The 57671-nt window shown below is 35.4% G+C and carries 47 protein-coding genes (2 of these 47 running past the window's edge); 8 read left to right on the top strand and 39 right to left on the bottom strand.

The window, feature by feature from the left end:
• The 10 genes from ligA to BKP56_RS06340 form a co-directional block, all read right to left on the bottom strand.
• Positions 1-1490, bottom strand: the 5' portion of a protein-coding gene (gene ligA, locus BKP56_RS06385) for an NAD-dependent DNA ligase LigA (protein WP_072694318.1). The gene continues 532 nt to the left of window position 1, outside the view; the window shows 1490 of its 2022 coding nt (coding positions 1-1490); it begins with the start codon at positions 1488-1490; its stop codon lies off the left edge, out of view.
• 32 nt (positions 1491-1522) lie between these two features.
• The gene (pcrA, locus tag BKP56_RS06380) at positions 1523-3757 is read right to left on the bottom strand and encodes a DNA helicase PcrA (RefSeq protein WP_156849268.1); all 2235 of its coding nucleotides are present in this window, start codon (positions 3755-3757) and stop codon (positions 1523-1525) included.
• Between the two features lie 257 nt (positions 3758-4014).
• The gene (locus BKP56_RS06375) at positions 4015-4662 is read right to left on the bottom strand and encodes a GntR family transcriptional regulator (protein WP_072694316.1); all 648 of its coding nucleotides are present in this window, start codon (positions 4660-4662) and stop codon (positions 4015-4017) included.
• 82 nt (positions 4663-4744) lie between these two features.
• Positions 4745-5863, bottom strand: a complete 1119-nt coding sequence (locus BKP56_RS06370) for a 5-(carboxyamino)imidazole ribonucleotide synthase (RefSeq protein WP_072694315.1) — start codon at positions 5861-5863, stop codon at positions 4745-4747.
• A gap of 57 nt (positions 5864-5920) precedes the next feature.
• A complete protein-coding gene (locus BKP56_RS06365) occupies positions 5921-6457 on the bottom strand; it encodes a DUF2179 domain-containing protein (protein WP_072696033.1) in 537 nt (178 codons plus the stop codon).
• A 106-nt stretch (positions 6458-6563) separates the two neighbouring features.
• Positions 6564-7913, bottom strand: a complete 1350-nt coding sequence (locus BKP56_RS06360; RefSeq protein ID WP_072694314.1) for a hemolysin family protein — start codon at positions 7911-7913, stop codon at positions 6564-6566.
• A gap of 118 nt (positions 7914-8031) precedes the next feature.
• Complete coding sequence (pbp4, locus tag BKP56_RS06355; RefSeq protein ID WP_072694313.1) at positions 8032-10095, bottom strand: penicillin-binding protein PBP4(5); 2064 nt, start codon at positions 10093-10095, stop codon at positions 8032-8034.
• A 77-nt stretch (positions 10096-10172) separates the two neighbouring features.
• A complete protein-coding gene (locus BKP56_RS06350) occupies positions 10173-10862 on the bottom strand; it encodes a hydrolase (RefSeq protein ID WP_072694312.1) in 690 nt (229 codons plus the stop codon).
• Positions 10859-11503 (bottom strand): glycoside hydrolase family 73 protein, encoded by a 645-nt coding sequence (locus tag BKP56_RS06345; RefSeq protein WP_083540497.1) that lies wholly within the window; start codon positions 11501-11503, stop codon positions 10859-10861. The genes BKP56_RS06350 and BKP56_RS06345 overlap by 4 nt, the downstream gene beginning before the upstream one ends.
• 45 nt (positions 11504-11548) lie before the next feature.
• Entirely contained in the window at positions 11549-12385 is an 837-nt protein-coding gene (locus BKP56_RS06340; RefSeq protein WP_083540496.1) for a M15 family metallopeptidase, read from the bottom strand.
• A gap of 183 nt (positions 12386-12568) precedes the next feature.
• Between BKP56_RS06340 and BKP56_RS06335 the strand changes: the two genes are divergently transcribed.
• A complete protein-coding gene (locus BKP56_RS06335; RefSeq protein ID WP_072694311.1) occupies positions 12569-13534 on the top strand; it encodes a Gfo/Idh/MocA family protein in 966 nt (321 codons plus the stop codon).
• Between the two features lie 52 nt (positions 13535-13586).
• Here BKP56_RS06335 and BKP56_RS06330 read toward each other — a convergent pair whose 3' ends face one another.
• The 18 genes from BKP56_RS06330 to BKP56_RS06245 all read right to left on the bottom strand — a co-directional run bounded on the left by BKP56_RS06330 (position 13587) and on the right by BKP56_RS06245 (position 35705).
• Positions 13587-16901, bottom strand: a complete 3315-nt coding sequence (locus BKP56_RS06330; RefSeq protein WP_072694310.1) for an FtsX-like permease family protein — start codon at positions 16899-16901, stop codon at positions 13587-13589.
• Between the two features lie 59 nt (positions 16902-16960).
• Positions 16961-17665, bottom strand: coding sequence for an ABC transporter ATP-binding protein (locus tag BKP56_RS06325; protein ID WP_072694309.1), 705 nt, complete (start codon positions 17663-17665; stop codon positions 16961-16963).
• 168 nt (positions 17666-17833) lie between these two features.
• Entirely contained in the window at positions 17834-19012 is a 1179-nt protein-coding gene (locus BKP56_RS06320; protein WP_072694308.1) for a class I SAM-dependent rRNA methyltransferase, read from the bottom strand.
• A 130-nt stretch (positions 19013-19142) separates the two neighbouring features.
• Positions 19143-21323: an LTA synthase family protein gene (locus tag BKP56_RS06315; RefSeq protein WP_072694307.1), complete on the bottom strand. Its 2181-nt coding sequence runs from the start codon at positions 21321-21323 to the stop codon at positions 19143-19145.
• Positions 21324-21564: 241 nt separating this feature from the next.
• Positions 21565-22977: a sensor histidine kinase gene (locus tag BKP56_RS06310; protein WP_072694306.1), complete on the bottom strand. Its 1413-nt coding sequence runs from the start codon at positions 22975-22977 to the stop codon at positions 21565-21567.
• A gap of 2 nt (positions 22978-22979) precedes the next feature.
• Entirely contained in the window at positions 22980-23693 is a 714-nt protein-coding gene (locus tag BKP56_RS06305) for a response regulator transcription factor (protein WP_072694305.1), read from the bottom strand.
• Between the two features lie 216 nt (positions 23694-23909).
• Entirely contained in the window at positions 23910-24227 is a 318-nt protein-coding gene (locus BKP56_RS06300) for a single-stranded DNA-binding protein (protein WP_072694304.1), read from the bottom strand.
• Between the two features lie 237 nt (positions 24228-24464).
• The gene (locus tag BKP56_RS06295) at positions 24465-26003 is read right to left on the bottom strand and encodes an IS1182 family transposase (protein WP_072693300.1); all 1539 of its coding nucleotides are present in this window, start codon (positions 26001-26003) and stop codon (positions 24465-24467) included.
• Between the two features lie 166 nt (positions 26004-26169).
• The gene (locus tag BKP56_RS06290; RefSeq protein ID WP_072693300.1) at positions 26170-27708 is read right to left on the bottom strand and encodes an IS1182 family transposase; all 1539 of its coding nucleotides are present in this window, start codon (positions 27706-27708) and stop codon (positions 26170-26172) included.
• A gap of 173 nt (positions 27709-27881) precedes the next feature.
• The gene (locus tag BKP56_RS06285; RefSeq protein ID WP_232226936.1) at positions 27882-28070 is read right to left on the bottom strand and encodes a DNA-directed RNA polymerase subunit beta; all 189 of its coding nucleotides are present in this window, start codon (positions 28068-28070) and stop codon (positions 27882-27884) included.
• Between the two features lie 78 nt (positions 28071-28148).
• A complete protein-coding gene (mreB, locus tag BKP56_RS06280) occupies positions 28149-29132 on the bottom strand; it encodes a rod shape-determining protein MreB (protein WP_083540495.1) in 984 nt (327 codons plus the stop codon).
• A 253-nt stretch (positions 29133-29385) separates the two neighbouring features.
• Entirely contained in the window at positions 29386-30687 is a 1302-nt protein-coding gene (murA, locus tag BKP56_RS06275) for a UDP-N-acetylglucosamine 1-carboxyvinyltransferase (RefSeq protein WP_072694301.1), read from the bottom strand.
• A 305-nt stretch (positions 30688-30992) separates the two neighbouring features.
• On the bottom strand, positions 30993-31226 hold the full coding sequence (locus tag BKP56_RS06270; protein WP_072694300.1) for a DUF1146 family protein: 234 nt from the start codon (positions 31224-31226) through the stop codon (positions 30993-30995).
• 138 nt (positions 31227-31364) lie between these two features.
• Complete coding sequence (gene upp / locus BKP56_RS06265) at positions 31365-31994, bottom strand: uracil phosphoribosyltransferase (protein WP_072694299.1); 630 nt, start codon at positions 31992-31994, stop codon at positions 31365-31367.
• A 126-nt stretch (positions 31995-32120) separates the two neighbouring features.
• The gene (locus BKP56_RS06260; RefSeq protein WP_072694298.1) at positions 32121-33134 is read right to left on the bottom strand and encodes an L-threonylcarbamoyladenylate synthase; all 1014 of its coding nucleotides are present in this window, start codon (positions 33132-33134) and stop codon (positions 32121-32123) included.
• Positions 33135-33167: 33 nt separating this feature from the next.
• Positions 33168-34037, bottom strand: a complete 870-nt coding sequence (gene prmC / locus BKP56_RS06255; RefSeq protein WP_232226935.1) for a peptide chain release factor N(5)-glutamine methyltransferase — start codon at positions 34035-34037, stop codon at positions 33168-33170.
• Positions 34027-35103, bottom strand: coding sequence for a peptide chain release factor 1 (gene prfA / locus BKP56_RS06250; RefSeq protein ID WP_072696027.1), 1077 nt, complete (start codon positions 35101-35103; stop codon positions 34027-34029). The genes prmC and prfA overlap by 11 nt, the downstream gene beginning before the upstream one ends.
• Before the next feature lie 2 nt (positions 35104-35105).
• On the bottom strand, positions 35106-35705 hold the full coding sequence (locus BKP56_RS06245; RefSeq protein ID WP_072694296.1) for a thymidine kinase: 600 nt from the start codon (positions 35703-35705) through the stop codon (positions 35106-35108).
• Positions 35706-35984: 279 nt separating this feature from the next.
• On the opposite strand from BKP56_RS06245, the gene manA reads away from it, so the two are divergent.
• On the top strand, positions 35985-36941 hold the full coding sequence (gene manA, locus BKP56_RS06240) for a mannose-6-phosphate isomerase, class I (RefSeq protein ID WP_072694295.1): 957 nt from the start codon (positions 35985-35987) through the stop codon (positions 36939-36941).
• A 103-nt stretch (positions 36942-37044) separates the two neighbouring features.
• Here the strand turns inward: manA and BKP56_RS06235 are convergent, their stop codons facing one another.
• The 5 genes from BKP56_RS06235 to BKP56_RS06215 all read right to left on the bottom strand — a co-directional run bounded on the left by BKP56_RS06235 (position 37045) and on the right by BKP56_RS06215 (position 44191).
• On the bottom strand, positions 37045-38289 hold the full coding sequence (locus BKP56_RS06235; protein WP_083540494.1) for an ammonium transporter: 1245 nt from the start codon (positions 38287-38289) through the stop codon (positions 37045-37047).
• A gap of 260 nt (positions 38290-38549) precedes the next feature.
• Positions 38550-40424 carry an ABC transporter ATP-binding protein gene (locus tag BKP56_RS06230; protein WP_072694294.1) on the bottom strand — a complete coding sequence of 625 codons (1875 nt, stop codon included), beginning with the start codon at positions 40422-40424 and terminating at the stop codon, positions 38550-38552.
• Positions 40424-42145, bottom strand: a complete 1722-nt coding sequence (locus BKP56_RS06225; protein WP_072694293.1) for an ABC transporter ATP-binding protein — start codon at positions 42143-42145, stop codon at positions 40424-40426. Before BKP56_RS06225 ends, BKP56_RS06230 begins: the two co-directional genes overlap by 1 nt.
• Before the next feature lie 28 nt (positions 42146-42173).
• The gene (locus tag BKP56_RS06220; RefSeq protein WP_072694292.1) at positions 42174-42803 is read right to left on the bottom strand and encodes a TetR/AcrR family transcriptional regulator; all 630 of its coding nucleotides are present in this window, start codon (positions 42801-42803) and stop codon (positions 42174-42176) included.
• 191 nt (positions 42804-42994) lie between these two features.
• Positions 42995-44191, bottom strand: coding sequence for an AI-2E family transporter (locus BKP56_RS06215; protein WP_072694291.1), 1197 nt, complete (start codon positions 44189-44191; stop codon positions 42995-42997).
• 212 nt (positions 44192-44403) lie between these two features.
• On the opposite strand from BKP56_RS06215, the gene BKP56_RS06210 reads away from it, so the two are divergent.
• The 4 genes from BKP56_RS06210 (at position 44404) to BKP56_RS06195 (ending at position 48115) form a co-directional block, all read left to right on the top strand.
• On the top strand, positions 44404-45435 hold the full coding sequence (locus tag BKP56_RS06210) for a lactonase family protein (RefSeq protein ID WP_072694290.1): 1032 nt from the start codon (positions 44404-44406) through the stop codon (positions 45433-45435).
• Positions 45436-45604: 169 nt separating this feature from the next.
• Positions 45605-46456: a VOC family protein gene (locus BKP56_RS06205; protein WP_072694289.1), complete on the top strand. Its 852-nt coding sequence runs from the start codon at positions 45605-45607 to the stop codon at positions 46454-46456.
• 25 nt (positions 46457-46481) lie between these two features.
• The gene (locus tag BKP56_RS06200; RefSeq protein WP_072694288.1) at positions 46482-47492 is read left to right on the top strand and encodes a ring-cleaving dioxygenase; all 1011 of its coding nucleotides are present in this window, start codon (positions 46482-46484) and stop codon (positions 47490-47492) included.
• Positions 47492-48115, top strand: a complete 624-nt coding sequence (locus BKP56_RS06195; RefSeq protein ID WP_072694287.1) for a flavin reductase family protein — start codon at positions 47492-47494, stop codon at positions 48113-48115. The genes BKP56_RS06200 and BKP56_RS06195 overlap by 1 nt, the downstream gene beginning before the upstream one ends.
• A gap of 74 nt (positions 48116-48189) precedes the next feature.
• Here BKP56_RS06195 and BKP56_RS06190 read toward each other — a convergent pair whose 3' ends face one another.
• On the bottom strand, positions 48190-48687 hold the full coding sequence (locus BKP56_RS06190; RefSeq protein WP_072696025.1) for a PTS sugar transporter subunit IIA: 498 nt from the start codon (positions 48685-48687) through the stop codon (positions 48190-48192).
• A gap of 377 nt (positions 48688-49064) precedes the next feature.
• On the opposite strand from BKP56_RS06190, the gene BKP56_RS06185 reads away from it, so the two are divergent.
• The gene (locus BKP56_RS06185; protein ID WP_072694286.1) at positions 49065-49889 is read left to right on the top strand and encodes an undecaprenyl-diphosphate phosphatase; all 825 of its coding nucleotides are present in this window, start codon (positions 49065-49067) and stop codon (positions 49887-49889) included.
• Between the two features lie 459 nt (positions 49890-50348).
• Positions 50349-50690: a DUF4828 domain-containing protein gene (locus BKP56_RS06180; protein WP_072694285.1), complete on the top strand. Its 342-nt coding sequence runs from the start codon at positions 50349-50351 to the stop codon at positions 50688-50690.
• Between the two features lie 55 nt (positions 50691-50745).
• On the opposite strand, the gene BKP56_RS06175 is transcribed toward BKP56_RS06180, so the two are convergent.
• The 5 genes from BKP56_RS06175 to BKP56_RS06155 all read right to left on the bottom strand — a co-directional run.
• Complete coding sequence (locus tag BKP56_RS06175; protein ID WP_072694284.1) at positions 50746-51996, bottom strand: NCS2 family permease; 1251 nt, start codon at positions 51994-51996, stop codon at positions 50746-50748.
• A gap of 138 nt (positions 51997-52134) precedes the next feature.
• On the bottom strand, positions 52135-54570 hold the full coding sequence (locus BKP56_RS06170; protein ID WP_072694283.1) for a glycogen/starch/alpha-glucan phosphorylase: 2436 nt from the start codon (positions 54568-54570) through the stop codon (positions 52135-52137).
• A gap of 103 nt (positions 54571-54673) precedes the next feature.
• Positions 54674-56113: a glycogen synthase GlgA gene (glgA, locus tag BKP56_RS06165; protein WP_072696023.1), complete on the bottom strand. Its 1440-nt coding sequence runs from the start codon at positions 56111-56113 to the stop codon at positions 54674-54676.
• A gap of 16 nt (positions 56114-56129) precedes the next feature.
• Positions 56130-57293, bottom strand: coding sequence for a glucose-1-phosphate adenylyltransferase subunit GlgD (gene glgD, locus BKP56_RS06160; protein ID WP_072694282.1), 1164 nt, complete (start codon positions 57291-57293; stop codon positions 56130-56132).
• A protein-coding gene (locus BKP56_RS06155; protein ID WP_072694281.1) for a glucose-1-phosphate adenylyltransferase crosses the window boundary here: on the bottom strand, positions 57283-57671 show its final stretch. Its footprint extends 757 nt past the window's final position; only the last 389 of its 1146 coding nucleotides appear in the window; its start codon lies beyond the right edge, outside the window; it ends in the stop codon at positions 57283-57285. The genes glgD and BKP56_RS06155 overlap by 11 nt, the downstream gene beginning before the upstream one ends.

Below are 57671 nucleotides of genomic sequence, written 5' to 3'. Positions count from 1 at the left end.
AGTAAATTCTCCGCAGACTTATCTGCAATTTTATCTAATGTCAAAAGTTCTTTTTTATTTAGTTGATATAATTCTGATACATCTTGTACTAATTGTTTTTCAAAAAGTTGAATGACAATTTTTTCGCCTAACCCATCAATATTCATTGCATTTCTGGAGACAAAGTGAATCAACCGTTCTTTTGCCTGGGCTGGGCATTTGGGATTTACACATCTTAAAGCTACTTCCTCTTCCAAATGTACTAGTTCACTCTGACAAGCAGGACAATGTGTAGGTATCGGACATGGTTCGGTCTCTTTAGATCTTGAATCAAAATCTACTCTCACAACTTCTGGAATAATATCTCCGGCTTTTCTAACAAATACAGTATCCTTTATACGGATGTCTTTTTCCTTTATCAGGTCTACATTGTGTAAACTGGCTCTCTGCACAGTAGTTCCTGCTAAATGAACTGGATCCATTATTGCAGTCGGCGTCACTACTCCTGTACGACCAACAGACCATTCAATTTCATTCACAGTCGTTTTTGCTTCTTCAGCTGGGAATTTATAAGCGATTGCCCATCTTGGGGCTTTCACAGTATAGCCAGCTTGTTCTTGCTCGTCGAATCTATTTACTTTTATAACAATACCATCAATTTCATAAGGCAAACTAGTTCGTTTTTCCTGATACTCTTCAATATATGTCCAGACATCCTCAATTGATTGAAAAACAGTTCTTTCGGGATTTGTTCTTAGACCTAATTTGTCCAGAGAGTTTAATGCTTCGCTTTGTGTTTCCACATTCAAATCTCCGTACTGTACCATCGAATATAAAAATACATTCAAGTTTCTAGAAGCTGTTACTTGTGGATTTAAATTTCGTAAAGTTCCTGCAGCTGCATTTCTGGGATTCGCAAATACAGCATCCCCTTGTTCTTCTCTTTCTTCATTCAATTGTATAAAAGAGGACTTAGGCATATATATTTCACCACGTGCTTCAATTGTGACAGCTCTTTTCAACTTAAGTGGAATTGCCTTGATTGTTCTTACATTCCCTGTTACATTTTCTCCGACTCTTCCGTCTCCTCTAGTCACTGCTTGAACTAGCTTTCCATTGTCATACTTTAACGAAACAGCTAAGCCATCTATTTTGAGCTCGCATTCGTATTCAACTTCTCCATCATCAACCAATTGCCTGACTCGCTTATCAAAAGCCCTTAGATCCTCTAAATCAAAAGCATTATCCAAGCTAAGCATTGGTAAATCATGTTCGACTTTTTCAAATCCCGGCAGAAGCGTCCCACCTACTCTTTGGGAAGGCGAGTCTTGCTGTATTAAAGCAGGATACATTTCTTCAAGTTTAAGCAACTCTTGATAGAGTTTATCATATTCACTATCTGGAATAGTCGGACGATCAAGAACATAATACTCATGGCTGTAACGGTCCAATAAAGTAATCAATTCATCTACTCTTGCTTGGGCTTGCCTAAAATCATTATCTAATACCATTAAGCTTGCTCCTCTCAGTCTTTCCAAGTTTTTTAAACTTTTTCTATTGGTGCAAATGTTGCTAGTAATGGCTTGATTCCGATACCGGGAAATGCAATATCCAGCTGCAAATCCTGACCAGTCCCACTGATCTTAACAACTGTTCCTATTCCCCACGTCTTATGGTTAGCCTTATCTCCAACCGTCCAGTCGAGGCTTTCTGCTCCACTATTACCTGTAGGGTGAGAAGTGACTGTTCTGACTTTTTTATTAGCAGGCATATAGTCATTAGATCGATTACCAAACCCGCTATTGATTCCATTCGAGAATGGTTTTAAACTATTAGATCCAATCCGCTCCAGTAATTCGTCTTCAATTTCATCTAAGAATCTGGATGGTCTGTTTAATTGAGTTTTTCCGTATAACGTTCTGTTCATTGCGTTAGAAAGATAAAGCTTCTGTTCAGCCCGAGTAATTCCTACGTATGCGAGACGTCTTTCTTCTTCCATTTCATTCTCATCTAATTCAGCTCTAGATAATGGGAATAGCCCTTCTTCCATACCGATTAGGAAGACTACTGGAAATTCTAGTCCCTTCGCTGCATGGAGGGTCATTAATGTAATCTCACTTGTAGGTTCTTCTACTTCCGTATCTAAGTCAGATAATAAGGCTAAGTCTGTAAGGAAAGAAATCAGACTCTTATCTTCTTGAGGATCTTCATCGAATTGCTGTGTCACGGAAAGAAACTCATTAATATTTTCAATACGTGCTTCTGATTCTAGTGTACGCTCTTTTTTTAATGTAGGAAGATAATCAGATTTTTCAAGAATTTGTTCTGTCAACTCTGTTACGGTAAGAAATTCTGACATTTTTCTAAAATCATTGATCATGGTAGCAAAAACTTCCAGGTTATTAGCAGCTCGGCCAGATAAGTTGGTTACTTGAGCATTCAAAGCTGCCTCATATAGTGACCATCCCATCTCTTCTGCTGCTAACATTAGCTTTTCAACAGAACTAGCCCCAATACCCCTTTTAGGCACATTTACAACTCTATTAAAACTTAAATTATCTGACGGATTAGCAATAAGTGTTAAATAAGCTAAAATATCTTTAATTTCTTTTCTGTCATAGAATTTATGCCCTCCCACCATACGGTAAGGAATATTCGTTTTGATCAGAGTCTCCTCCATGATTCTTGACTGTGCATTAGTTCTATATAGTACGGCGAAATCGTTGTATTCTTTTTTAGAATCTTGGGCCATTTCTTCTTTAATCTGTTGTACGATGTAGCGAGATTCTTCATGTTCATTGCCAGCTCGATAATAGACGATTTTATTTCCATCATGATTATCCGTCCAGAGATTTTTTTCTCTTCTATTAATATTATGGGATATAACATGGTTCGCTGCTTGTAAAATATTTTTAGTTGAGCGATAATTCTGCTCTAAATAAATCACTTTAGCTTCTGGATAATCTTTCTCAAAATTCATAATATTTTCCATGTCTGCTCCACGCCATCCATAAATACTTTGATCTGCATCTCCAACGACACAAATATTCCGCAGGCGACTAGCCAATAACTGAACTAATTTATACTGAGCATGGTTTGTATCTTGATACTCGTCAACGTGGATATACTGAAATTTAGTTTGATAGACTTTCAACACATCTGGATGTTCTTCAAAAAGCCGTACCGTCAGCATAATTAAATCGTCAAAATCTACAGCTTGTGCATTTCGCAGTTCTCGCTGATACGCATCATAACAGTCAGCAACAATTTTGCTGAAGTAATCATTTGCTTCTGCACGAAACGCAGCTTCATTCTGTAATTTATTCTTTGCGTTACTAATTTCAGAAAGTATTGCACGTGGATTATATTTTTTAGGATCGATGTTTTGTCTCTTTAAAATTCGTTTCATCAATGTCTGCTGTTCACCAGGATCACTAATTGTGAAAGAACGGCTATATCCAATCTGGTCAGCTTCTCTGCGTAAAATTCTTACACACATTGAGTGGAAAGTAGAGACCCATACATCAGTCCCGCCTTTTTTGACTAAATTTGATACTCGAGCTTTCATCTCTGAAGCTGCTTTATTTGTAAATGTTATCGCTAATATATTCCAAGGATTAACACCTTGTTCTTCTATCAAGTAAGAAATACGATGAGTCAGTACTCTCGTTTTACCTGAACCTGCTCCTGCCATGATTAAAAGCGGGCCTTCAGTGTACGCCGCTGCTTCTTTTTGTTTTGGATTCATTCCACTTAAAATATCTTTACGCAGTACCAATATCGTCATCCTTTCAGGTAATCATACATTATTTTATTATACAGAAAACATCTCTTTCTTTCCATAGAACAAGGCATTCCATCATATAAATCTTAGAATATTTACTTTTTTCAAATTGTCATGGGACACTTTGAAACTCATATTAAGGTAATCATTTGTTCTGATCTGAATACTTTTAAACATTAACAACAATTCATAAATACAAAAAAAGCATATTGAGTTAATATCTTCAATATGCTCACTGGATATTATCTTCTTTAATCAGCAGCTTGAACGATGTTTAAAAGAAGCTGGTTCAATAAAATCCTGATTTCTCTTCTAGCATAAGGATAATTATGCTCTTGTAAATATTGAATCAGCTGCTCATAATGGTTAATTTTAGTCTGACGGCTTTTGTAAAGAATGCTTAAAATTTTCCCACTGTCAGGTAGTAAATCTTTCATTGAATTAAGAATCAAAGATCTACTGTAACGATTATTCTCCAACACAAGCAGTTCTTCCCATAAATTCCATTCTTTTTCTTCAAAGTCATCTTCATTATTTAAATTGGCTTTTTGCATACTTTGCAATATATTTTTTGCTTCTTTAAGTTCCATTTGTTTTTCTGACTTTTCTAGTTTCATCAAATAATGGATAACCATTAATTCAATAAATTCAATGCGTTCACGAAAAGCTTTTGGGTCGATAACTAATGGAAGGATCCTAACACCTTTATAGGGTTCGATCACAATATAATTTTCTTTTTCTAGACGTGTAAACGCATTACGAATCGGAGTTCGACTCATCTCCAACATATTAGCAAGATCTTGTTCACGAATATGCTTTTGTGGCAGCCATTCTTTACTTTCAATTTTCTGCTTTATAAAATGATAAGCTTCTATCTCTCTTTTTTTTACTTTTGTCATTTTTTCAGTCCTTGACTTTTGATCTAATTATTATGATACATCATTAGGTCAAAATAAATCTATAATAATTAAATATAACCAGCTACATTCCTATATCTGAAAGAAGTACAAGTAATTCATTAATATTATCTGTAGGGATTAAAACATGTCCCTTTTCAGTATTAGGATCAGTAGGATCACTTTGATAAAAAGTAAATTTCCAGTCTTGCTGGATACTAGCTTGCGTGTAAGCCTGCTCAAGCTGAGTATAATTGAACAGTCTCATTACAGCAGGTCTAGTATGACTAACCTTTTGAGGCAATGGCCAACCGCAAATAGCACGAATATGAGCATCAAATTGTGACAATTCTCCTTGATCTATTGTGTAATGAAATGCCTGATGAGGATGACCAACTAATTCGTTTATATAGAGTGAACCAGTCGAAGTAGTAAATAATTCTAATGCTATAACTCCTTGAAAGTCAATATTATCAGCCACAATTTGAGCAATTCGATTTACTTCTACTACAACATCTTCACTGATACGCGCTGGTGTGACTGATTGATAAAACTCATCATTACGGTACATCATTTCAATTACTGGATAAATCAATACCTGATTAGATTTATCTTTAGCAATGGCTACACATAATTCTCTTTCAAATGGTATCCACGCTTCAAGTACACTAGCACCTGAATCAACCAGATTTTTAGTGCGGGGAATATCACTTTCGTCATACAAAACAACATGCTCTTTATATCTCTCATCTGTTCTATTTGCTTTCAATACGCAAGGATAGCCAATACTTTGAACGGCTTCTTCAACGTCTTCTATAGAAACAATAGTAGCAAATGGAGCAATATTAAGACTATTTGATTCTAAAAAAGCTTTTTGTAAAACCCTATCCTGAGAAATGGAGAGTAAGTCTTCTCCTTGTGGAACAGGTAGAGTGCGTTTCATCATACGCAGATAATCTGAGTGAAAAGCTTCAGTCTCATATAAAACTACATCACTTTTCATTGCAAGATCCTGGAAGGCTTTTTCATTTGTCAACTCTGCTCTTAAATGCCAATCTGCGATACTGCTAGCTGAAGACTTAGCATTTGGGTCTAAAATTCCAACTTTGTAGCCCATTTTTTTTGCAGAAAGTGCCAGCAATCGAGCAACGCTTCCACCACCGATTATTCCTATTGTTTTACCGGGTTGAATCCATTCACTCATGGTTAACGCTCCTCTTTTTCAATTTCTCTTCAACAATCAATTAAATACTACTAAAATCTATTCATTAAAAGGTTTCTTGGGTAATTTATTTTTCTTGATTTTCTTAGTCCAGAATCCGCCATTAATATATCTTGGTTCATATGAGATAATGAAGGCTTTCGCTTCAATTTCATGAATCTTTACATACAAGTCACGCTCATTCGTTCGAGGTGTTAAAATCTCCAGCACGAAACGATCCCCTTCTTTTCCATATGCTTGAGTAGTTGTTACTCCGTAACCAGAATCCCTTAATCTGTTTGCGATCTCATAACCTTTTTCAGGTACGATAGTCGTTACTAAAATATATCCTAAGGCCAGATAATTCTCTATTTTCATTCCAGTAAAAATGCCTACTCCAAATCCAAGTGCATAAGCCACTACATTAAATATATTATCTAAGTTATCTAATACTAATCCAAGTCCCACTACATAGATTGCAATCTCTACCATTGCTATAAAAGGGGCTATCGATTGATAACCTTTCATCGTCAACATCATTCTCAATGTATTAAGCGTAACGTATACCACGTTTATGCAAAATATTGTCAATAACATTATCCAATCTAAATCCACTAAAAACTCTCCCTGTTTTTTGTCCTATCTATAGTTTTACATACTAGAACGGCTGAGACAAGTGTAGCCGTCTCAGCCTAGTTTTAATTCAGTCTGCTTCTTCTATTGACTGTTTATGGTCATCTTCAAATAAAATTTTTTCAACTCTTAAAGTCAATATTCTTGATCCTTCAAGCGACTCTACTCTCATTAATAAATCTTCCAATTTCAAAAAAGCATCATCATCTTTACCGGGTACGCTTCCAAATTCAGTAATAAAATAACCGGCTATCGTATCCACATTTTCTGATTCAATTTTCGTATTAAAGAAATCATTAAACTTATCTATTGGCGCTGATCCCTCGACGATAAACTCCTGATCTGAAACTTGCTCAATCAAATTATTTGTTTCGTCGTATTCATCGTCAATCTCTCCAACTATTTCTTCTAAGAGATCTTCTAACGTCACGATTCCAACTACTCCACCATATTCATCATTCAGTACAGCCATTTGATTTTGTGTACGTTTCATCTGAAATATCAGGTCATCAATATAAATTGTTTCTGGAACAAAAAGTGCTTCGTTACTAATTTCCTTCAAGTCAATATCATATAATGCTTTTTCTTTTGATGCTTTCAGTAGATTCTTCACATGAACGATACCTAGTATATTATCTTTATCTTTAAAATATAAGGGTACTCTTGAATGAGGTGTATTGAGCATCGCATCAATATTTTCTTTGTTTGAATCATCGTAATCCAACATAAATGAATCTGTCCTAGGCACCATTACTTCTCTAGCAATCTTGTTGTCAAGTGAAAGTACTCCCTTGAGCATTGAAAATTCTTCCAGATCGATAATCTCATGGTGATGACTTTGCTCTAAAAATGTACGGAATTCATCACGCGTCATGGTTTCTTCTTGGGCATTGAAATCGATCGGTAATATCTTTTTCATGCCGTTTGTGATGACTTTCAACGTCCAGACTATCGGAATAAATAACTTACGAACGAAAAGCACAACACCTACAAGAGCCATAGCCGTTTGATCAGGATTTTGAGCTGCAATTGCTTTAGGTAACTGTTCTCCAAAAATAAGTACAATAGAAGAAACAACCAACGTGATTACAATCATACTGACAATTCTGGCATAAATAAAACCTCCTAAAAGCCCAGCTAAGTAATCCGTATAATAAAATGAGGCTAATGCACTGCTGAATAGTGCTGAAAGCGTCAGTATGATTCTGACAGCTATCAGATAATCATCCGATTTTTCAAGCAGATCCAACACTTTCTTAGCTTTCCTGTTACCTTCAATTGATAACTCGATAATTCTAGTTTGGTTCAGTGACACCAGCGCTATTTCAATCGCCGCAAAAATCCCGTAGATCAAAGTCAATAAGATGATGAGTGAAACATGCCCAATTAAGGGCTGTATACTCCCAGGATCTGAATTCATTATGTTTTTTCTCCTTTTTTATAAACAAACTTTTTATTTTTTTTAAAATCAAAGTCACTATATCACATATCCTATGGTCTCACAACAGAATAATGCACTAGATTTCTATGCATCATAGTTACTCAGTTGCTTTCAAATCAGATAATACCGGCAGGAATCTGTCGACGACATCACCACTGCTTTGTCCTTCTAAAAATCCCAAAAACGTAAAATCATTATCTTCAGCATCAAAGGCGTAAACAAATCCATTTGTGACATTTTCGCCGTCTTCTGAAATTTCAGCTGTTCCCGTCTTTGCACCGACTGTAAAAGGTAATTTAGAGAAGGCATGAGCTGTACCATTCGTGTCTTGAACTGCTGTAATAAGATCTTCCTTAATCAATTTTGCAGACTCTGCTGTTACTGGACTTAATTGATTTGCTTCTCCCTCTTCTTCTAATTCAAGTTTAGGGAAAGTCATTGCTCCCTCGTTGACAACAGCTGAATAGAACGAGATTTGATGAATTGGACTCATTAATAGCTCACCTTGCCCGTAAGCAGTATCTGCTAACAATGTTGGGCGACTGAGCGTTCCATCATTAGATATTTGAGCGGGTTGCATACTAAATGGTAAATTCATATTCGCTCCAAAAGGAAACTGACTTAATTTTTCTACAAACTCATTTTCTCCCATTTCCAAAGCTTCCATTGCAAAATAGATGTTATCTGAATACGTAATAGCTGCTTGCAGATCCACTTCTGTAACGGCATCGCTTACTCTAGTGATTTTATGATCCCCAAAAGAATTATCTTCCGGCTGCCATTCTAGTCCTTCTATTGTATGTGTTTTGTCAGGTGTAGTTACACCTAAATCAAGCCCAATCATAGAAGTAAGAATCTTGAATGTAGAACCAGGTGCATATCTTTGAGCAAAACGCGCTAAGAAAGGACTATCTTCATTTTCTGTATAACTCTGATATTGTTCATTTGAAATTCCTTCAATAAATAATTGTGGATCATATGACGGAGAACTAGTTGCAACTAGCAGTTCTCCTGAATCTGGCGCCATTACAACAGCTGAGCCTGGATCCCCTTGTAGCTGATCATACATTTCTTGCTGCAGACCCATATCAATTGTCAAACGAATATTTTCACCGTCTTGTTTTTCAGATTCAACCAAGACTTTTTTCGTCTCTCCTGCTTCAGTTTCAATATAGATTTGTCCTCCCTTTGTTCCTCTTAATCGTTCATCAAAAGCTGCTTCTAATCCTGCTTTCCCGACAGTATCACCAGATTGTAACGTTGGATTACTTTCGATATCTTCCGCTGTAACCTCTCCGACATAGCCTGTCAAATGCGCAGCTGCTTCACCTAATGGATACATTCTAGATTCAGTTTGTCTATATACGACTCCTGACAATTCTGGTCTGTTTTCTTCATCCACTACTTTAATAGGTACAAAACTTTCATCAGTTACCCAACTCTGCTCAAGTAATTCTTCTAATGAAGAAACCTCAAGGCCAAAATTTTCTGATATATTAGATAATTGTTCGTTACGCACATCTCCTTCACCTAATGCACCTGGTAATAATCCAGCTTCCCATGCACTTCCGTTTCCGGCAAGCATATTTCCATTCCGGTCATTAATACTGCCCCGTTCTCCTTCATCATAAGAAAGTTTGACTGTATCTCCTTCTTCCATATCTGGAAAGATCAAGGAAGTATCCCAGTCCACAAACATTTCATCCTCTACTTCTGAAAAAGTTGTCTGATATTTTAAATCTTCTAATCGGCCAAGTGAAGTATCCATGGCAAGTGTATATGAAAATTTATATTGATCAGTTTCTTCATCTAATACAAGTTCATATTCCATATTATCTATATTACCAGCTCCTATTCCAGAGAATATCGTTTCATATCTTTCACCGATTTCTTCTCTAGTATAGGGTGCTTCACTGATTGATTCTTCAGATAGTAAAGTAACAAATTCTGTCATATCATTATCAGCCAATGCATCTAAGTAGCTTTGCGAAAGTTCTTCGGCTAGCGACTGACGCCTTTGCGCTTCTTGATTTGCTTGCCAGTTACTGTATAAAAAGTATCCACCTACGCCAACTATAATAACTAATATTACGATTAACGGGACGAGCCAGACCTTTTTACTATTTTTCTTGTTATTAAAACTATTTGAAGATTTTTTCATACATAACCCTGCTTTCCAATTATTTAAAATGATTCTATTAGTGGTTTCATTTATCTAATTTAATAAGTAATTTTACATTAACTTTCAAAATCGTCTTTTTCCTGTTTTCTATATTTATCCATTTTTTTACTGAATAATTTACCGTTTGACGGTGGAGTATACGTAATTGCATTAGCTCCTGCTTCTATGGTAGCTTTTATACTTTCTTCCGTAGGTCCTCCTGTTGCAATGATCGGTAATTTAGGATAGTTTTCTCTAATTTCTCTAACTAACTCTGTTGTGTTGCCAGCATTAGAAATATTCAAAATATCAACTCCCGCTGCCAGTCTCTCGTCAATATCTGTATATTCAGATACGATTGTCATAATAATCGGAATATCAACGACTTCATTGATAGCTTCGATTGTTTCGATTGGAGTCGGGGCATTTACAACAACCGCCAGGCACCCATGAGCTTCTGCGAAGAGAGCCATATTAGCCGAACGTGGTCCTTGAGTTGTCCCACCTCCCACGCCTGCAAGTACTGGAATCGTAGACACAGATGTAATGGCTTCAATAATTGCCGGATGCGGTGTAAATGGATAAACAGCCATAATCGCATCAGCATTATTATTCATAATAATTGCGATGTCTGTAGTAAAAAGCATCGCTTTAAATCGTTTTCCATTGATATTAATTCCACTAGCTTCTCTTATAACATCTGGAACCGCAATATAATCTTTTCGCAAATTAGTCTCAACGACAGGCATTTCTTTTTTCTTGGTCATTCCTTACTCTCCTGTTCAATAGTATCATAATCATATTTATATAATTCGTAGGTTTCTATCACAGAGATTACTTTTTCTGGATAATCCGGATCAGTTGCGTATCCCGCCGTTTGCAGTGCCTGCGCTGATTCTTCATAAGTGGGCGCTTCAATCACTTCTTGATAAAGATCTTCATCCCATTCAGTACCATTCTGAAGGAGTTTCGCATAATCTTCCATTGATTCAAACAGTGAATTATAACTTCTAAATTGAGCGTCTATTTCAATCCACTCATTTTCTTCAAATTCATTAGTAGTATACGAACTAGGATTTTCTCCTTTGATTCCATAATAATTATTTTCTTTTTGGGCTAATTCACTTTTACCCCAATTAGACTCAAGTATGGCTTGTGCAATCATCACACTCGGTCTTACACTATATTTTACTTCAATAAGTTTAGCATTCTCTGCTAATTCATTAATAAACTCCTGCTCATAACTTGTAGAAACTCCACTCGGTTCTTCAAATAATTTTTTACTGATCAATGCAATCGAAAATATAAATAGTATAATAAACACTAAGATAACTTTCATTCCTAAAATCACTGGACTTTGTTTCTTTTTACGTGGATTTTTGTGTTTTCTGATCGCCTTTTTAGGCACGACAATCTTCTCCTTTGAAACCAATAGACAATTTTTTCTTAATAATTATTCATCTAGTCTTGTTTCGCGTTCCGTCAACAGTTCTATATATTCTTCAAGAGCGAGATTATGATCTATAATAAATCTGGCATTTTCTTCTCCAACATATCTAAAATGCCATGATTCATAATTGATATCTGTTACTTCTTTCTTATCTTCTGGATAGCGTAGAATAAATCCATAATCACCCATTGTATCGATCAACCATTTTAATTGTAAATCAGGAGCAGCATAGTCAGGTGTAAATTCATTTCCCTCGGCAATCCATCGTTCATCAATAAGATCAACAGCTAGTCCCGTATGATGCTCACTACTTTTAGGAATCGCGATATATTCCTCCGTTTTTTTTATTGCTTCTTCCTTTGAATCTCCCTTTTGCATGTATTGGTCAACTCTATAATCAAAATTATTTTGCTGTCTTTCGACTGATCTATAACCAGATGCGAGATATAAATTATGACCTGCTGATTCTGCTGCAGCTGTCCAGTTTTCATATGCATTTACTATTCTGCGGTCAATTTGTTTATCAGGCTCCACTTCTACTAAATCAGGTTCAAAATCATCTGGCAATGGATTCCAGTTATTAACCAAAATTAAATTCCAGTCTTCTGTGCTGACATTTTCTGGAAGTGATTCTATCAATGCAAGGTGATTTTTTTCTTCTTCTGTCACCGAGTCGGTTTCTTCTTTAGATTGATTACTATTAGTAGATTCACTATCTTCTTGATCTGTTGCAGTTGTTTCAGATACTTGTTCGTTTATTCTCTTCTCATTATCTATAGCGGAACATCCTGTCAAAATTAATGAACTTAATAGAAGAATAAGCCGTCTTTTAATCATCATAAAAAATCTCCTGATTTGTTTAATTCACTTCTCCTATTTTACCACAACGTAAACGAACATAACAAAGTCTTGGCGAATATCTGAACTTTATTAACCGTTTACTTCATATTTTTGATACAATTAACTAGGAAAACTTGTCTTATAACAAGTGACTTCTAAAATATACTGAAAGTAGGAATGATTATGACTAGAATCAAATGGGGAATAATTGGACTTGGCGGGATCGCTCATGATTTTGCAGCTTCATTTAAATCAGATAACGCAGAACTCACTGCCGTTGCTTCGAGAACGCTTCAAAAGGCCCAGGATTTCGCATCAGAATATAACGTTCCAAAAGCTTACGGACACTATGAAGCCCTTTGCTTCGATCCAGATATAGATATTATATACCTGGCAACACCTAATAGTCATCATGCAGAAAATATCAAGATGGCATTAAATGCCGGTAAACACGTCCTATGTGAAAAAGCCATGGTCATGAACAATACCCAACTTGAAGAAATATTAAGCTTGGCAGACGAAAAAAATCTGATTGTTGCTGAAGCAATGACGATTTATCATATGCCTTTATTCAAACAGTTAAAATCCAGAATTGAAGCTGGTGAATTTGGCAAACTAAAAATGGTCAACGCAATGTTCGGAAGTCTTAAAGATACTGACCCTTCAATGCGATTCTTCAATAAAGAGCTAGGCGGCGGAGCATTACTTGATATTGGTGTCTATGCCTTGTCATTCGTTCGTTACTTTTTGAGTAGCCAACCGACTGATTTACAAACAATGGTCAAACTATACGAAACCGGCGTTGATGAAATGAGTACCATTCAACTAAGTAATGATAAAAATGAATTGTCGGCTGTTTCCTTATCCTTTAGAGGTAAAATGCCTAAACAAGGCGTCATCATCTGTGAAAATGCCTTTATTACGGTAATAAATTACCCTAGAGCAGATAAGGCAATCATCACTTACCCAGATGGTACATCAGAAACTATCGAAGCTGGTTCTTCAGCATCTGCTTTGTCTTATGAAGTACAGGATCTTTCTGACACTCTACTAAATAAAGAAAACAAAACTTATATTGAGTTAACTAAAGATGTTACTGACCTCATGGACAAATCTGCAAAAGCCTGGGGAATGGATTTGACTAAGTAAAGATTAATAAAAAAGATAGATCTCGTATATTACGACATCTATCTTTTTTAATTTACTCTTGTGCTTTTAAAGCTTCTATCATGTCAATAAATTTCAGTTTGAAATGCATCAAGATCATCACTAATCCCGAGAATAGGAAAGTAAGTAATCCTGAGAATAAGAAACTGGTAAAGTTGATCTGACGACTAAATCTCATTACATCAATTTCTGCAGTCTGTAAGACAAACCGCTGCATAATGACACCTAGACCAAGTCCGAATATGATTCCCATCAAAGTCAATACAAGGTTTTCTCTATAAACATACATCGTTACTTCTTTATCATAGAAACCAAGTACTTTAATCGTAGATAGTTCTCTTTCTCTTTCCGAAACATTAATATTAGTTAAGTTATACAAAACAATAAACGCTAAAGTGGCAGCTGATATGATAATGACTAGTGTTACCACATCTAAACTATCTAAAGAACCTTGCATGGTATCATAGATTGCAGAAACAAAAACTACCCCTTGAACCGCTTCTTCTGCATTTAAAACTTCCCCGATTTCATCGTCATTAATCGTTTCGGTATTATACTTCAATAACCTAGTATTATAAACAGGAGATTTTTCTGTAGCCTTCTCATAAGCTTCTGGAGACATATAGACATAATGCTGGAAATAATGTTCTACGATTCCTTTAACTTCTACTTCATATACTTCTTGGTCATCTCCATCAATTTGAATCGTATCCCCTTCAGAAACGTTCAATAGATCAGCTAACTTCTGAGTTATAATCCCTCCCTCTTCAGGAAGGTCATAGATTTTATCTGATTCATCCTTATCTTTAAGAACAACATATTCATTCATTTCGCTAGCATCTTCTGGAACGAATACGTTGACATCCTGACGATTTTCACCTACTTCTGCTGTAAAGGTGTTCTGCTCCACTTCTATGCTGCTGTCGATTTCTTCAATATTTTCTAGAGTATCTATATAGTCTGTTCTATCACTATCATCAGCATTCGTGTTTTCTGAAACGATTGCTTGATACTGATTGATTTCTCCATACTGGATACTGCCGATATTTGAAATAGAGTCAGACAAGCCAAACCCTGTTAATAAAAGTGCCGTACATCCTGCTACTCCAATAATCGTCATTAACATGCGCCCTTTATATCGGAATAAATTTCTTGATGCAACTTTTTGAGTAAAGCTGAATCGATTCCATAAGAAAGGAATTCTTTCGAGTATAATTCTTTTCCCTTTTTTAGGGGCTTTTGGTCTTAGTAAATCTGATGCATTACTTTGTAGAGAAATGCGTACTGATACTAAAGTTGCTAATCCTGTAGCACATAGTGAAGCAATTAATGAGATTATTGAAAAGCCCCAATAAAATTGTATGCCTATATCTGGAAGATTATATAACGATCCATAAGCATCCATGATAACAGATGGAAACACCCAATAACCTAACCCTAAACCAATTCCAGCTCCAACTATTGTAGCCAGAAAAGCATAAACAAAATATTTTGTTGAAATATCTTTATTAGTGTAGCCGAGAGCCTTCATTGTACCAATTTGATTTCGTCCTTCATCTACCATTCTGGTCATGGTAGTCAACGATATCAATGCAGCGAGCAGAAAGAAAAATACCGGGAATATTTTAGCAATGGCACTGATTCTCTCTGAATTTTCTCCATATTCTTCATATCCGGCAAAGTAAGTACGATCATTAACTAAATATTTAGGTGCTTGCAGATTATTTAATTCATCTTGAGCCTCTTCTAATTCTGTTCTAGCATCATTGATCTCAGTCTCTGCTTCTTCTCGTTCGCTATCAAAAGTTTCAAGCCCTTCTTGATACTCTGCTTCTCCATTTTCAAGCTCAGCTTGAGCTTCGGCAAGTTCTGCTCTACCATCTTCCAGTTCTGACTCAAGTGTAGCTTCCGCTTCTTCAAGCTGTTGTTCACCAGAGTTCAGCTCAGCTTCTTGGCTTTCAATTTCTGCTAACCCGGCGTTTACCTCTTGTTGAGACTGGTCAAGTTCAGCTTCTGCATCTTCTAGTTCTTGACGTCCTTGAGCAATTTCTTGTTCTGCTGCTTCTAACTCCTGAGCTTGTGCAGCTAATTGCGCTCTATTATTTGCTATTTCCTGGCGGGCAGCTTCTACTTGTGCTTCCGGTAATTGCGGCGTATTTGCTTCTAATTCCTGCTCAGCAGCTTCTAGTTCTTGTCGAGCACTTTCAATCTGCTCTCTGCCTGTTGCAATTTCCTGTTCTGAACTAGTTATTTCAGCTGCTGCTGCTTCGCGACGAGCTTCTAGTTCTTCTCTTCCAGCATCGATCTGGGCTTGTGCATTTTCAAGTTCTGCTTTACCTTCGGCGATCTGTTCTTTTCCTTTCTCAATTTCATTTCTTCTAGAATCAATTTCAGCACGTGCTTCCGCTTCTTTTTCTTCTAGTTCAGCAAGCCCTTCATTATAAGCCGCCTGTCCTTCGTCCAATTCTGTTCTAGCATCTTCTAATTCTGTTTCAGCTTCATCTAACTCTGCTTGAGCTGATTCAATTTCTTCATAGCCATTGTCGATTTCTTCTTGACCATCTTCTTTGATCGAAGCCAATCGTTCTTGCGGTCTATCTTCTACTAACGCTTCTAACTCATTTGCTTTTTCTTCGATAAAAGCATCATATTCATCACTATAAGCTTGATACTGACTGGCTTCATCATATTTAACAAATGTCTCTGTCCTGTAATCCAGATTGAAATCATCTTCTAGAATGACTGAAAATCCATCTAACGTTCCTGATCCTACTTGAGTACTTCCCCGATTATTACTCTCTACATAAAGAGGGCTTTTCACAAATCCAACAATTTCATAGTTAAGTTGGTTGAATTTATCTTCATAGGCTTCATCTGTTCCTTCTTCAAGCTGAATAGTGTCGCCAATTTGAAAGTCTTTTCTATAAGTTGCTGTTGAATCTAATGCAATTTCTCCAGACTTTTCTGGTAAGCGACCCTCTAAAATCGTATATTCATTTAACTGTTGATTCTTGTCAGAATCCATTCCGTATATTTTAGAAGTAATACCACTGCTGTTTAAAACCACATCAGTTGAATAGTAAGATTCTACAGTAGCATCCTCTACCGTATTCAACAACTCAATATCTTCATCATTTAATCCCATAGTAGAAAGTACTTGAAAATCCATCAAATCATGATTTTCATAATATTCATCTGCAGTTTTGATCATAACAGGCCCAGTCGCACTAATTCCGGCAAAGAACGCTACCCCTAGTAAAATGATTGCTAAAATCGATAGAAATCGTGTTTTTGTTTTCCAAATTTCTCTAAAAGTATCTTTCCATAAAGCTGTTTTTTTCAATTCCATTCCTCATTCAAGTTGTATTCATTCACGGATCAGGTCAACATATTCGTTTTGCTTTTATTTCACCACTCAATATCGTGTACTGGAGTAGGCTGCTCATTCACTGTCATACTTCTTACTTTAGCATTATTGATATCAATTACCCTATCAGCCATTGGAGCAATTGCTCGATTATGTGTAATTACAACAACTGTTGCACCGTATTCTTCTTTAGATTTGTTTAAAATTTCCAATACTTTTTTTCCTGTTTCATAATCTAATGCTCCCGTTGGCTCATCACATAAAAGCAATTTAGGCTGCTTAGCAAGTGCTCGAGCAATTGCAACTCGTTGTTGTTCACCGCCAGATAGCTGTGCCGGGAAATTATCCATTCTATCTTCAAGTCCAACGCTCTTCAATACTTCAGCAGCATCAAGTGCATCTGGTGAAATCTCTGCAGCCAGTTCTACATTTTCTTTCGCTGTAAGATTAGGAATCAAATTATAATTCTGGAATACAAAACCAACATCATCTCGTCTATATTTAGTTAATTTTTTTTCATTAAATCCAACAATATTCGTTCCATCAATAATAACTTCACCCTCGTCAGCTGAATCCATGCCACCTAAAATATTCAATACAGTCGTTTTCCCCGCCCCACTCGGACCTACTATCACAGCAAATTCATGTTGCTCTACATGGAAAGTTATGCCATTATTAGCAACAACCGTTGTTTCGCCTGATATATATCTTTTATATTCTTCTTTCACGGTAATATAAGCACTCATACATTTTTCCTCTCTATTATTCTCTTACTATATATTAGCACAGCCTCTAAGGAACTTGTATCTAGTATATTTTTCATCATATTTTCTTCACAAAAACGTCATAGTTCCAAAATAAAAAGCCAGTAAAGTTATCCATACTCTACTGGCTCTTTGAAGTTAAGGTTTAAATTAGCTGGTTTTCTCTAAGACCATGACTTTAAGATAATCACTTTCTGGATACTGTTCATTTGTTTTAAAATCTTCTGGCAATCCATATTCTTCAAGTAAATAGGCATCTATTTGTTCTTTATCAAATGCTTCATTAATCATTTGATAGAAATCATCTCTACTTAATTTCCAAGTATTTGTTGAAGCAATTAGCATACCGTTATCCGCTAAGATTTCTAATGCCTCTTGTACTAAGCCTACATAATCTTTTTCTACGCTGAAGGTACGTTTTTTTGTACGTGCAAAAGTGGGCGGATCTAAAATAATAATATCAAATTTCAAATCGTGCTTTTTTGCGTAATCTAGATAATCAAAGACATCAATTATTCGAATCTCATGATCATCAGGATTAAATCCATTAACTTTAAATTGTTCAATCGTTTTAGATTTACTTCGCTTTGCAGCATCAACGTTAACTGTCTTGATAGCCCCGCCCATAGCTGCGGCTACAGAAAATGCTCCGGTATAACTGAAAGTATTTAGAATCTTTTTACCAGTTCCCCATTCTTCCATGAGTTTACGACGAACGTTTCTCTGATCTAAAAAAATCCCAGTCATCCAACCTTCATTGATATAAGTTGCATACTGAATACCGTTTTCTTTAATTAATAAAGGTTCAGGAGGCATTTCACCAGAAACATGTCGTGATTGGATATCTGCATTTTTAAAGCGTACTTTTTCAATTATTCCTTTAAAGTCAGGTATAGCAATCTTAAATGCTTGATAAATTTGTTCACGATGGCTATAAATTCCTTGATTAAACCATGAGAAAATGTAAAAACCATCGTAGTAATCAATTGTTATACCTCCGATTCCATCACCAGATGCATTAAATAGACGAAACGCATTTGTAGAATCGTCTGCATAGTAAGCTGTTCTAGCATCACGTGCCATTCGGAAGTGTCGGTCATAGAAATTAGAATCAATTGGTTCATCTTTATCAGTTGTAAGAACCCATCCTACTGTACGATCTTCTTCACCAAGATATCCTTTACCAATAAAGTTATTATTTTGATCAGTGATTTCAACAAACTCACCTTCTATTACATCGCCCATTGTTTTAAAATCATATTCTTCTAAAGCTTGATATCCTTTTTTTAGGCGATTAGCTGCTAGTGTTTTTACTTTTAATTTTCTCACTCTTCTACTCCTTTACTATCTTTATCGGATAGTTTATGGTGATTCTCATTATAACATAACTTTTGCTAATTTTATTACCCCATGTAAAAAGGTGAATGTCAGACTACTATTTGACATCCACCTTTTATTATCATTCAGTTGTTTCAGATGCATCCATTTCTTCTGAATTACTTGAATTGTCAGTATTTGAAGTTCCTTCTGAATCATCTTGATCCTCTGGAGTATCTTCCGACAATTCTGGAGCGTCTGTTTCATATAAATCTGCTGTAGACTGTCCGCCATTCATTTCAATCAAGCTTGTACTTCTAAGCGGATCATTCTCTAATACTTCTAGCTGATCACTATAAATATAGTCATTGCGTTCAACATCACTAAATGATTCCGGGGTATAGAAGCGCAGCAAGTCCATCATCATTAAATCGTCTGATAATGATAACTCTCGTGTAGCTTCCACTTTTATTTCATTTAAATCAGCTAATTCTTCTTCAGATAAACTATCCTGGATTTCTTCGCCTGTATCATTATCATAAATACTTTGGCCAATAAACGAATAGTCATCTGTAACGACGTTTCCGTTTCGGAAAGGAATTGCATCATCATGCTCATCTGAAAGAATGTCTTGCCCCATAAATAGATAATCATCTGTTTCAAGTCCTAATAAATGCATTAAAGTTGGTAACATATCGACTTGTCCACTAACCTTATGAGATACTTCTCCATTTTCTGCACCTGGTACATGAATGATCATAGGTACTTTCTGCATTTGAGTATTCTCGAAGTCTCCCCACTCTTCTGGATCTTCACCCAGTAATGAAGCAAGATGAGGATTTCTCATATTAGAAATACCATAATGATCTCCATAAAGCACAATGATTGAGTTATCATATAGTCCTGATTCTTTTAAATAGTTAAAGAATTCTTCAATAGCCTGATCAGCATAATTCGCTGTAGCAAAATACTGATTAATTGTTTCATCATCTGTTTGAGCAGTAGGGAACCCAGCATTCTGCTCATCCAGTGGATAAGGGAAGTGGTTCGTTACAGTAATAAATTTAGAATAAAACGGTTGTGGTAACTGCTCTAGATATTGAACAGACTCATCAAAGAATAATTTATCTTTTAATCCGTATTCCATAGAGTTATCGCCAGATACATCATAAAAAGCTGAATCGAAGAAATAATCGTAACCGAACTGCTGGTAAGTGTCATTTCTGTTCCAGAAAGATCCAACATTGCCATGGAAAGCTGCAGAAGTATATCCAGCTTCCTGTTTAAGAATATTTGGTGCTGCATGGAATGTATTTGTGGAACCAAGTGTTTGGAATGCACTTCCTTGAGGCAATCCATATAAAGAATTTTCTCCCAATATTTCTGCATCAGAAGTTTTTCCTTGACCTACTTGATTATAGAAATTATCGAAGCTATAGGATGATTCATCATGAAATAAGCTGTTTACAAAGGGCATGACTTCATGCATTTCACCGTTTTCATCTTCTAATTCATAATCAATCAGAAACTGCTGAACACTCTCCATTGCTATGACAATTACGTTGCGTCCTTCAGCTTCCCCGAAATATTCAGGGTTCGGTGCCGCATCATTCTCTTCAGCAAAATCAACAATATCAACTAAATTAGATTCATCTGCACTAGCCCGGACATGATTGTTCTGAGCAGTCTGGAAAGCATCGTAAGCTGTAAAGAAGTTCAAACCAAGGTATTTCACAATATAGTTACGATCGAAAGTTCTAACTAATAACTGCGGTCTGTTACTTTCGGCAAGAGCTAAGTTACCTGCAAATAATGCGACTCCTAAAACGGTCGTTGCAACTGCATAGCGTTTTTTTAATGGACGATTATCCATTTTGATAGGTGATTTTTTCTTATATAGAATTGCAACGAGTAAAATGATGAAATCCATCCAATAGAAAATATCCCAAGGTCTCATCATAGCAGCTGTTGAAGAAACAACCGCTCCAGAAACATTATTTGATCCTAATAATATATTCATTGTAAGAAAATCACTAAATTCTCTATAAAACATAACGTTAAAATACAATATCATCGAAGCAATCGCCATTACAATAAATAGGGCAATATATGCTCGTTTAGTCTTTTTAAAGTAGAGTGCAATAGAGAATAGAATAACTGTAAATGCTATTGGATTGATTAATAAGATAAAATGCTGGATTGCACCAGATACACCTAGGTTAAATTCTACCAAATAGACTAGGTAGGTCTTTAACCAAAACAAAATACTGGCTAATCCGAAAAATCCAATTCTTGTATTTAATAAATTTTTAACTTTAGACATGAATATGCCTCCTATTATTTCTGCAATACCTAAAACATCAGTATACTTTTTGTTGTTTAGTAACATTATTAATCTCTAGGACATTTTACATTAAATTTACATAGAAGGCAAATGTTGAAACCATGTAAATTCAAGTATTAAAATAATAAAGAAATCAAGCATTGATAAGGGAAAAAAGTTCACAAACCCTTATATTATTACTATAAGGGTTTGAAGACTTAAGATATTATTAAACTTTTAATTAATCTTCTGAATCTGGAAATTCAATTGTAAATTTTGTTCCATTTCCTGGTTCACTTTCTACTTCCAGCTTAGCTTTATGCATTTCCGCTAGCTGCTGAACAATTGATAATCCTAATCCTGATTCACCATACTTCGTATTGGTTCTTGAAATGTCTGCTTTATAATATCTGTCCCAGATATTTTTCATTTGGTCTTCAGTCATGCCTATTCCATTATCTTTAATAGTAATCTGAGTCCCTGTCTCTGTTTTCATACCACTTACCTCTATCAAACCGTTATCTGTAAACTGTATTGCATTTTTTATTAAATTCACTAGAATTTGTTTGAAACGATCATAGTCAGCATATACCGTTAGATTCTCTAATGAATCTATCTTGAGTGTATTATTAGAACTTTCTGCAATATTCGTCATCTGTTCCTTTATTTCATCTAGAATTTCAGAAACAGGAAGATTATGTTTAGTTAAAATAATTCGATTTGACCGAATATTTTCATAATCAAGATTCTCATTGACTAATCTGATCATTCTTTTTGTTTCTTTTCTCATTAACTGGATACTTCTCAATCGTTGAGATTCAGGAATAACATCATATTCTAGACCTTCCAGCAATCCGTTAATTGTAGTTAGGGGTGTGCGCATTTCATGAGCAGCATCTTGCATGAAAGTTTTTCGTCTTTCTTCTTGGCGCTCGACTTCCTGCCGTGACATATCCAAAGCATAGATCATTTTATTGAAATCCTGAGAAAGATTATCAATTTCATCTCTATCTTTATGTTCAAGACGAATATCATAATCTCCTTCAGCTACCATATGGGCCGCTTGTCTTAATCCATTTACACGTTTCACTTGATAACGGGCAAATACAAAACTCATTATAATCGCAATAATCGTGGAAATTAAAAATGCATTAAACAGATTCCTTTTCAAATCACTCATTTGTCTTTCTATCTGACTTACCGGTGCACTTACAGCCACAAATCCAGCATAATCTCCTGCATTCGATGTGAAATACGGTAAATAAACGTATGCCGTTTCTCTAGGATTCCCATAAAGATCTGCTTGTTCAGTCGTCAAAGAAACACGTTCTCCATCTCTTAATCGGTCTTCTTCTTCTGGAACAACCCTAGTTTCTACGTTTTCTGGTAAATTTGGGAAAACTAAATCACCACTGTCATCAAATACAAAAAATGTAACTCCTTGATTTCCCAGCAGAGATTGAAAATTAGATAATTGACTAGCTTTCAAATTTACATCTACTATTGATTCTGCATATGCAAACAATCTATTTTCAGTTCCTTTTATAGCAGTGTTCCGGGCAAACAAGACGATTGAAATGACTGATATCGTCAGCAGCATAATGATAACTGATAGAAACCCCAGCATTTGTTGATAAAAATAAGGAAACTTCATTTTTATTCTATAGCTCCTGTGTCATCAAATTTATAACCGACTCCCCACACAGTATGGATTACTTGTGGACCGTTTTGTACAAGTTTTTGTCTCAGTTTTTTAATATGTGCATCTACCGTTCTTTCATCACCGAAATATTCATAATCCCAGACCATTTGCAAAAGCTGTTCCCTGGAAAAAACTCTTCTAGGACTATTAGCCAAAGTATAAAGTAAATCAAATTCTTTAGGTGTTAATCCTTCTAAAGGAGTCTCATACAATAAAACTTCTCTTGTATTTCTATCTAACTTCAAATGTTCTGTTTCCACTTCATACAAACTATTTTCTGATTCTTCAGAGTTGATTTGCGCATTTGCTCTTCTTTTAAGAGATTTGATACGCGCTACTAAAGTCAATGGACTAAACGGTTTTGTTACGTAATCATCTGCACCGATTTCTAACCCTATCACTTCGTCGCTTTCTGTATCTTTAGCAGTCAGCATAATAATCGGGATTTGAGTAGAATGTTTTCTGATTTCTTTACAAATAGTCATCCCATCCATTTCCGGAAGCATGATATCTAATACCACCAAATCATATTTATTCTGATTATCCAAGTAAGTTTCTAATCCTTTTTTACCATTATGAACAAAGGTCGCTTCCCATTCTTCTTTCAAAAAAAACATTTCAATCATTTCACATACGGACTCATTATCTTCAATCATCAAAATATCCATGCGTATCCTTCTTTCATTAATATCTCTTTATAAGCTTCATTCTACATTATACAACGAATATTTGAAAATTTTGTGTGGTTTTTTGTCTGCAAAGAAAGAAATAAGATAAAATAATGAAAATATAAAGAAGATAAACGCTTATACATTATAAAATAAAAAAAGCCCGCTAAAGTATCTAGCGAACTTTTCTAACCTTTAACTATTTTGGACGATCTTTTATTTTTTTGGCTGCAGAAAGCGAACTTCATTAACAAAAACTTCAACTACATAGACTGTTTCTGACTCATTACTCTGATAAGTTCTTGATTGGATTTTCCCAGTCAATCCTATCAAATCCCCTTTATTACAGTATTCCTCGATTAGTTCAGCTCTTTTGCCCCACACTACAAATGGTATAAAATCTGCTTCTGTTCCGTGATCAGTACGATAATTTCTCTGGACTGCCAAGACATTATTCAAAACAATTTTTCCGTCTCCTACATCCCGCAACTCAATTTCTCGAACAATTCTTCCTACCAATGCAACTTGATTCATCCGTTTTCCTCCTAATGTACTCGTCTTTTTGACAGATCTGTTCTTTAAACAGCTCTATTACATAAACTGTGCATTTATAGGAAAAACCACGAAAAAAAGAGGCTGGGACAAAAGTCTCTGAAAGTCTTTAAATATAGAGAGGCTGGGACAAAAGTCTCTGAAAGTCTTTAAATATAGAGAACCCCTGAGAAAATTGTAGAATACAATTCTCTCAGGGGTTCTACTTACTGAATGATTCTATTTTTTCTTTCTTTTATTATATTTTCGTAGGTTATTAGCCATGAAGATCAGATTCGTTTCATTTTCTACATTCGATTTTCCACGAACTGAAAATCGAGTGAACCTCAAATTGGCCTTCACCTGTCCGAAAGTTGGTTCTACATCAATTTTACGTTTACCATAAAATTGAGTCCCTTCTTCTGACGAAAGCTTTTCTCTAATATTTAGTTTTTGTTCTTCGTACTCATAGTTAATGGAAAATGATTTTCTCCCATTTTTGTAACTTGGATCCGTCGATTGGTAAATATGAGACAATCTTACAAATCCAGAATCTGTTTTTTGCCTACTAACATAACCGTACGCATAGATAGTCCCATCAGGATGTGTATAGGTATTTTGATCTTCATCGTGAATCCAATTCTCTCTATTTCTATCCGAAAGTCTGTATTTCTTTTTCTGTTCCTTTTCGTACATGCCGTATTTAACCAAGCCAGTCCATCCGGACCGTTCTAAATATTTTAAATTTTCTTGGCTACCATATCCTGCATCTGCCACAATATAAGTGGACGGTTGAATGGGTTTAGGAAGCGAATGCAAAAACGGGATAAGGGTTCTTGTATCCGTTGGATTAGGATAGACTTGTGTATGCAAAACAAACTGGTTTTCCGTTGCGATTTGGATATTATAGCCTGGCTTTAATTGGCCGTTTCTCATATGATCGTCTTTCATACGCATGAAAGTAGCCGTTTTGTCTGTCTTAGAGAAGCTATTTCGACCGTCAAATGTGCTGTAGTAATCTTCATATTTCTGTTCTCTAGGTATAAAGTCCTTTTTCAATCTATTTCTATGTTTTTTCAAGGAACGACGCTTTTTCTTCTTTTTCTTAAGTACTTCTTTTTCGTTTTCCTGATTAATTTCTGTTTCAATCTTTTCCAGCTCTTTTTGAAGAAGTTCATATAGTTCCTCAATTTCTTTTTTAGTAAACTCCTGATTTTGATCTCTTTCGACCGCTTGATCGATGAGTGGGGCGATCTCTTCTTCATAGTAGTGAATTTCTTTTTCTTTTAAAGTAGAGTAGAATTGATCCGTGGCTTTCTTCCAAACAAAGGTATATTTATTGGCGTCTGCTTCGAACTTCGTACCATCTATAAATAGCGCTTTTCCTTCAATCAGTTTTTCTTCTTTTAAACGAAGAGAAAACGTGCAATAGAGATCTTGTAAAATAGCCTTAGTCACTTCTGACACTCTGAATCGATTAATTGTACGATAAGACACTAACGTTTGACCTGTTAACCATTGCATCGCTATATTTTCTTGCATCATTTTCTCGATTTTCCGACCGGAAAAAATCCCTTCTGAATAGGCAAATAGTAGCGCTTTGAGTAAAACTTTCGGGTGATAAGCCGGGCGACCAAAGTCGTTTTCAATTAAGTGATATTGCGAGTCATCTAAATCTTCCACAACTTGATGAATAGAGTAGACGATATGATTTTCTGGTAAGTAACAGTTCATTTCTAATGGCAAGGTTGTTTGGTTCATGGTATATTGAGTATACATAAGGAGCACCCTTTCTATGATGTTTTTGTGGTGATTATATTATACCAAAGCCGTGCTCCTTTTGCTTACATAAACAAATAAGATCCACTGAAATCTCAAGTAGATTTTCAGCGGATCTTATTTGTTTGTTAAGACTTTTGTCCCAGCCTCTACTTACTGAATGATTCTATTTTTTCTTTCTTTTATTATATTTTCGTAGGTTATTAGCCATGAAGATCAGATTCGTTTCATTTTCTACATTCGATTTTCCACGAACTGAAAATCGAGTGAACCTCAAATTGGCCTTCACCTGTCCGAAAGTTGGTTCTACATCAATTTTACGTTTACCATAAAATTGAGTCCCTTCTTCTGACGAAAGCTTTTCTCTAATATTTAGTTTTTGTTCTTCGTACTCATAGTTAATGGAAAATGATTTTCTCCCATTTTTGTAACTTGGATCCGTCGATTGGTAAATATGAGACAATCTTACAAATCCAGAATCTGTTTTTTGCCTACTAACATAACCGTACGCATAGATAGTCCCATCAGGATGTGTATAGGTATTTTGATCTTCATCGTGAATCCAATTCTCTCTATTTCTATCCGAAAGTCTGTATTTCTTTTTCTGTTCCTTTTCGTACATGCCGTATTTAACCAAGCCAGTCCATCCGGACCGTTCTAAATATTTTAAATTTTCTTGGCTACCATATCCTGCATCTGCCACAATATAAGTGGACGGTTGAATGGGTTTAGGAAGCGAATGCAAAAACGGGATAAGGGTTCTTGTATCCGTTGGATTAGGATAGACTTGTGTATGCAAAACAAACTGGTTTTCCGTTGCGATTTGGATATTATAGCCTGGCTTTAATTGGCCGTTTCTCATATGATCGTCTTTCATACGCATGAAAGTAGCCGTTTTGTCTGTCTTAGAGAAGCTATTTCGACCGTCAAATGTGCTGTAGTAATCTTCATATTTCTGTTCTCTAGGTATAAAGTCCTTTTTCAATCTATTTCTATGTTTTTTCAAGGAACGACGCTTTTTCTTCTTTTTCTTAAGTACTTCTTTTTCGTTTTCCTGATTAATTTCTGTTTCAATCTTTTCCAGCTCTTTTTGAAGAAGTTCATATAGTTCCTCAATTTCTTTTTTAGTAAACTCCTGATTTTGATCTCTTTCGACCGCTTGATCGATGAGTGGGGCGATCTCTTCTTCATAGTAGTGAATTTCTTTTTCTTTTAAAGTAGAGTAGAATTGATCCGTGGCTTTCTTCCAAACAAAGGTATATTTATTGGCGTCTGCTTCGAACTTCGTACCATCTATAAATAGCGCTTTTCCTTCAATCAGTTTTTCTTCTTTTAAACGAAGAGAAAACGTGCAATAGAGATCTTGTAAAATAGCCTTAGTCACTTCTGACACTCTGAATCGATTAATTGTACGATAAGACACTAACGTTTGACCTGTTAACCATTGCATCGCTATATTTTCTTGCATCATTTTCTCGATTTTCCGACCGGAAAAAATCCCTTCTGAATAGGCAAATAGTAGCGCTTTGAGTAAAACTTTCGGGTGATAAGCCGGGCGACCAAAGTCGTTTTCAATTAAGTGATATTGCGAGTCATCTAAATCTTCCACAACTTGATGAATAGAGTAGACGATATGATTTTCTGGTAAGTAACAGTTCATTTCTAATGGCAAGGTTGTTTGGTTCATGGTATATTGAGTATACATAAGGAGCACCCTTTCTATGATGTTTTTGTGGTGATTATATTATACCAAAGCCGTGCTCCTTTTGCTTACATAAACAAATAAGATCCACTGAAATCTCAAGTAGATTTTCAGCGGATCTTATTTGTTTGTTAAGACTTTTGTCCCAGCCTCTTTTAATGTTTTAGAAGTGGATATTACATAAAGAAGTCTAAAATATGTTGCCACAATTCAGGTTCAAATACATCCATTGGACTACCGCCATCACCAATAACTCCATACCCCAGCATAACTCCTCCGATAAAGGCTACGGCAATCACTAAGATTACTAAAAATATTTTCAATAGATAAATTCCAGTCTTCTTCAAAATATATTTCCAATTCACGAAATACACACCTCTAAACATTTCAATTTTATTTTCAGATTATTTCTTTTGATCTTATATTTTATCCAGATCACTATATTATTTACGTTTTTTTAAGCTTTCAAGTAAAATTCCTGTACCTAATGCAACAGAATCTAATGGGCTCTCAGCTTTAAAGACAGGTACTTTTAGTTCTTCTGCAAACAGCAGATCGATTCCGTCGAGCAAAGCCCCTCCGCCTGTTAGAATTATACCACGATCAATAATATCGGCTGATAGTTCTGGTGGTGTTTTTTCTAATACTTCTTTTGCTTTCTCCACTACAACCACCATTGATTCACGAGTTGCTTCCATTACTTCGAGAGAAGAAATAGATACAGTGCGAGGCAAACCGGAAACTACATCTCTTCCTCTGACATCCATTGAGTCATTGCGACCATGATCAAAAATCACACCTATTTCTTTCTTTACAGCTTCTGCTGTGCGCTCTCCGATCAATAAATTATGCTTTTTCTTCAAGTAGACAATGATATCGTTATCTAATGTATCCCCGGCAATTTTTACAGATCGGCTTGTCACAATACCGCCCATAGATAGAACTGCTATATCGCTTGTTCCGCCTCCAATATCAATCACCATATTTCCGCTTGGTTGAAAAATATCCATTCCTGCTCCAATAGCAGCAACTTTCGGCTCTTCTTCCAGATAGATATTTTTTCCGCCACTCTTTTCAGCAACTTCAATTATAGCTTTTTGCTCAATAGCCGTAATATTTGTAGGACAACAAATTAAGATATTGGGTTTCGATAAAAACCCTTTAACGTTCAGTTTATTGATAAAATAAGTAAGCATTGCTTCTGTTATGTCAAAATCAGCTATAACCCCGCCTTGAAGCGGACGAATTGCTTGTATATTCCCCGGTGTTCTTCCTACCATTAAATACGCTTCTTCACCTACTGCTAGGACTTCCTTAGTTTTAGTATCTAATGCCACAACTGAAGGTTCATTTAGCACTATACCTTTGCCTTTAACGTGTACTAATACGTTTGCAGTTCCTAAATCGATTCCAATATCTCTTGCCATAATTGTTCTCCTCTCAAGTCTTTCAGCGATTCTGCAAGATTACTTAAAAGACTACTAGCTGATTTATAATTTCTGATATGTGCTTTCTAAAGTGCTCACTCTTCCTATCATACTCAAGATTCTACTAAAGAGCAAGATTAAAAACAGTCCAAATTAAATAAAATCCTTACAAATGCAAAAAAGGAGAAAACCATAAGATCAACTTATATGATGATCTTTCTGGTTCAGCTCCTTATTTGCTTTCAAATAAAATTTATTCTGCTACTATAGCATCTGTTGTTTTAGAAGTAACCTCTTCCGATACTCTTTCAATATCAGCACCTAATTGTTTTAGTTTTTCGTGGAATTTATAATATCCGCGATCTAAGTGATTTAAGTTAGTTACGCGAGTATAACCTTTAGATACAAGTCCTGCTATGATCAATGCAGCAGAAGCTCTTAAATCGCTTGATGCAACTTCAGCTCCTTGTAATTGTGTACCACCAGATATCATAAGACTTTGTCCATCAACTTTAAATTCTGCATTCATTTTACGTAATTCTTCCATATGCATGAATCGATTTTCAAATACAGTCTCACGCATAACGCTTGTTCCTTTTGCATTAAGTTGAGCAATCGTCATCTGAGCTTGCATATCTGTTGGGAATCCTGGATGTGGCATAGTTTTTACATCTGTAGGAAGTAATTGAGCCGGTCCAAGCACACGTAAGCCTTCTTGTTCTTCTTCAAACATTACACCCATTTCTTTCAACTTGGAAATCAGTGGTTTATTATGTTCTGAAACAGCATTTTTAATCAGCACATTCCCTTTAGTTACTGCAGCAGCAACCATAAAGGTTCCACTCTCGATACGATCAGGAATAATCATGTGATCTGTCCCAGTTAGTTCTTTGACTCCTTCGATACGGATAGATTCAGTCCCTGCACCGACTACTTTTGCACCCATACGGTTCAAGAAATTTGCTAAGTCAACAATTTCTGGTTCTCTTGCAACGTTTTCGATTGTTGTTGTTCCTTCAGCGAGTGTGGCAGCCATCATAATATTCTGAGTAGCGCCGACACTTGGGAAATCAAGATAGATATGGGCCCCTTTTAATTTTTCAGCAGAGGCTTCTATATATCCATTTCTGATATGTACCTCTACGCCCATCGCTTCGAATCCTTTTAAATGAAGATCGATTGGACGAGTTCCAATTGCACAACCACCTGGCAAAGCTACTTTTGCATATGAATTACGTGCTAATAGCGGCCCCATTACAACAATTGATGCCCGCATTTTGCTCATATATTCAAAAGGTGTTTCTTCATTCAATTCACTTGTTGCATCTAATGTCATTTCTTTATTTTTTTCATCAAAAGATATGTCTACATTTAAGTAATTCAATACTTCTTTCATTGTATAAATATCTGATAATAACGGTACATTTGATAAATGGTTTTTTCCTTTGCTCGCTAGAATCGTCGCAGCTAAAATTGGTAATGCTGCATTTTTTGCGCCTTCTACTTCAACAGTTCCATTTAAAGTTTGTCCGCCGTTCACAATGATCTTGTCCATACTATGCCCTCCAAGGTAATACTCATCCTATTATTTAATCTTTTTCAGTTTAATCGTACAATTTTTTTATCATATAAAAAATCATTATTTAAATACTTTACAAGTTATAAAATATATAGTGCTTGCTTAAAAATAAACAGATATATTTTATCTATTTAATTTAAGTTTTAAGATTAGATGAACAAAAAAGTTCATAATAACCTGTCATATTATATCAGAAAGCAACCCTTTTATAAACTATTACCTCTCAAGGCCCTATGACATTTTTGTGAACTTCAACTCTATTTTCTATAAAGCCTATACTATCAGTTAAATAATTGAACTAAATTTTGTGACGATAATATAAAATCTATAAAAAAACTGCTAACAGTGTAGCCAATTGCAATAGAAAGTAACATATACAATACTCTAGCTTGTTGTATATGATATTTTTTTATCCAACTATCTGTTTTCAGTCCCTGTAGTGCCCAAAAGGTAATCAAGATAAAAGTTATGTGGGATATAATAGTAATCAAAGATTGTAACCCTATAAAAGTCATATTCCCAATCCTTCCATAATAATTTTAGCATATCGGACTTATGAATTCATTTTTAACGCTTATTAAAAGTAATCAAAATAGAAGAGCATATTAGAAAACCTCAATCCAGTTTATAGGATCGAGGATTTCAGTATGGTTTTATAATGTTCCGAACAGTCTATCACCTGCGTCACCAAGACCAGGTAAAATATATCCATTTTCATTTAATTTATCATCTAAAGAAGCAGAATAGATATCTACATCTGGATGAGCATCTTGTAAAACTTTGACGCCTTCTGGAGCAGCAACTAGACACACAAATTTGATGTTGGTTGCGCCTCTTTTTTTGAGTGCGTCAATAGCTGCCACTGCAGATCCACCTGTCGCAAGCATCGGGTCTACAACCAGCAATTGGCGGTCAGGTAAATCCGAAGGAAGCTTGATAAAATATTCTACTGGTTCCATCGTCTCATGATCACGATACATTCCAACATGTCCAACTTTTGCTGCTGGTATTAAATCCAGCATTCCATCTACCATGCCCAGCCCTGCACGTAAAATCGGAACAATCACAACTTTTTTCCCAGACAATTGTTTTTGTGTAGATTTAATTAGTGGTGTTTCAATTTCTACATCTTCTACAGGCATTTCACGAGAAACTTCATAAGCTAATAACCTAGCAATTTCATTTACAACTTCTCTGAAATACTTTGTCCCAGTTCTTTTATCTCTGATGATTGTAAGCTTATGTTGAATAAGTGGATGATTGATAACTTGAAATTTACCCATTTAAACGACTCCCTCTTTTTGGATTTATAGTGATCTCAATAAATTGATTGAATTGCCTGATTTCCTCTCATTATTGTACAGAAAGATTTGATCGTTTTCCATCTTATTTATCAAATTTAATGAATTTCAAATGACTTTGTTACCAGCTGCCTTTTCTAAACGATTCATATAAGCTTCTCCGATTCCTATTCTGCTATACGACTCTGCTAAAATAACCGTTGCTTTCGTTTCTTCAAAATATCTCAATCCTTTGAATAACCGTTTTGAAGCTGATGCTGTGTCCCGCTTCTTGCCTAACGAAAATGAGCAATTATGTGCTGACTTGAATTCTTTAATAATCTCTTCAGAAGCTAGTAACCCTATCACTTCGCCTTTGTTTTCATAATAGCGGATAGCTTTTTCCCAGCCGATTCCATTTTCAGCAACAATAACAACTGGTTCTGAAGGAGAATAATGAGTATATTTCATCCCCGGGGCCATTGGTACATCAGTCTGATTGGAAAGTTCTGGCTTAAACATAACAGGACCAATTACAGCTTCTAGTGCCTCTTTAGATATTCCTCCCGGTCTAAGAATAACTGGTTTACTTGAATCAGATAAATCTAAAACTGTTGATTCTAAACCAATACCAGTTTCACCTCCATCAATAATACCTGCTATTTTTCCATTTAAATCATGGTAAACATGCTCTGCTGAGGTCGGACTAGGTCTACCCGAAGAATTTGCACTAGGAGCTGCCAGAGGTATGCCACTTATTTCAATTAACTTTAACGCAATTGGATGATCTGGCATTCTTATTCCGACCGTATCCAACCCGGCAGTAACCGTTTCTGCTAAAGGGCCTTTTTTTCTTAAAACGATCGTGCATGGCCCAGGCCAGAATTTTTCCATAACTATTCTGGCCTTTTCTGAGATATCTTGTGCATATTCACTGACTTGTGCGAGATTTGCAATGTGAATAATTAGAGGATTGTCGCTTGGTCTTCCTTTTGCTGCATATATTTTCTTAACTGCTGCATCATTAGTCGCGTCTGCTCCAAGACCGTACACAGTCTCAGTAGGGAAAGAAACAACCTCTCCTCGTTTTAGTAATTCAGCTGCTTTATAAATTTCCTCTTCTTTCATCCATACAGTATCCATTGTTTCACTCCAATCTAATTCCTGCTCATACTTTCAAGTCATCACAAATACGACACGGTCTTGTCCTGCCATATCCTGCCATATATCAATTTCAGCTTCGGGAAAAGCTTTTTCAAATAGGTTATAGACACTTTCACCTTGAAGATACCCAATCTCCAGAATGATTTTTCCTTTTGGTTTCAGTAATAACGGTAATTCTTCAGCGAGTCTTCGATAAATCTCTAATCCATCTTCTCTAGCAAACAACGCTATTGATGGTTCATGATCTAATACCGACTGATCCATCACAGATTTCTCATTAATAGAAATATAAGGTGGGTTAGAAATGATTAGGTCAAACGATTGATCTTTTACTGCCTGAGTTAAATCACTTTTATAAAATTCAACATCCGCTCCAAGTGTTGCAGCATTATCTTCAGCAATTTCTAAAGCATCACTACTGATGTCGACTGCCACTACCTGATCATCTTGCCTTTCCAGCTTATGTGAGATTGCAAGCACTCCACTTCCTGTGCCAATATCCAATACTTTAAATGGTTGATTGGGTAATTTTTTGATATATCGATCAAACCATTCCTCTGTTTCAGGTCTAGGAATAAGTGTATTTGAGCTCACATTGAATTTTCTGTCATAAAACCACTCATGTCCAATAATATACTGCAGGGGCAACCCTTCTATAAATGATTGCACATCTGATAAAAACATCTCTTTAACTGCTTTGGACATAGGCTCTGAGTAACGTCTAATCAATTGAGTTTTACTTAAATCGTTTCGTTCTCTAAGTAGCCATTCAGCTGCAAAGCCTTCTTTACCTCGACTCTTTAAAAAAGAAGAAGCCCCCGCCAGGACTTCTCTAAATGTCTCTTTCTCATACAATTCTTCAAACTTCATTTTAGTACTCATCTTGAAGTTGTTCCATTTTCTGAGCTTGTTCCCAGAATACAAGCGCATCAATAATTTCATCCATTTTTCCCGCTAATATCTGATCAAGTTTCTGAATTGTCAAATTGATACGATGATCCGTCACACGGCTTTGCGGAAAATTATAAGTGCGAATTCTTTCAGAACGATCTCCAGTACCAACTGCGGACTTACGTTCAGCATCAACTTCAGCCTGAGCTTCCTGAGTAATCTTATCATATATACGAGATTTCAAAACTTTCATTGCTTTCTCGCGGTTTTTTAACTGTGAACGTTCATCTTGCATAGCCACAACTATCCCAGTTGGCTCATGGGTCAATCTCACAGCTGATGCAGTTTTGTTTACATGCTGCCCGCCCGCTCCACTTGCGTGATAAATATCGATACGAATATCATTTTCAGCAATATCAATTTCTACATCTTCAGCTTCCGGCATTACTACCACTGTAGCAGTGGATGTATGAATACGTCCCTGAGATTCAGTCTGTGGTACACGCTGTACTCGATGAGCTCCATTCTCAAATTTGAGTTTAGAATAAACGTTCTGTCCAGTAATCATTAATGTTACTTCTTTATATCCGCCTAATCCATTGGAATTTGCATCTAGTATCTCCGTTTTCCATCCCTGCGAATCAGCGTAGCGCTGATACATTTCAAGTAGATCCGCAGCAAATAACTGTGCCTCATCCCCACCTGCTGCACCACGAATCTCCATGATAATATTTCGTTTATCATTTTCATCTTTGGGTAAGAGTAGAATTTTTAATTCATCTTCTAGTTTAGCTTTTTCAGTAAGCAGTTCTTCTCGCTCTTCCCTAGCCATTTCTTCCATATCCGCTTCTAAAGTCTCTTGAAGCAGCTCCTCTGTTTCTTTAATCCCTTCGTTCACTTCTTTGTACTTACGATAGATTCCAACGGTTTCTCTAAGTTCACCTTCTTCTTTACTTAATTTCATAAATCGGTCAGTATCATTAATAACAGCAGGGTCACTTAGTAACTCGTTTAACTCATCATATCGATTATCCACTTGTTCTAATCGGTCAAACATACTCATTTATTTTCGCCTCTTTCTAAAGCACTTTTTCTCATTGAGTCATAGTAGTGTTTCCGACAGACTGGATAATAGTCTTCGTTACCACCCACCATGATCTGATCTCCTGTGTAGACAGGTTTGCCATTATGCATTCTCATGTTCATAGTTGCCTTTTTATGACAGAACCAGCAGATCGTTTTCATTTCTTCAATCTTATCAGCTAGTAACAATAAATATTTTGATCCCTCGAATAATTCATTCATGAAATCATTCTTCAACCCAAAAGCCATTACCGGTATACCTAGTTGGTCTACAATTTCTGCCAATTGTAATACATGGTCTTTTCTTAAGAACTGTGATTCATCTATCAATACACAGTCGGGATGCTGATCCATTTTTTTTACAATTTCATATATATTCATTTCATCATCAATCGGGATAGCTTCACGTTTGAGTCCAATCCGACTAGAAATTTGTCCAACTGTATCTCGATCATCGATTGCACTTGTAAATAGAAGGACTGTCTTATTCTGTTCCTCATAATTGTGTGCTACTTTTAAAATTTCAATAGATTTTCCACTATTCATTGCTCCATATCTAAAGTACAGTTGAGCCACTTTATTATCCTACTTTCATTGTATTGTTGATTACCGTAAACACTTGCTTATAATAAACATGGTTATCCTTATAAATTATATGATAAGACTAGAGAAAGTACAAGAGGATGTATTAATGAGATAAATAAATCAGCAGGACATTATCCTGTTGACTACTCTCACAAAAGTTTTTTTGCAAATATATAGTTAGCATATTTTATAATAATTGTCTTCTTAAAACGAAATTATTTACTTTGAAATATGTTAAACTATAAGTACAAAAGTGTAAGGAGACTGATTATGACGCAACCATTATTTTTAAAAGGTGTAATGCAGGAAAAAATCTGGGGTGGAACCAATTTGCGTGATTTTTTTGGTTACGACATTCCAAGCGAACATACTGGGGAGCTTTGGGCAATAAGTGCTCATAAAAATGGTCCAGCAGTTGTAGAATCTGGAAAGTATGCCGGAAAAACATTAACTGAATTATGGGATCAGCACAGAGAGCTATTTGGAAATCAAAAAGGTGACGTTTTCCCTTTATTAACGAAAATATTAGATGCTAAAACCGAATTATCGGTTCAGGTTCATCCAGATGATGCTTATGGACTTAAACACGAAGGAGAACTGGGCAAGACTGAATGCTGGTACGTAATTGATGCCGACAAAGATGCTCAGATCGTATTTGGACATCAAGCTAAAACTCGTGAAGAATTCATAGATATGGTCGAGCAAGAAAAATGGGAAGATTTACTACGATATGTAACTGTTAAACCTGGCGACTTTTTCTATGTTCCTAGCGGTACGATCCATGCAATTGGTGGAGGAATCACTATTTTAGAAACACAACAATCCAGCGATACAACATATAGAGTCTACGACTATGATAGAAAAGATGATGAAGGAAATACAAGACCATTGCATATCAAACAATCAGTTGATGTGACAACTATTCCACATGTAGATCCGGATCTTTCTCAAACCACGGCAGAACAAAAAGGTGCCCTGATTACTACACTAGTTGAAAATGAGTTTTTTACTGTTCAAGACTGGAAAATTTCTGGAGAATCTACTTTTAAATCATCTGGCTTATACACATTAGTTAGTGTTTTGGATGGTATGGGTACGCTAACTGTAGATTCTGAAACTTATACACTTAAAAAAGGGACACATTTTATCTTGCCTAACGGAATAGACAGTTGGACTTTCAACGGTGACTTTCATATTATCTCGTCAATTCCTGGTAAGGCTATTTAATCCAATAATCAAAATAGATATTAAAAATCCAAAGACAGCTTAGAATCTAAATCACTGTCTTTGGATTTTTGTCGTTTTGTTTAACACTAACAATTAAATAGTATTATCCTTTGTTAGGTACACTTTCTGTTGATGCAAAATCTGCGTAACTATTTGCTAACCCGTGCTCACTAACATCCATACCTGCTTCTTCTTCTTCAGTGCTTACACGTAATCCAATAGTTGATTGAATCAATTTGAAAACTAGTACCATTGAGACGGTTACCCAAAGAATAACTGCCAGTACCCCAAGAACTTGTATACCAAGCAACCCTAAACCACCGCCGTAAAGCACTCCTCCTTCTTGAGCAAAAACACCTACTAATATGGTCCCTAATCCTCCAGCAACACCATGAACAGCAAAAGCTCCTACTGGATCGTCTATCTTTAATTTTGTTTCAACAAAATCAAGTGCAGCTATCATACTAGCTGAAGAAAGTACCCCAATACCAACTGCTCCTATTGGTTCTACAACTGCACATCCGGCTGTAATACCTACTAGACCAGCGAGCGCTCCATTCATTGTTATTCCCACATCTGGTTTGCCTAATTTAATCCATGATATTCCCATAGCAACCAGCGTTGCTGCTGCTGCTGATAAGTTTGTATTAAGTAAAATCAGGCCAATCAAGCTCAATGAATCCCCGTCAGAAGCTTCTAAAGTAGAAGCACCATTGAACCCGAACCAAGAGAACCATAGAATAAATACTCCTAATGCCGCTAGAACGACATTGTGACCTGGAATAATTTTAGCATTTCCATTCTTATCATACTTTCCAATTCTTGGACCTACAAATTTAGCACCTATAATAGCTGTAACACCGCCCACCATATGCACTGCTGTTGACCCAGCAAAATCCTGGAAGCCCAGTTCTGATAACCAGCCACCGCCCCAGATCCAGTGTCCAGATATCGGATAGATTACGCCTGATAGAATAATCGTATACAGTAAGTACGAACTGAACTTAGTACGTTCAGCCATTGCTCCAGACACAATAGTCGCTGCTGTTGCACAAAACACTGTCTGGAACATTAAAAACACATATCCAGGAATAGAAGAGTCATAGTTACCCGTAACAAAGAAATCCGGAGTCCCTACAATTCCTAGAATAGAAGGACCAAACATAATCCCAAATCCAATTACCCAGTAAAGTAGTGATCCTAAAACAAAATCCATAATATTCTTCATAATAATATTTCCAGCATTTTTAGCTCTAGTTAGTCCTGATTCAAGTATTGCAAAACCAGCCTGCATAAAAAATACGAGTACAATTCCTAATAAAACCCAAAGTGTATCAGTAGCTGACATGTTCTTATCTCCCCTTATTTAAGATAGATCTACTATACTTTTAAAGTGGTATACTTATCAATAGAAGGGATACAATTCCATCATATATTAAGAAAATCCTCTTATAACATTAATTATATATAGTATTTGATGATTAATCGTTATATTATTTAATGTTCACTTCTGTTATTGGTCTATACATTCATACAAAAAAACTGAAACCCTCAGACTATGAAGGTTTCAGTTTCTTATAAAATCAAAATATTTGTATTATAAGTTATTTAAGCAAAGGCTGTATTTTCTTCATAAGATGCAAACTGACTATTATATAAATCAGCATAGAAACCATTTTGATCCATTAGTTCATCATGGTTACCAGTTTCGATTACATCCCCTTCATTCATTACAATAATTTTATCTGCATCACGGATAGTTGACAGTCTATGTGCTACGACAAAACTTGTTCGATCTTCAAGTAAATTGTTCATTGCTTTTTGTATGAGTATTTCTGTTCTTGTATCTACAGATGACGTTGCTTCATCAAGAATCAACACTTCCGGATCTGCCAGGAAAGCCCGAGCAATCGTAATAAGTTGACGTTGTCCTTGAGAGATGTTTGTTCCTTCTTCATTCAAGATCGTATTATATCCTTCCGGTAGCCTCTGAACAAAGTCATCTACATGCGCCGCTTTTGCCGCAGCTAAGATGTGGTCTCGATTTTTACCATATTGTTCACTACCATAGGCAATGTTATCCCAAATCGTTCCATTGAACAACCAAGTATCTTGTAGTACCATAGAAAATTTTGTTCTCAATTCAGGCTGTGGAATATCTCTAGTATCCACTCCTTCAAATCGAATACTTCCACCCTTGACGTCATAAAATCTTTCCAGTAGATTGATTAAGGTTGATTTACCAGCGCCAGTAGGACCTACTACTGCTATCATATTGCCCGGTTTAACAGTAAGATTAAAGTCAGTCATTAATAATGGATCATCTGCTTCGTCTCCATAACCAAACTGGACATGTTCGAATTCTACTTTATAAGGAGTATTTTCTTTTGGTTTTAAGCCGGATACTGTTTCATGCATTTCTTCTTCATCTAATACTTCAAACACTCGTTCACAGGCTGCGATGGTTACCTGAATGGTATTTGCTAAATTGGCTATTTGACGAACTGGTTGTGAAAATTGATTTACATATTGGATAAATGCTTGGACATTACCTAAAGAAACCGTTCCATTCGCTACTCCAATACCACCGACCAATGCTACTCCAAAGTAACCTAAATCTCGAGAAAAGCTAACTAGAGGCATCATAATCCCAGCAAGAAATTGAGCTTTCATTGATGCTTCATTTAGTTTAGAACTTCTCTTATCAAATTTAATGATTTCATCTTCTTCACGGTTATACGTTTTTACAACCGTATGTCCCGAATAAGTTTCTTCAACATGATCATTCACGTTTCCTAATTCTTTTTGCTGTCTTGAAAATTGTTTTTGTGATTTAGGTGCTACAAACCCTATTAGTAAAAAACTGATTGGAACGGTTACGATAGTTACTAAAGTTAAGCGAATATCGATTGATATCATTACGATCAATACTGTTACAAATTGAACTACACTGATAATAAATTGAGTCAAGGACTGCTGCAATGTATTAGCAATCTGGTCCATATCATTAACTGCTCGAGAAAGGATATCACCAGTAGAATGCGTATCATAATATTTAATGGGTAGTGTAGCCATTTTTTCTTTTAATTCTTTTCTCATATCATATACTGTTTTTTGGGCAATTCTTGCAGTAATAAACTGTTGAAAAAACTGAAAAACAGCTTGTGTAACATATACAATAGATACCACTAGAATAATATTTTTAATCACATCAAAATCAATCGGGAATTGTTCAATAGTCTCACCGGCTTCTTGCATTGCTCGTCCTTCTTGAAGACCTCTGTATATCTCAGTAGTTGCACCTCCAAGAATTCTCGGTGCTTGTGTAGCCATTATTGTCGCAGCAATAGCTAAGATTAGTGTTGCTACCAATGCCCAAAATCTTGTAGACATATAACGAATTAATCTAAATACTGTACCCCAGAAATTATTCGCTTTTTTAGATCGGATATGTGCTACATTACTTCCACTTTCTTTAGCCATTAAATATCCTCTCCTTTCAATTGAGATTCCATAATTTCTTGATATATTGGATTATTCGTTTTTAATTCTTCATGAGTTCCTTGACCAACTATGGTTCCTTGATCTAAGACAATAATCTGATCTGCATCAATAACTGTACTGATTCGTTGAGCAATGATTACAACTGCAGCGTCTTGAGTATCTGGTTTTAATGCTTCACGTAATCTTGCGTCTGTTTTAAAATCTAAAGCTGAGAATGAGTCATCAAACACTAAGATATCCGCTTTTGTCACCAAAGCTCTAGCAATACTCAATCTTTGTCTTTGTCCACCTGAGAAGTTTCCTCCTCCTTGTTCTACTCTAGAATCTAACCCTTTAGGCAATCCAGAAACAAAATCTTTACCTTGCGCAACTTCTAAAGCGTGCCAGATTTCTTCATCAGTAGCTTCCGGTTTACCATATTTCATATTTTCACGAATCGTTCCACTGAACAGTAATGCTTTCTGAGGAGCAAAACCAATCAGACGTCTCAGTTCTCCCTGTTCTACATCTCTAACGTCAACACCATTAACTTTTATTTGACCTCTTTCTACGTCATAGAGACGAGGAATCAAATTAGCTAAAGTTGTTTTACCTGATCCAGTTCCACCAATAATTGCTAATCTTTCACCTTTATTTAGTGTAAAGTCAATGTTTTCAAGGGCTGATTTCTCGGCACCATGGTATCTAAAACTGACATTATCAAATCGTAATGATACATTTGACGTGTCTTTTAAATGTTTTGCTTGTTCAGGGTCTTTAATGGTATTTTGCGTATCCAAAACCTCTAATACACGTTCTGCTGAAACTTGTCCCCGTGGTAAAAAGAATAGAACCATTGACACATTCATAACGCCAATTAGGATTTGCATAGCATAAGTCATGAACGCAACCATATTTCCTACTTGCATATCACCAGTGCTGACAAGTTGCGAACCAAACCAGATAATAAGAATATTTGTTACACTGACCGCCAGCACCATAGAAGGTATCATAAACGCCATGACAGTATTAGCTTTAATAGAAGTTTGTGCAAAATCCCAGTTAGCTTCGTCAAATCGTTCTCTTTCATATTCGTCTTTATTAAAAGCACGAATGACTCGTATACCAGTTAATCCTTCACGGAAAACTCTGTTAAGTCTATCTGTTTTTTTCTGCATTGATTTAAATAATGGACCTGAAAAATGTAAAACAAACCAAATCAAAGCAGCTAAAACGGGTATAGTAATAATAAAGACAAATGCTAATTGTGGTTCTCTAGTATAAGCCATTGTTCCAGCACCAATAATTAAAAGCGGTGATAGAGTCATTATTCTTAAAACCATCATCATAACAAATTGAATCTGCATAATGTCATTAGTCGATCTGGTAATCAATGTAGAAGTACCAAATTTGTCTAGTTCATCATTTGTAAAGAAAATAACCATCCGATATATTTTCTTTCTTAATGTGTTCCCTAATCCCTGGGATTCTTTAGCAGCAAAATAAACATTTAATAATGCTGATAATATAGTCAGCAGAGTGAAGCCTAACATATAGAATCCTGTTCTTATAATATAATCAATATTCCCCTCTGCAACCCCAAAATCTATGATGTTGGCAGTGAGTGTTGGCATGGCAAGCATGCCTGCTACTTGGACTGCCATGAATAAGACGGTGAGAAACACGCGCCAGGGATTCATAAATTTAGCTAATCTTGTCATACCTTATCCTCTTCTCTCTTATTCTTTTTTATTTCAAAACACCTTTTGTCATCCATTCTAAACGAGTTGAAAATAATTTTTGTGTTTCTTCAATAGATAATGCCTTCCAAAAACCTTCCATTATAGTATCGTCTAATATATTTAAAATATATCGTAAAATGTTAAAAAACTCTTGATCTGAGCATGCTTTAACTTGCTCTCTTTTAACAACATTTAAAATATCTTCTTTATTTAGAATCGCTTTTTTCTTCATAGAAGATGAAGGCATAAATGTATTGACTCCAGATTCTTGATTAATCTGATAGTTCATATGCAGGTACATATTTTCAAAAAAACCAAATTTTTCAGAATTCATAATATTTTGAATATATTTTTCTGCAAAAATCTGATACCCCCTATAAAAATCCCCTTCTGCTTCTTTGAAACTATTGACCATTAAACGATGATAATTATGTTTGAATTTTCCTATTAAAAAAAAATATAAATCTTTTTTATCTTCAAAATATTGATAAAAGCTTCCTCTAGAAATTTCTGCATTTTTTACAATATTAGAAATAGATGCTTCATTTAAAGATCTCTCAGTGAACTCTTTCATTGCACCAGCGATCAATCGCTGCTTTTTTTGTTCGGGTAAATTGAAAAATGTTTGTGTTGGCAAAATTTTCTCTCCTTCAATCAGATTCATTTTCAATATTACTAATATGACACGGTGTCATGAAACATACTTTTAATAGTATATGTGACACGGTGTCATAAAGCAAGTTAAAAAGATTCATTTTCAACTTTTTTTCATTGAACAACCGAAAATAAAAAAAGGCCTTATTTAATAAGACCTTATACAGCAATAAATTAATCGTTTTCTTCTTTTTTAACAAGAACCGCATCATTTGTTGAAACTTTTTCTTCGTAAAGACCCGAACGTTTCTGATACCAAGCAAAGGTTCTAGACACTATGATTTTAAGGACCGCATACCCAGGAATTGCTAAGATGACACCCATTACACCAAACAATCTACCCGCAACTAAAAGTAAAAAAATGATGTTAATCGGGTGAATCTTCAATGTATTTCCTAAAATTTGCGGCGAAATTACTCTTCCTTCTAGTACTTGCTCTATTCCAAATACGACTAATACTGTCACGAGCATAAATGGGGAGTCAACAATTGCCACAATAACTGCTGGGATCATAGCCAGAAATGAACCTAAATACGGTATCAGATTCATGAAGCCTGCAAAAATTCCTAATGTAAGTGCAAAATCCAGCCCTACTATCGAGAATCCAATCCAGAACATAATGCCCACTGCAGCCGCTACAATCAGTTGTCCTCTGACATAAAAACTGATTTGTTTATTGATATCTTCAAGAATTTCCCTCACATTTCCACGAATTTTTGTCGGTACAACTTTCAAGAAATTATCAGGAACTTTTCCTCCGTCTTTCAATAGATAATAAAGGATAAAAGGAGTTGTAAACAAAGTAATTCCTACTTGTGTCAATGTTCCAATAAAACTACCTATCCCCCCTACTGTAACATCCAAAAAACCGGAAGCTTGTCCACTTAAGCTGCCAATTAGAGAAGTTTCACTTAATTGATCCATAAATCCTGTAAAGGCTTCAGTCCCGAGTAATTCATCTAACTGGACCATTAAACTATTCCAATAGGTCGGCCAATTTTCAATTAGTGACTCTAATTGCTTTTGAATAATCGGCACAATAAAATTTATACCTACGATAAAAAATAAAATAATAAGGGCAAAAACAAAAGCAATTGCAGTATTACGAGTAAACCTCTTTTTTTCTAACCAATCTACGACAGGACTCAACAAATAATAAAAGATTGCCGAGAAGACTATTGGAGGACCAACTATACTCAGGATGATCTCTACAGGTCGAAAAATAATTGAAATCTGTCCTAACATAAAAATATTAAAGAATATCAGTAAGCTAACTAACAAAACAGAAACCACTTTATTATCAATAATTTGTTTCCAAAACCAGGATTGTTTAAAGTTAGTTGAGCGACTATCATTATGATTCTCTTTCATTATTGATCCTCCCTTAAGATGTTGCTTAACGATTATAGTTTATCATACCATAACCATATACAATCTTAAGAAATCTATAACTTCTTAGAATTTTATTAATAATATTTAAAATGAGTCCGTATTGAAAAAGTGTAATGAATTCCGTTTCATAAATTTCTTAAGTTTTGGTATACTGATTTCAATCAGTTCAAACAAATTAAGGAGGATTTTTCATGACTCAAAAAGTTTTATTAGGAACATACACTAAAAGAGAAAGCAAAGGTGTATATAGTATTGAATTAGATCTTGAAAAGAAAAAATTAGGTGAAATCCATTTAGAAGCTGAAGTTGGAAGCCCAACATATCTTGATGTGTCCAAAGATGGTACGCTCTTATATACTGTATTAAAAGACGGGAATAAGGGTGGCGTTATTGCACTCAAGAAAACGGATGACGGAACTTACGCAACAACTGATGTTTATACTGCTGAAGGTTCTTCTCCTTGTTACATTTCGTATGATTCTAACCGAAACTTTTTATACACTGCAAATTATCATAGTGGCGAAATTTCAGTATTCAAAACAGACGAGAACGGTTCCCTTGAATTAACTGATACCATGCAGCATTCTGGAAAATCCGTTCATGAAAACCAGAAATCTGCACATGCTCATTATTTCGATCTAACTCCTGATGAAAAATATTTAGTTGCCTGCGACTTGGGAACTGATGAAGTAATCACTTATACAGTAAACGATGACGGAAAGCTTTCTGAAGTAGATGTAATCTCTACTGCACCAGGAACCGGCCCACGACATATCGTTTTCCACCCAAATGGTAAATTAGCTTATCTATTTGGAGAATTAAGCAGTGATGTAATCGCATTATCCTACAATAGTGAAAGTGGAACACTTTCTCATCTGCAAACTATCTCGTCTATCCCAGAAGAACATACTGGTTTCAATGGTGGGGCAGCAATCCGTATCTCTAAAGATGGTAAATTCGTATATGCCTCAAACCGTGGACATAATTCAATTGTTATCTTTGCTGTACAAGATGACGGCACGCTGAAATTAGTGGATTATGTACCAACTGAAGGCGAAATCCCAAGAGATTTCAATATTGACCCTAGTGGACAATTCATTGTGGTCGGGCATCAGGATTCGGATAATCTAACACTATTCGAAAGAAATGCTGAAACTGGAAAATTATCTTTACTGCAAAAAGATATTTATGCACCTGAAGTAGTTTGTGTAGCTTTTGTATAAAATCATTAATCCTGTCTAAAGAGATGCTTTTTTAAAAGCGTCTCTTTTCTTTTGTAAGTAAATAGTGTAGAATAAATATAACGAATTCGAGATAAATGAATTTATTATATATTCTTTCTAGTTTTCGTTAAATGTAAACTATTTAATCTTTAGAAAAGAGTGAAAATACATGCCAGAGGTGAAAGGATTTCATCATATTTCAGCATTTACTAAATCGATGGAAAACAATCTTTATTTTTATACTCATATTCTGGGATTACGTTTAGTGAAACAAACCGTCCATCAAGAGAATTTTCAGACTCCTCATTTATTTTATGGAGATTACTGGGGGACCCCAGGTACTTTACTGACTTTCTTTGTTTACCCTAAAATAGGAAAAAGTTACAAAAATGATCATTACTATGGAACAGTCAGCCTGTCTATTCCTAAAGGAAGCTTGATATATTGGAAAAACAGACTAGAAAAATATACTATTAGGTTTAATATAAACATTGAAAAGTCATCTATAAATTTAGTCGATCCTGATGGTCTCAATCTTGAATTGCATGAATCTGTTACACCGGATCTTTCAACAACACCTATAGCCTATTCTCATATACAAGAAGAATACCAGTTGATTCGGATTTCTAAAATCAACTTACACACACGTCTTGTTGATAAAGAAAGACAATTTTTAAAAGATTGGTTGTCTTTGACCGATTCATTTATGCTCAATCCTACTTCAAAAGAACAAATACAATTGATTGCAAGTCATACAGATGATCGTTCAAGATTGGGAAGAGGTTCAATTGACCATATTGCTTTAACAGTTGAAACGGTTGAAGATCTCAAATACTTCAAAGAAAGAGCTGAAAAATACGGATATCAAGTCGAAAAGTTAATTGATAGACACTATTTTACTAGTTTATATGTCAAAAGCCCTTCCGGCTTGCGTATTGAGCTGGCTACTGAAAGACCAGGATTTACAATAGATGAATCTTTAAAAGAATTAGGTAATCGTAAAATCACTTTTAAGCAGTAAATATTATTCTATAGGAGGCAATAAAATGACAAACCAAGAATTAAAAGGTATTCATCATATTACTGCAATAACAAGCAGCGCAGAAAAAAACTATGAATGGTTCACAAATGTTTTAAGCTTAAGATTAGTGAAAAAAACTGTTAATCAAGATGACATTCAAACCTATCACCTGTTTTTCGCTGATGATGAAGGAAATGCAGGAACGGATATGACGTTCTTCGATTTTCCTAACACTCCAAAAGGGTCAAAAGGCACCAACGATATTTCCAGATCTTCTTTGAGGGTTCCAAATGACCGTGCATTAGATTATTGGCTAAAACGCTTTGACCATTATGACGTTAAACATTCTGAAATCAAAGAACAATTTGGCGTAAAAGTTATCCAATTCGAAGACTTCGATGAACAGCAGTATCAATTAGTCTCTGATGAAAATCTTGAAGGCGTAGCACCTGGAAAACCTTGGAAAAATGGTCCAGTACCTGAAGAGTTTGGAATCTACGGTTTGGGACCTGTCATAATCAGAGTGTCTAATCTTGAAAGCATGTCAACAGTTCTAGAAAACACGTTGAACTTTAAAAAAATTGCAAAAGAAAATCAATATACACTATTTGAAATGGGCAAAGGTGGAAACGGTGGTAGAGTGATTATTGAAGAAAGCACAGTACTCCCACCTGCTCGACAAGGCTACGGCAGTGTTCACCATGTAGCATTCCGTGTAGAAAACAGAGAAGTTCTTGACTACTGGACAGAACGCATCAGCAATTTAGGTATTCCAAATTCTGGATATGTGGATCGTTTCTATTTTGAATCTCTTTATTCTCGCATGTATCCAGGAGTATTATTTGAATTTGCCACAGACGGTCCCGGATTTATTGATTATCAAGAAAGTTACGATAATCTAGGAGAAAAGTTGGCGTTGCCACCGGCTTATGAAGAACATCGTGAACAAATCGAACAAATGGTTCGTCCGATAGATACAGTTAGAAGTACAAAGAATTTCGAAAAAGAATACTTCGGCTTTGATGAGGTTCAATAATGTATCATTTTAAAGCAAAAGACCTTAATAAAAAGCAAGAGTACAAATTCATTTCTTGTAGTGTAATCCCTCGTCCAATTGCTTGGGTTACATCTTTGAATATACAAGAAGATATAGTGAATGCTGCACCATTCAGCTTCTTCAGTGCGGCCTCCAATCAGATTCCTATACTGACTGTAGCAGTACTACGTAATGATTTTAAGATGAAAGACACTGCCCGAAATATTCTGGAGCAAAAGCAAGCCGTCGTGCATATTGTTGATATAGGTCTAACCGAAGCAATGAATGCAACCTCGGCCCCACTTCCTTCAGATAAAAGCGAATTGGACAGAACAGATTTAAACCTGATAGAAAGTTCTACAATTACTGTCCCAGGGATCAAAGAAGCAAAGATACGGTTTGAAACAATCCTACATCAACATGTCCCTGTAAAAGATGAAGAAGGAAATATCGTATCAGACTTATTGTTGTTAAAAGTGACAGATTACTATTTTGATGAAACGGTTTTTGATGCTGAAAAAGAGTATATTATACCAGAAGCTCTGAACCCTACTGCTCGACTATCCGGAAGCCAATATGCAGAAATGGGACAACTGTTTTCCTATAAAAGACCAACAAAATAAATTCTTATTGCAAACCCACGAAAAGAAAAAGGCACAGATCAAATTTAATTTGATCTGTGCCTTTTTATAAAATTCTATTTTGCAGAAATTGTTCCAATCTCAGAACCTTTTGTTGTTTCTCCTGTAGTTGTTAAGTCAAATTTTTCTACTTGTTCCATATTACTGAATATAATAATAACTGTATTTTCTTTACCAGAAGCAGCTAACGCTTCCAAATCTACAGTAGAAATTTTAGTGTCTGGTGTTACTGTATCTCCTTCTTTAACTAATGTATTAAAAGGAGCTCCTTCTAATTCGACTGTGTCGATACCAATATGAACTAATACTTCCACACCGTTATCCAGCTCTAAACCGACAGCATGTTGAGTTGGAAAAACACTGACAACTTTCCCAGATCCAGGAGCATAAACATCACCGTCATTAGGAACAACTCCAAATCCGTCTCCCATCATTTTCTGAGAAAATACAGGATCATCTACCTCTTCAATCGCAATAACTTTACCATTAGCTGGACTTGTTAGCGTTTGCGTCTTATCGCTGTCTCCGCTTTTACCTTTTAGAAAATCGAACATTCCCATTATTATCCCTGCTTTCATTTTTTTGGTAGTAAACTTCTGAATGATAAGAATTAATCTTATATTCATTTTTGATTATACTTTATATTACCATAATTATTAAGAATATTTGAATCAATATGAGCCATCAATTCTTAATCTTTAGATTTGAAGAAAAAATTTTTCAATTTTATAAATTCTATATTAAATGTGAAAGAATAAATTGCTGATTCAATAAGAAAATTTATATTAAATATCATCATAATGAGAGAATTCAATATTTATATTTTACTTAAAGATTTATAATATTACCTAGAATAGTTGGAATCTTTGAAAAAATTCGGTATGATAGACAAGTTCAAGAATAATCATACATAAAGGAATAGGAGTTTATTATGCTATTAATCGAAATTTTAAAAGCAATTGTTTTAGGTATCGTGCAAGGTATTACAGAATGGCTGCCTGTTAGCAGCACAGGTCATATGATTTTATTTGATGAATTTATGGTTCTTGATGCTACTCCAGAATTTAAAGAAATGTTTTTTGTAGTTATTCAGCTGGCTTCTATACTGGCAGTTATTTTGATCTACTTTCATAAATTGAATCCTTTTTCTCCATCTAAAGACAAAGACCAAAAAAATGAAACTTGGAATATCTGGTTAAAAGTCATGGTTGGTGTCGTTCCCGCTGGAATAATCGGTCTACTCTTTAATGATATGATCGATCAATACTTTTTTAATTGGATCACTGTTTCCATCACTTTGATTATTTACGGAATTGCATTTATCGTAATTGAAAAGAGAAACAAAAAATTAGAACCTCAGATTGTAACTTGGAAAGATTTGACTTATAAGATAGCACTGATTATTGGTTTCTTCCAAGTTCTGGCATTGATTCCTGGTACATCTAGATCAGGGGCAACTATTATCGGTGCGATTCTGATTGGGGCTGCAAGACCAATCGCCGCTGAATATTCTTTCTTTATGTCTATTCCGATTATGATGGGTGCTAGTTTGTTGAAAATAATAGGATTTGGATTTGACTTTACATCTGCTGAATTGATTATCTTATTTGCTGGGTGCCTTGTATCATTTGTCGTATCAATATTGGCAATTAAATTCCTGATGACTTATATCCGCCGTCATGATTTTAGTTCATTTGGATGGTATAGAATCATTATAGGAATTATCGTAATTGGTTATTTCTGGATTATCGGCTGATTAAATGTTTGGTTTACACATAGCTGTTCCAAATAGATCCTTAATTAAAAAAATAAGCCTATAACCTAATAAGGCTGGGACAGAAGTCTCCATTGAGCAATAATTTGAAGTGTATAACAACCAGAAATCCCGTCAAATCAAGGATTGAATTTCCTAGATTTGACGGGATTTTACATTCTATCTAGTTTTGTCCCGGCATCATTTATATTAGATAACATTCTTGCTAATGTTTTTAATTTTTAGTAAATCATTAAGGTTCGTTTTTTCAGTATCATCTTCTTGAAATGTAATAATTTTTATTTTATAAGTTTAAATTGCCTGAACTGTAATATAACTAACCTATTTTTAGCAAAATCACGGTAAAATGTAATATAATTGATACTCATTTAAAGCAAATATACGGTATAGTACTCTTAACAATAAGTTGCCAGTTTGGAAACTAAAAGGAGTATCTTAAGAATGCAATTTTCATCTCTATTTAGAAAATTCACAAGATCATTTCGATCTAAAAATAGTTTATCAAGTACGATTAAACATTCAATTTCTGAAAATGAATTAGTTGGGAAATGGTCTGTCTATGTCCCGCAATCTCTGCAAGAAATTTCATTAGAAATATTTTCTGAGGGTACAGGAAAATATAACACTAAACCCCTGAAGAGTATATTGCCTCAAAAATCACCCCATCAATTAATTATGAAAGATCATTTTGGTTATAGTTTGATCCTTGAAAGAAAAGATAATGAAAAATATTTTTTATTCGATGAACTAGATGGTACCACTTATCCAATCGAAAAAAAATAAAATAAAAAAATCGTTCAGAGAATAGGATATTTTCCTGTGTCTGAACGATTTTTGATTATGCAATTAAAAATGTTGAAACTAGTGTGAATAAGAACAAAATACTAATCACCCATAATACGGAATTCGTCTCTTTTCTTCTACCTGTTACTGATTTAACAATGGGGAAAGCAATGAATCCATAAGCCATTCCTTCTACAATGCTGCCTGTAAGAGGAATCATCAGGATAATTAATATCAAAGGTATCCAATCCAATAAATGTTCGAGCCTTATTTTCAAGTTAGCAAGAGCCATCGTTGCACCCGTCACAATAATGACAGGTCCAACAGCTTCTGAGGGAATATATGATAAAAAAGGCGTAAGAATAATTGAAAATAAAAACAGCATACTAGCAGTGACGGCAGTCAATCCTGTTTTTCCGCCTTCAGCAATTCCAGCACCACTTTCAGCAACTGGTATTGCCGGACTAGTTCCTAACAGCCCCGATAATAATCCTGATACAGCACCTACTTTATATCCTTTGTTTATTCTTTTCTGATCTGGGATAAGCGCTTCTAGCATACCAATTGTTTCAAAGATCAAAAGCATTAGTAGTGAAAACACACCCAACCAGAACTCAAAACTAAACATATTACTATAATCTGCTGCTGTCAGCATTTTACTATATTCCGTTATTGGCTTTAGATTAAAACTAACTGCTTCTATTGATTCAAAATTGACAAGCCAATATAATACAGTCGTCAATAAAATAGCAATTAAAAAGCCACCTTTTACATTTATACGTTTTAAAATGATAACTAAGAAAAGACCCGCTAATCCAATCCCGTTTAAATTAAACGTACCCTCAATCAATAGTCCAGTATTCTCTAGTCCAATCAGTATAAGAAATAAGCCTATACCAATCGTAATGGCTTGCTTTAATTCTTTAGGGATAGATTCGCTGAAGAGCTTCATAATACCTAAAAAAGCAACGATTACAAACAGTATGCCTGTTATAATTACTGAAGCTAGTCCTTGCTGCCATGTTAAGCCTAAACCAGCTACTAAGGTGAAAGTGAAAAAAGCATTTTCTCCCATTCCCGGAGCCATTACGACAGGAGCGTTTGCAATAGTGCCCATTAAAAAGGTACCAATCACTGCTATAAAAATTGTTGAGAAAACACTGTATTCTTCCGGAACACCTGCTTGAGAAAGAATGCTCGGATTAACAAATAATATATAAGATATCGAAAAGAAAGCTACGATACCGGCAAGTACCTCTTGTTTAACAGAGGTATTAAAATTGTCTAATTCAAATCTATTTAACACATTATCTCGTCCTTTTGCTTTTATTAAAGACACAGCACGTTATAGTGTATCAATTAATCAACGAAATAGGAAGCTTAAATAAACATTAGTCATGAATATTACATATTTGATACATGTCTTTTCTATCTCAGAAAACTGTTAGAGTGGTTCGTTCAATGGATGAACTCCTTCATCCCCGCTGCATTGAGGCTTTGCTTTCCAGATTTCTTCAGTATAACGTTTGATTGTATAATCAGCCGAGAAAGGAGCAGATGCTGCGATATTAAGTAAAGACTTTCTATTCCATTCTTTCTTATCCGAATAAATCAGATCAATTTGGTCTTGCGCCCTGATATAATCATCGAAATCTTTTAAAACAAAATACTCATCATTATAGTGGACTAGCGCATCGAAAACCGCTCCGCCCTCTTGTGGAGCATTTGGAATCGTTCCATCTACTAATGCATTTAAAACTCTGTTCAACCGTTCATTCGAATCATATAGATCTTTAGAGTGATACATATGATTTTTTTCTAATTCAGCAACTTCTCGACTGGATAATCCAAAAATAAAGATATTATCTTCTCCAACGTAATCTTTAATTTCAATATTTGCCCCATCTAACGTAGCAAGAGTCATTGCACCATTTGCCATCAATTTCATATTACTGGTTCCAGAAGCTTCCTTACCTGCAAGTGAAATTTGTTCACTAACTTCTGCTGCTGGAATTATTTTTTCTGCTAATGAAACACCATAATTTTCAAAAAAGACAACTTTTAATTTATCCCCAATATCTGGATCATTGTTTACCAGATTCGCTATAGCATTGATTAACTTGATAATTTGTTTAGCATACTGATAACTTGGAGCGGCTTTAGCACCAAAAATAAAAACTCTTGGCTGTAGGTCAATTGAGGGGTTATCTTTAATTCTTAAATATCTGTCTAAAATATGCAAAGCGTTTAAATGCTGTCTTTTGTATGCATGAAGTCTTTTAATTTGTACATCAAATATCGCATTCGGATTAATTTTTAATCCTTGAACTTCTTCAATATATTTAACCAGTTTTACTTTGTTTTGATATTTTATTTTCCCTAGTTCATTCAGTGTTTCCTCATCATGTTCAAAGCTTTTCAATAATTTTAATTCTGCAGGATTTCGTTTCCACTCTTCTCCTATTTTTTCATCAATTAATTGAGTAAGAGCAGGATTTGCTAAATGGATCCACCGTCTCTGTGTAATTCCATTTGTCTTATTATTGAATTTTTCTGGATAAATGGTGAAAAAATCTTTTAAAACATCATTCATTAATATTTCTGTGTGCAGTTGAGCTACACCATTTACACTATGACTACCAATAATTGCCAAATGAGCCATATTTACCATTCCATCTTGTAGAATTGCTGTCTGCCAAGTGATTTTTTCACCATATAATGGTAATGACTCTTCAACAAATCTTCGATTGATTTCCTCTATGATCATATAAATTCTTGGTAGAAGCGACTGCATCATATCTATTGGCCATCTTTCTAAGGCTTCTCTCAGTACAGTGTGATTAGTATAGCTGCAGGTTTTGACTGTAATCTCCCAAGCCTGTTCCCAGCTTAAATGTTCTTCATCAATTAGTATCCTCATCAATTCAGGAACAACGAGTGAGGGATGTGTATCATTAATGTGCATGGCTATTTTTTCTGGAAAATGCTTTCTTGGAAGATTATATTTACGAAACTGTTTAACGATCGATTGAACACCCGCTGAGACCATAAAATATTCCTGCTTTAGTCTCAATAATCTTCCTTCATAGTTTGAATCATCCGGATACAGAACTTGTGTAATTTCTTTTATCGGTTCAGTCTCTTGTACAGTATGATAATTTTCTTCCTCTTCTACAGGAATTTCAGCTGACCATAATCGCAGATTGTTGATTTTATTAGTACGATAACCCACCATTGGCGTATCGTAAGGTACTGCTAAAACATTTAGCGTATTTTCATATTTGGGAATCCAGTGCCCCTGATGGTCCATTTCCAGCCAAGCATTACCTCCGAATCGAACTATGTAGGAAGACTGATCATTTCTTGTTTCCCATACATTCTGATTACGCAACCAGTACTCTGGTAATTCTACTTGATACCCATCTACAAATTTTTGGCGAAACAGTCCATACTGATAACGAATGCCATTTCCGTTGCCAGGAATACCCAATGAAGCTAGAGAATCCATAAAGCAAGAGGCTAAGCGCCCTAATCCGCCATTTCCCAAAGCCTGATCTGCTTCTGCTTCTATCAACTCTTCGAACTCTAAACCCAATTCTTTTACTCCTGCCTCAATCATTGGTAGAATTCCCATGTTATAGGAATTACTCTTTAATTGTCGTCCTGGCAAGAATTCCATTGAGAAATAGTAAACTTGTTTCACTTTATCATTTAAGTACTGTTCACGGGTAGCCTGCCAGTTTTTTGATAATTTATTTTTAATCAAAGTCCCTAAAGCAATATATTGCTGCTCATTAGTTCCTTGATCATAAGTAAAAGCATACAGGTTTTCGAACATTTTTTTATATTCTTTAGTAAATTCCTTAGTTGATTTAAACATAGATTCATCCCCAATCTAAAATTATTCTTCAAAAATTTATACAAATCCCCCTTGGATTTCTCTTGTTCAATTAGAGCTAAGAAAAATCCAAGGGATACACCTATTAATATACTAAATATTTATATTGATCTAAATATTTTTCTGCTGATTTATGCCAACTATTATCTTTATTCATCCCTCTGATCATCATAGTTTTCCATTGATCAGGTTTTTCATAATAAACAGTCAGCGCTCTGTCGATTGTATCCAACATAGTTTTAGCGTCAAAGCTATAGAAAGTAAATCCATTTCCTTCTCCAGTTTCCTGATTATAGGCTGTAACAGTATCCACTAGGCCTCCAACTTCATGCACAATCGGTAATGTACCGTATCTCAAAGAATTAAGCTGAGATAACCCGCATGGTTCAAATTTAGAAGGCATCAAGAAGGCATCAGCCCCTGCATAAATCAGTTGAGCAAGGTGACTGTCAAACTCAATTCTTGCACTAAATTTATCAGGATATTGATTTGAAAAATATCGGAATGAATCTTCAAAGTAATCTTTCCCGGTTCCAATCAGAACAACTTGAACATTCCGATATGACATTAACTCATCCATTGCTTCGGTAATCAGCTGTACTCCCTTTTGTTCATCTAGTCTAGTTACTACACCAACTAAAGCAACGTTTTCATTCTCAGGTAATCCAAATTTTTTCTGAAGGAGTGATTTATTTTTAGTTTTCCCAGAAAAATCTTTTGTTGAAAAGTTATGCGGAATTGTCGGATCTTTTTCTGGATTATAAATATCGTAATCAATTCCGTTTAAAATACCAACTAACTTATAAGATATATTGCTCAAATCTTCATTTAAGCCATATCCATTCTCCGGTGTCTTGATTTCTTCCGCATAAGTTGGACTTACAGTGGTGACTAAATCCGCATAGTAAATACCGCCTTTTAACCAACCTACTTGATCTTCGTATTTTAGCCCATGATCGTGATAAGCGCTGTAGCCCATATCAAATAAATCAGATAACACAACCTGATCGAACTTACCTTGAAACAGGATATTATGAATAGTTAATACTGTCTTAATATCTTTAAGAGCATTGACCCAATGATACTTGTCCTTAAGTAATACAGGGATAATCGCAGTTTGCCAGTCATTCACATGTAAAATATCCGGAATGAAATCAATTTTCTCAAGCATTTCAATTACTGCCTGAGAGAAAAAGGCAAACCTTTCTCCATCATCACCATAATCATACAGGGTAGGTCGATCGAAATAATAAAGGTTGTCTACAAAATAATAAGTTACATTATCCTGTTTCAATTCTTTAATTCCACAATACTGATTACGCCAGCCAACTCTCAAGTTAAAACTTGTAACATCTTTTAACTGACTCTGATATTTTCCTGGCATTTTTTGTTTATAATATGGCAAAATCACTCGAACATCATGTTCACCTTTTGCAAGTTCTTTTGGTAAAGCACCCATAACGTCTCCAAGTCCACCTGTTTTAAAAAAAGGAGCACATTCAGAAGCTGTAAAAGCAATATTCATCGTGTTTTTCATCCTTTCATAAGGTTCTATTTCCTTCAACAATCTCATTCTTGCCGATAACGATAGGATTATCAGGTGTACCTTCTAAGTGTGCGCCTTTCTTCACATAGACATGCTTATCTAAGATTACGTATTTAAGTGTAGCGCCCTCTTCTACATAAGAGTTCTGCATAACGATAGAATTCTCAACTTTAGCTCCTTTTGCAATGTTCACTCTTCTGAATAATAGTGAATTAGTCACTTCTCCATAAACCTCACAGTCATTAGCTACTTGAGAGTTATGGATTTGGGCATCAGGCCCATAAAATGTAGGAGCTGAATTTTTAGAACGTGTCAAAACTGGATCTGCTCTATAGAACAAGGCATTAAAGTGGTCTTCATTCAACATTTCCATGTTTGCATCAAAGTAACTTTGGATATCTTCAATAGCTTTCAAATATCCTGTATATTCATAGCCATACACCTTGTCCTCCTGTGCTAACGCCAGCTGGGCAAAAGATTTAACGCTAACACATAAATTACGCTCTCTAGCTTTCTGAAGATAATCCAAGAATGTTTTTTTGTTGATGACCATCACTTCAATTCCAACAGGAACCAGTGCATCATCAAAGGGAGTTTCAGACAGTGGGGTGATACTCGTAACTTTTTCAGTTTTATCTTCATCAAAATTATACTTATCGTATACCGTATCTTCTCTTAATGAATTTCTCAAAATATTTTTATAAGCAATGGTTACATCGCTAGCTTTGTCATTGTGATAATTCACTAAAGATTTGATTTGAATATTTGCCAGCATACTTGAACCCATTAATAAAATATATTCTGCCTTAGAACTTGTAACATACTTATAATGATCATCATAATAAGAAGCTGAATATTTATGCTCGGTTGTATTTGTCTTTAGGCGTATTTGCGAGTGTGTAAAGACCCCTCCACCAGTAATAGAATCCAATCCCCAAGTAGCCCCAGATCTGATATGATCATAAAGTGAATGTCCAGATTCTGATATAAACAAGGCTGCTGAAACAGCTTCGGCATTATATAAGCTTGAAAACGGAAAATCTATCAAACGGTAACGACAAGCGAAGGGCAAAGACGCTATTGGTCTTCTATTTGTTAAAGGTCTAAGTTTTTCATCATCTTCTACTAAATTAAATATTGCTGCTATTTTATTCCGCATCTTTGTATCCTCCTACTTCTTCTTCATATCCAACTACAGATATTTCTCCATTTTCTCCAACAATCCTTGCACCATCATATATATTGGCATTTTCTCCAATAATCGCTTTTTCAATAATTACATTCTCGCCAATCACAGCTCCCGACATAATCACACTATCTTTGATAACCGAATTTTTGCCAATCTTGACATTATGCGACAGCACAGAATGATTAACTTCTCCAGAAATGTAACAACCATCGGTAATCATCGAATCTTTGACTTTCGCTGTATCTGTTAAAAACTGCGGAGTGGTATTGGGATTTTGGGAGTACACTTTCCAGTCTGCGTCTCTTATATTTAGTTCATGATCAGGATCTAAAAATTCCATATTTGCTT

Origin of the sequence: Marinilactibacillus sp. 15R (genome assembly GCF_001895285.1) — a bacterium.
GTDB lineage: Bacteria > Bacillota > Bacilli > Lactobacillales > Carnobacteriaceae_A > Marinilactibacillus > Marinilactibacillus piezotolerans.
Note: the sequence above shows the minus strand (reverse complement) of the source record. Positions and strands in the feature narration are given on the sequence as shown.

What these genes read in the sequence shown, in the direction of transcription:
- BKP56_RS06375 (WP_072694316.1), bottom strand. Translation starts at nt 4,662, where the DNA reads ATGACAAAAGTAAAAAAAAGAGAGATAGAAGCTTATCATTTTATAAAG.
- BKP56_RS06370 (WP_072694315.1), bottom strand. Translation starts at nt 5,863, where the DNA reads ATGAGTGAATGGATTCAACCCGGTAAAACAATAGGAATAATCGGTGGT.
- BKP56_RS06365 (WP_072696033.1), bottom strand. Translation starts at nt 6,457, where the DNA reads ATGTTATTGACAATATTTTGCATAAACGTGGTATACGTTACGCTTAAT.
- BKP56_RS06360 (WP_072694314.1), bottom strand. Translation starts at nt 7,913, where the DNA reads ATGAATTCAGATCCTGGGAGTATACAGCCCTTAATTGGGCATGTTTCA.
- pbp4 (WP_072694313.1), bottom strand. Translation starts at nt 10,095, where the DNA reads ATGAAAAAATCTTCAAATAGTTTTAATAACAAGAAAAATAGTAAAAAG.
- BKP56_RS06350 (WP_072694312.1), bottom strand. Translation starts at nt 10,862, where the DNA reads ATGACCAAGAAAAAAGAAATGCCTGTCGTTGAGACTAATTTGCGAAAA.
- BKP56_RS06340 (WP_083540496.1), bottom strand. Translation starts at nt 12,385, where the DNA reads ATGATGATTAAAAGACGGCTTATTCTTCTATTAAGTTCATTAATTTTG.
- BKP56_RS06335 (WP_072694311.1), top strand. Translation starts at nt 12,569, where the DNA reads ATGACTAGAATCAAATGGGGAATAATTGGACTTGGCGGGATCGCTCAT.
- BKP56_RS06330 (WP_072694310.1), bottom strand. Translation starts at nt 16,901, where the DNA reads ATGGAATTGAAAAAAACAGCTTTATGGAAAGATACTTTTAGAGAAATT.
- BKP56_RS06325 (WP_072694309.1), bottom strand. Translation starts at nt 17,665, where the DNA reads ATGAGTGCTTATATTACCGTGAAAGAAGAATATAAAAGATATATATCA.
- BKP56_RS06315 (WP_072694307.1), bottom strand. Translation starts at nt 21,323, where the DNA reads ATGTCTAAAGTTAAAAATTTATTAAATACAAGAATTGGATTTTTCGGA.
- BKP56_RS06310 (WP_072694306.1), bottom strand. Translation starts at nt 22,977, where the DNA reads ATGAAGTTTCCTTATTTTTATCAACAAATGCTGGGGTTTCTATCAGTT.
- BKP56_RS06305 (WP_072694305.1), bottom strand. Translation starts at nt 23,693, where the DNA reads ATGGATATTTTGATGATTGAAGATAATGAGTCCGTATGTGAAATGATT.
- BKP56_RS06300 (WP_072694304.1), bottom strand. Translation starts at nt 24,227, where the DNA reads ATGAATCAAGTTGCATTGGTAGGAAGAATTGTTCGAGAAATTGAGTTG.
- BKP56_RS06295 (WP_072693300.1), bottom strand. Translation starts at nt 26,003, where the DNA reads ATGTATACTCAATATACCATGAACCAAACAACCTTGCCATTAGAAATG.
- BKP56_RS06290 (WP_072693300.1), bottom strand. Translation starts at nt 27,708, where the DNA reads ATGTATACTCAATATACCATGAACCAAACAACCTTGCCATTAGAAATG.
- mreB (WP_083540495.1), bottom strand. Translation starts at nt 29,132, where the DNA reads ATGGCAAGAGATATTGGAATCGATTTAGGAACTGCAAACGTATTAGTA.
- murA (WP_072694301.1), bottom strand. Translation starts at nt 30,687, where the DNA reads ATGGACAAGATCATTGTGAACGGCGGACAAACTTTAAATGGAACTGTT.
- BKP56_RS06270 (WP_072694300.1), bottom strand. Translation starts at nt 31,226, where the DNA reads ATGACTTTTATAGGGTTACAATCTTTGATTACTATTATATCCCACATA.
- upp (WP_072694299.1), bottom strand. Translation starts at nt 31,994, where the DNA reads ATGGGTAAATTTCAAGTTATCAATCATCCACTTATTCAACATAAGCTT.
- BKP56_RS06260 (WP_072694298.1), bottom strand. Translation starts at nt 33,134, where the DNA reads ATGGATACTGTATGGATGAAAGAAGAGGAAATTTATAAAGCAGCTGAA.
- prmC (WP_232226935.1), bottom strand. Translation starts at nt 34,037, where the DNA reads ATGAGTACTAAAATGAAGTTTGAAGAATTGTATGAGAAAGAGACATTT.
- prfA (WP_072696027.1), bottom strand. Translation starts at nt 35,103, where the DNA reads ATGTTTGACCGATTAGAACAAGTGGATAATCGATATGATGAGTTAAAC.
- manA (WP_072694295.1), top strand. Translation starts at nt 35,985, where the DNA reads ATGACGCAACCATTATTTTTAAAAGGTGTAATGCAGGAAAAAATCTGG.
- BKP56_RS06235 (WP_083540494.1), bottom strand. Translation starts at nt 38,289, where the DNA reads ATGTCAGCTACTGATACACTTTGGGTTTTATTAGGAATTGTACTCGTA.
- BKP56_RS06230 (WP_072694294.1), bottom strand. Translation starts at nt 40,424, where the DNA reads ATGGCTAAAGAAAGTGGAAGTAATGTAGCACATATCCGATCTAAAAAA.
- BKP56_RS06225 (WP_072694293.1), bottom strand. Translation starts at nt 42,145, where the DNA reads ATGACAAGATTAGCTAAATTTATGAATCCCTGGCGCGTGTTTCTCACC.
- BKP56_RS06215 (WP_072694291.1), bottom strand. Translation starts at nt 44,191, where the DNA reads ATGAAAGAGAATCATAATGATAGTCGCTCAACTAACTTTAAACAATCC.
- BKP56_RS06210 (WP_072694290.1), top strand. Translation starts at nt 44,404, where the DNA reads ATGACTCAAAAAGTTTTATTAGGAACATACACTAAAAGAGAAAGCAAA.
- BKP56_RS06205 (WP_072694289.1), top strand. Translation starts at nt 45,605, where the DNA reads ATGCCAGAGGTGAAAGGATTTCATCATATTTCAGCATTTACTAAATCG.
- BKP56_RS06200 (WP_072694288.1), top strand. Translation starts at nt 46,482, where the DNA reads ATGACAAACCAAGAATTAAAAGGTATTCATCATATTACTGCAATAACA.
- BKP56_RS06195 (WP_072694287.1), top strand. Translation starts at nt 47,492, where the DNA reads ATGTATCATTTTAAAGCAAAAGACCTTAATAAAAAGCAAGAGTACAAA.
- BKP56_RS06190 (WP_072696025.1), bottom strand. Translation starts at nt 48,687, where the DNA reads ATGTTCGATTTTCTAAAAGGTAAAAGCGGAGACAGCGATAAGACGCAA.
- BKP56_RS06185 (WP_072694286.1), top strand. Translation starts at nt 49,065, where the DNA reads ATGCTATTAATCGAAATTTTAAAAGCAATTGTTTTAGGTATCGTGCAA.
- BKP56_RS06180 (WP_072694285.1), top strand. Translation starts at nt 50,349, where the DNA reads ATGCAATTTTCATCTCTATTTAGAAAATTCACAAGATCATTTCGATCT.
- BKP56_RS06170 (WP_072694283.1), bottom strand. Translation starts at nt 54,570, where the DNA reads ATGTTTAAATCAACTAAGGAATTTACTAAAGAATATAAAAAAATGTTC.
- glgA (WP_072696023.1), bottom strand. Translation starts at nt 56,113, where the DNA reads ATGAATATTGCTTTTACAGCTTCTGAATGTGCTCCTTTTTTTAAAACA.
- glgD (WP_072694282.1), bottom strand. Translation starts at nt 57,293, where the DNA reads ATGCGGAATAAAATAGCAGCAATATTTAATTTAGTAGAAGATGATGAA.